The organism is Streptomyces sp. NPDC014801, assembly GCF_043082085.1.
Lineage (GTDB): Bacteria > Actinomycetota > Actinomycetes > Streptomycetales > Streptomycetaceae > Streptomyces.
Map to the genome: position 1 here is coordinate 1 of NZ_JBIBXG010000003.1, position 56,762 is coordinate 56,762.

At 72.9% G+C, this 56,762-nt stretch carries 47 protein-coding genes and 4 pseudogenes (1 of these 51 running past the window's edge); 37 read left to right on the plus strand and 14 right to left on the minus strand.

Annotation, left to right across the window (positions count from 1 at the left end):
• Positions 1 to 428: 428 nt before the first annotated feature.
• From ACF1AL_RS06765 to ACF1AL_RS06805, 9 genes are all read left to right on the plus strand, one after another.
• Entirely contained in the window at positions 429 to 1,577 is a 1,149-nt protein-coding gene (locus tag ACF1AL_RS06765; protein WP_366838133.1) for an ROK family glucokinase, read from the plus strand.
• A complete protein-coding gene (locus ACF1AL_RS06770) occupies positions 1,574 to 2,155 on the plus strand; it encodes a sugar kinase (RefSeq protein WP_366838132.1) in 582 nt (193 codons plus the stop codon). Before ACF1AL_RS06765 ends, ACF1AL_RS06770 begins: the two co-directional genes overlap by 4 nt.
• Before the next feature lie 107 nt (positions 2,156 to 2,262).
• Positions 2,263 to 5,154 (plus strand): SNF2-related protein, encoded by a 2,892-nt coding sequence (locus ACF1AL_RS06775; RefSeq protein ID WP_391825710.1) that lies wholly within the window; start codon positions 2,263 to 2,265, stop codon positions 5,152 to 5,154.
• A gap of 179 nt (positions 5,155 to 5,333) precedes the next feature.
• Positions 5,334 to 7,523 (plus strand): SWIM zinc finger family protein, encoded by a 2,190-nt coding sequence (locus ACF1AL_RS06780; protein ID WP_391825472.1) that lies wholly within the window; start codon positions 5,334 to 5,336, stop codon positions 7,521 to 7,523.
• 133 nt (positions 7,524 to 7,656) lie between these two features.
• Positions 7,657 to 8,160, plus strand: coding sequence for a hypothetical protein (locus ACF1AL_RS06785; RefSeq protein ID WP_391820858.1), 504 nt, complete (start codon positions 7,657 to 7,659; stop codon positions 8,158 to 8,160).
• A complete protein-coding gene (locus ACF1AL_RS06790) occupies positions 8,130 to 9,548 on the plus strand; it encodes a hypothetical protein (RefSeq protein WP_391701932.1) in 1,419 nt (472 codons plus the stop codon). The genes ACF1AL_RS06785 and ACF1AL_RS06790 overlap by 31 nt, the downstream gene beginning before the upstream one ends.
• On the plus strand, positions 9,545 to 10,990 hold the full coding sequence (locus ACF1AL_RS06795; RefSeq protein ID WP_391820857.1) for a VWA domain-containing protein: 1,446 nt from the start codon (positions 9,545 to 9,547) through the stop codon (positions 10,988 to 10,990). Before ACF1AL_RS06790 ends, ACF1AL_RS06795 begins: the two co-directional genes overlap by 4 nt.
• 74 nt (positions 10,991 to 11,064) lie before the next feature.
• Positions 11,065 to 12,177 (plus strand): AAA family ATPase, encoded by a 1,113-nt coding sequence (locus ACF1AL_RS06800; RefSeq protein ID WP_384214214.1) that lies wholly within the window; start codon positions 11,065 to 11,067, stop codon positions 12,175 to 12,177.
• Positions 12,174 to 14,981, plus strand: a complete 2,808-nt coding sequence (locus ACF1AL_RS06805; protein ID WP_391825473.1) for a hypothetical protein — start codon at positions 12,174 to 12,176, stop codon at positions 14,979 to 14,981. The genes ACF1AL_RS06800 and ACF1AL_RS06805 overlap by 4 nt, the downstream gene beginning before the upstream one ends.
• A 65-nt stretch (positions 14,982 to 15,046) precedes the next feature.
• On the opposite strand, the gene ACF1AL_RS06810 is transcribed toward ACF1AL_RS06805, so the two are convergent.
• Entirely contained in the window at positions 15,047 to 15,691 is a 645-nt protein-coding gene (locus ACF1AL_RS06810; RefSeq protein WP_391825474.1) for a dihydrofolate reductase family protein, read from the minus strand.
• A gap of 164 nt (positions 15,692 to 15,855) precedes the next feature.
• Positions 15,856 to 16,512 (minus strand): TetR family transcriptional regulator, encoded by a 657-nt coding sequence (locus ACF1AL_RS06815; RefSeq protein WP_386417349.1) that lies wholly within the window; start codon positions 16,510 to 16,512, stop codon positions 15,856 to 15,858.
• Between the two features lie 83 nt (positions 16,513 to 16,595).
• Between ACF1AL_RS06815 and ACF1AL_RS06820 the strand changes: the two genes are divergently transcribed.
• Positions 16,596 to 17,522, plus strand: coding sequence for an oxidoreductase (locus tag ACF1AL_RS06820; RefSeq protein ID WP_391825475.1), 927 nt, complete (start codon positions 16,596 to 16,598; stop codon positions 17,520 to 17,522).
• 151 nt (positions 17,523 to 17,673) lie between these two features.
• Here the strand turns inward: ACF1AL_RS06820 and ACF1AL_RS06825 are convergent, their stop codons facing one another.
• Both ACF1AL_RS06825 and ACF1AL_RS06830 read right to left on the minus strand, forming a co-directional pair.
• Positions 17,674 to 19,914: a M48 family metalloprotease gene (locus ACF1AL_RS06825; protein WP_391825476.1), complete on the minus strand. Its 2,241-nt coding sequence runs from the start codon at positions 19,912 to 19,914 to the stop codon at positions 17,674 to 17,676.
• The gene (locus tag ACF1AL_RS06830) at positions 19,911 to 20,390 is read right to left on the minus strand and encodes a hypothetical protein (RefSeq protein ID WP_366838119.1); all 480 of its coding nucleotides are present in this window, start codon (positions 20,388 to 20,390) and stop codon (positions 19,911 to 19,913) included. Before ACF1AL_RS06830 ends, ACF1AL_RS06825 begins: the two co-directional genes overlap by 4 nt.
• Before the next feature lie 298 nt (positions 20,391 to 20,688).
• Between ACF1AL_RS06830 and ACF1AL_RS06835 the strand changes: the two genes are divergently transcribed.
• A complete protein-coding gene (locus ACF1AL_RS06835; RefSeq protein ID WP_384214203.1) occupies positions 20,689 to 21,534 on the plus strand; it encodes an RNA polymerase sigma factor SigF in 846 nt (281 codons plus the stop codon).
• 164 nt (positions 21,535 to 21,698) lie between these two features.
• Here the strand turns inward: ACF1AL_RS06835 and ACF1AL_RS06840 are convergent, their stop codons facing one another.
• Entirely contained in the window at positions 21,699 to 22,151 is a 453-nt protein-coding gene (locus ACF1AL_RS06840; RefSeq protein WP_384214201.1) for an ATP-binding protein, read from the minus strand.
• A gap of 268 nt (positions 22,152 to 22,419) precedes the next feature.
• Here ACF1AL_RS06840 and ACF1AL_RS06845 point away from each other — a divergent pair, with 268 nt between their 5' ends.
• The 6 genes and pseudogenes from ACF1AL_RS06845 (at position 22,420) to ACF1AL_RS06870 (ending at position 27,054) form a co-directional block, all read left to right on the plus strand.
• On the plus strand, positions 22,420 to 22,908 hold the full coding sequence (locus ACF1AL_RS06845; protein ID WP_384214199.1) for a GNAT family N-acetyltransferase: 489 nt from the start codon (positions 22,420 to 22,422) through the stop codon (positions 22,906 to 22,908).
• 367 nt (positions 22,909 to 23,275) lie between these two features.
• Positions 23,276 to 23,541 (plus strand): annotated as a pseudogene (locus ACF1AL_RS06850) (RNA helicase); the annotation flags it as partial.
• Positions 23,542 to 23,758: 217 nt separating this feature from the next.
• Positions 23,759 to 24,001, plus strand: a complete 243-nt coding sequence (locus ACF1AL_RS06855; protein WP_391825477.1) for a DUF5302 domain-containing protein — start codon at positions 23,759 to 23,761, stop codon at positions 23,999 to 24,001.
• 560 nt (positions 24,002 to 24,561) lie between these two features.
• Complete coding sequence (locus tag ACF1AL_RS06860) at positions 24,562 to 24,765, plus strand: cold-shock protein (protein WP_366838112.1); 204 nt, start codon at positions 24,562 to 24,564, stop codon at positions 24,763 to 24,765.
• Between the two features lie 345 nt (positions 24,766 to 25,110).
• Positions 25,111 to 26,607, plus strand: a complete 1,497-nt coding sequence (locus ACF1AL_RS06865) for a DEAD/DEAH box helicase (RefSeq protein ID WP_391825478.1) — start codon at positions 25,111 to 25,113, stop codon at positions 26,605 to 26,607.
• Positions 26,608 to 26,652: 45 nt separating this feature from the next.
• Entirely contained in the window at positions 26,653 to 27,054 is a 402-nt protein-coding gene (locus ACF1AL_RS06870) for a CBS domain-containing protein (protein ID WP_391820850.1), read from the plus strand.
• Between the two features lie 122 nt (positions 27,055 to 27,176).
• On the opposite strand, the pseudogene ACF1AL_RS06875 reads toward ACF1AL_RS06870, so the two are convergent.
• From ACF1AL_RS06875 to ACF1AL_RS06885, 3 genes and pseudogenes are all read right to left on the minus strand, one after another.
• Positions 27,177 to 27,407, minus strand: a pseudogene (locus ACF1AL_RS06875) (transposase); the annotation flags it as partial.
• Between the two features lie 54 nt (positions 27,408 to 27,461).
• A pseudogene (locus tag ACF1AL_RS06880) lies at positions 27,462 to 27,791 on the minus strand (hypothetical protein); the annotation flags it as partial.
• 85 nt (positions 27,792 to 27,876) lie between these two features.
• Positions 27,877 to 28,236, minus strand: coding sequence for a hypothetical protein (locus tag ACF1AL_RS06885; protein ID WP_366838109.1), 360 nt, complete (start codon positions 28,234 to 28,236; stop codon positions 27,877 to 27,879).
• A 213-nt stretch (positions 28,237 to 28,449) separates the two neighbouring features.
• On the opposite strand from ACF1AL_RS06885, the pseudogene ACF1AL_RS06890 reads away from it, so the two are divergent.
• The 3 genes and pseudogenes from ACF1AL_RS06890 to ACF1AL_RS06900 all read left to right on the plus strand — a co-directional run.
• Positions 28,450 to 28,707, plus strand: a pseudogene (locus ACF1AL_RS06890) (ATP-binding protein); the annotation flags it as partial.
• A gap of 614 nt (positions 28,708 to 29,321) precedes the next feature.
• Entirely contained in the window at positions 29,322 to 29,666 is a 345-nt protein-coding gene (locus ACF1AL_RS06895; RefSeq protein WP_391779767.1) for a MerR family transcriptional regulator, read from the plus strand.
• Between the two features lie 240 nt (positions 29,667 to 29,906).
• Entirely contained in the window at positions 29,907 to 30,242 is a 336-nt protein-coding gene (locus ACF1AL_RS06900; RefSeq protein ID WP_391825479.1) for a hypothetical protein, read from the plus strand.
• Positions 30,243 to 30,327: 85 nt separating this feature from the next.
• On the opposite strand, the gene ACF1AL_RS06905 is transcribed toward ACF1AL_RS06900, so the two are convergent.
• Both ACF1AL_RS06905 and ACF1AL_RS06910 read right to left on the minus strand, forming a co-directional pair.
• On the minus strand, positions 30,328 to 31,446 hold the full coding sequence (locus ACF1AL_RS06905; RefSeq protein ID WP_391701964.1) for a fatty acid desaturase family protein: 1,119 nt from the start codon (positions 31,444 to 31,446) through the stop codon (positions 30,328 to 30,330).
• Between the two features lie 7 nt (positions 31,447 to 31,453).
• On the minus strand, positions 31,454 to 32,509 hold the full coding sequence (locus ACF1AL_RS06910) for a ferredoxin reductase (RefSeq protein WP_391701967.1): 1,056 nt from the start codon (positions 32,507 to 32,509) through the stop codon (positions 31,454 to 31,456).
• Positions 32,510 to 32,596: 87 nt separating this feature from the next.
• On the opposite strand from ACF1AL_RS06910, the gene ACF1AL_RS06915 reads away from it, so the two are divergent.
• From ACF1AL_RS06915 to ACF1AL_RS06945, 7 genes are all read left to right on the plus strand, one after another.
• A complete protein-coding gene (locus ACF1AL_RS06915; RefSeq protein ID WP_391825711.1) occupies positions 32,597 to 33,736 on the plus strand; it encodes a PucR family transcriptional regulator in 1,140 nt (379 codons plus the stop codon).
• On the plus strand, positions 33,733 to 33,861 hold the full coding sequence (locus tag ACF1AL_RS06920) for a hypothetical protein (protein ID WP_391701970.1): 129 nt from the start codon (positions 33,733 to 33,735) through the stop codon (positions 33,859 to 33,861). Before ACF1AL_RS06915 ends, ACF1AL_RS06920 begins: the two co-directional genes overlap by 4 nt.
• Before the next feature lie 332 nt (positions 33,862 to 34,193).
• Positions 34,194 to 34,679 (plus strand): hypothetical protein, encoded by a 486-nt coding sequence (locus ACF1AL_RS06925; protein WP_391825480.1) that lies wholly within the window; start codon positions 34,194 to 34,196, stop codon positions 34,677 to 34,679.
• Entirely contained in the window at positions 34,676 to 35,149 is a 474-nt protein-coding gene (locus ACF1AL_RS06930; RefSeq protein ID WP_391825481.1) for a DUF1877 family protein, read from the plus strand. Before ACF1AL_RS06925 ends, ACF1AL_RS06930 begins: the two co-directional genes overlap by 4 nt.
• Before the next feature lie 343 nt (positions 35,150 to 35,492).
• Positions 35,493 to 36,794, plus strand: coding sequence for a 4-carboxymuconolactone decarboxylase (gene pcaC / locus ACF1AL_RS06935; RefSeq protein ID WP_386584148.1), 1,302 nt, complete (start codon positions 35,493 to 35,495; stop codon positions 36,792 to 36,794).
• Between the two features lie 70 nt (positions 36,795 to 36,864).
• Complete coding sequence (locus ACF1AL_RS06940; RefSeq protein WP_386417291.1) at positions 36,865 to 37,500, plus strand: MBL fold metallo-hydrolase; 636 nt, start codon at positions 36,865 to 36,867, stop codon at positions 37,498 to 37,500.
• 53 nt (positions 37,501 to 37,553) lie between these two features.
• Positions 37,554 to 38,333, plus strand: coding sequence for an exodeoxyribonuclease III (locus ACF1AL_RS06945; protein ID WP_391825482.1), 780 nt, complete (start codon positions 37,554 to 37,556; stop codon positions 38,331 to 38,333).
• Between the two features lie 40 nt (positions 38,334 to 38,373).
• On the opposite strand, the gene ACF1AL_RS06950 is transcribed toward ACF1AL_RS06945, so the two are convergent.
• Complete coding sequence (locus tag ACF1AL_RS06950) at positions 38,374 to 40,131, minus strand: SGNH/GDSL hydrolase family protein (protein WP_391825712.1); 1,758 nt, start codon at positions 40,129 to 40,131, stop codon at positions 38,374 to 38,376.
• Between the two features lie 299 nt (positions 40,132 to 40,430).
• Here ACF1AL_RS06950 and ACF1AL_RS06955 point away from each other — a divergent pair, with 299 nt between their 5' ends.
• Positions 40,431 to 40,850, plus strand: a complete 420-nt coding sequence (locus ACF1AL_RS06955; protein ID WP_366836435.1) for a DUF6278 family protein — start codon at positions 40,431 to 40,433, stop codon at positions 40,848 to 40,850.
• Positions 40,851 to 40,988: 138 nt separating this feature from the next.
• Positions 40,989 to 41,732, plus strand: coding sequence for an amino acid ABC transporter ATP-binding protein (locus ACF1AL_RS06960; RefSeq protein ID WP_391779771.1), 744 nt, complete (start codon positions 40,989 to 40,991; stop codon positions 41,730 to 41,732).
• Between the two features lie 426 nt (positions 41,733 to 42,158).
• Here ACF1AL_RS06960 and ACF1AL_RS06965 read toward each other — a convergent pair whose 3' ends face one another.
• Positions 42,159 to 42,914: a hypothetical protein gene (locus tag ACF1AL_RS06965; protein WP_366836437.1), complete on the minus strand. Its 756-nt coding sequence runs from the start codon at positions 42,912 to 42,914 to the stop codon at positions 42,159 to 42,161.
• A gap of 80 nt (positions 42,915 to 42,994) precedes the next feature.
• On the opposite strand from ACF1AL_RS06965, the gene ggt reads away from it, so the two are divergent.
• Positions 42,995 to 44,794, plus strand: a complete 1,800-nt coding sequence (ggt, locus tag ACF1AL_RS06970) for a gamma-glutamyltransferase (RefSeq protein WP_391825483.1) — start codon at positions 42,995 to 42,997, stop codon at positions 44,792 to 44,794.
• A gap of 6 nt (positions 44,795 to 44,800) precedes the next feature.
• Here the strand turns inward: ggt and ACF1AL_RS06975 are convergent, their stop codons facing one another.
• Both ACF1AL_RS06975 and map read right to left on the minus strand, forming a co-directional pair.
• A complete protein-coding gene (locus tag ACF1AL_RS06975) occupies positions 44,801 to 47,335 on the minus strand; it encodes an ATP-dependent Clp protease ATP-binding subunit (RefSeq protein ID WP_366836439.1) in 2,535 nt (844 codons plus the stop codon).
• A 120-nt stretch (positions 47,336 to 47,455) separates the two neighbouring features.
• Positions 47,456 to 48,223: a type I methionyl aminopeptidase gene (map, locus tag ACF1AL_RS06980; protein ID WP_366836440.1), complete on the minus strand. Its 768-nt coding sequence runs from the start codon at positions 48,221 to 48,223 to the stop codon at positions 47,456 to 47,458.
• 33 nt (positions 48,224 to 48,256) lie between these two features.
• On the opposite strand from map, the gene ACF1AL_RS06985 reads away from it, so the two are divergent.
• The 7 genes from ACF1AL_RS06985 to hydA all read left to right on the plus strand — a co-directional run.
• Positions 48,257 to 48,523, plus strand: a complete 267-nt coding sequence (locus tag ACF1AL_RS06985; protein ID WP_366836441.1) for a helix-turn-helix transcriptional regulator — start codon at positions 48,257 to 48,259, stop codon at positions 48,521 to 48,523.
• Positions 48,524 to 48,635: 112 nt separating this feature from the next.
• Positions 48,636 to 50,255, plus strand: coding sequence for a hypothetical protein (locus ACF1AL_RS06990; protein ID WP_391825484.1), 1,620 nt, complete (start codon positions 48,636 to 48,638; stop codon positions 50,253 to 50,255).
• Between the two features lie 401 nt (positions 50,256 to 50,656).
• On the plus strand, positions 50,657 to 51,499 hold the full coding sequence (locus tag ACF1AL_RS06995; RefSeq protein ID WP_391825485.1) for a nitrilase-related carbon-nitrogen hydrolase: 843 nt from the start codon (positions 50,657 to 50,659) through the stop codon (positions 51,497 to 51,499).
• A 29-nt stretch (positions 51,500 to 51,528) separates the two neighbouring features.
• Positions 51,529 to 52,779 (plus strand): aspartate aminotransferase family protein, encoded by a 1,251-nt coding sequence (locus tag ACF1AL_RS07000; protein WP_391702145.1) that lies wholly within the window; start codon positions 51,529 to 51,531, stop codon positions 52,777 to 52,779.
• 35 nt (positions 52,780 to 52,814) lie between these two features.
• Positions 52,815 to 54,449, plus strand: coding sequence for a PucR family transcriptional regulator (locus ACF1AL_RS07005; protein WP_391701991.1), 1,635 nt, complete (start codon positions 52,815 to 52,817; stop codon positions 54,447 to 54,449).
• Between the two features lie 168 nt (positions 54,450 to 54,617).
• On the plus strand, positions 54,618 to 55,460 hold the full coding sequence (locus ACF1AL_RS07010; protein ID WP_366836445.1) for a nitrilase-related carbon-nitrogen hydrolase: 843 nt from the start codon (positions 54,618 to 54,620) through the stop codon (positions 55,458 to 55,460).
• A gap of 64 nt (positions 55,461 to 55,524) precedes the next feature.
• Positions 55,525 to 56,762, plus strand: partial view of a dihydropyrimidinase gene (gene hydA / locus ACF1AL_RS07015; RefSeq protein WP_386914428.1) — the 5' portion only. Its footprint extends 166 nt past the window's final position; only the first 1,238 of its 1,404 coding nucleotides appear in the window; its start codon is at positions 55,525 to 55,527; its stop codon lies beyond the right edge, outside the window.

The window sequence follows — 56,762 nt, forward strand, 5'->3', positions numbered from 1 at the left end:
ACCCGCTACGACAAACGCGCCCGCCACTACCAAGCCATGGTCACCCTCGCCTGCCTCCTGCTCTGGCTGCCCTGACTTTGCGGACACGACCTAGGGGGTGTCTCGTCGATCACGCCGGGCTCGCGACGCCTGGCACCGCACCTCGCCGCGTTGTCGTCACTCTCCCCCAAGCTCTTCGAGCAGGGGGGACCCCCAATGCTCCGCATCGACTCCCTCCTCCGCCTTGCGATGCACGGCACCAGACGCCGCTCCCTGATCCGGCCTGATCGACGAGACACCCCCTAGGAGCGCGCGAGGCCGTGTCGACGGGCGGCTCGGCCGGGTGGGCGCGACCGGCCGCCGCGGCGCCGCACCCGGGATATGGCGGCGGCCACTCCGCCGCTCCCGCGTTCGTCGCCGAAGCCCCCCGTGCGGCAGAATCGGCGACGATGAGCACCTACGGCACCTTCACGGCCCCCATCGGCTCGCGCCGCGCGACCGCGCTGCGGACGGTCGGCACCCGGGAGCGCCGGTCCCACCTGACCGCCCCCCGCGTGCCCACCGTCGGCATCGACATCGGCGGCACCAAGGTGATGGCCGGCGTGGTGGACGCCGACGGCAACATCCTGGAGAAGCTCCGCACGGAGACCCCGGACAAGTCCAAGAGCCCCAAGGTCGTCGAGGACACCATCGTCGAACTGGTACTGGACCTGTCCGACCGGCACGACGTGCACGCCGTCGGCATCGGCGCGGCCGGCTGGGTCGACGCCGACCGCAACCGCGTCCTGTTCGCCCCGCACCTGTCCTGGCGCAACGAGCCGCTGCGCGACCGTCTCGCCGGACGCCTGTCGGTGCCGGTCCTGGTCGACAACGACGCCAACACCGCCGCCTGGGCCGAGTGGCGCTTCGGCGCCGGCCGCGGCGAGGACCACCTGGTGATGATCACACTGGGCACCGGCATCGGCGGCGCGATCCTCGAGGACGGCCAGGTCAAGCGGGGCAAGTACGGCGTCGCCGGCGAGTTCGGCCATATGCAGGTCGTGCCCGGCGGCCACCGCTGCCCGTGCGGCAACCGCGGCTGCTGGGAGCAGTACAGCTCGGGCAACGCCCTGGTCCGGGAGGCCCGGGAACTGGCCGCCGCGGACTCCCCGGTGGCGTACGGGATCATCGAGCACGTCAAGGGCAACATCGCGGACATCACCGGCCCGCTGATCACCGAGCTGGCCCGCGAGGGCGACGCGATGTGCGTGGAGCTGCTGCAGGACATCGGCCAGTGGCTCGGCGTCGGCATCGCCAACCTCGCCGCCGCCCTCGACCCCTCCTGCTTCGTCATCGGCGGCGGTGTCTCCGCGGCCGACGACCTGCTGATCGGCCCCGCGCGGGACGCCTTCAAGCGGCACCTCACCGGGCGCGGCTACCGGCCCGAGGCCCGCATCGTGCGCGCCCAGCTCGGCCCCGAGGCCGGCATGGTGGGCGCCGCCGACCTGGCCCGGCTGGTCGCCCGCCGGTTCCGCCGCGCCAAGCGGCGCCGCGTGGAGCGCTACGAACGCTACGAGCGGTACGCCGAGGCCCGCCGCACGGCCCGGGACTCGGCATGACGACCCAGCTGCCCCACCAGGCACCGCCCGCGGACGACACCGAGCGGCCCGCGGAGGACCGCCGGCACATGATCCGGCGCCGCGCGCTCACCCTGCTGATCATCGTGCTGCTCATCGGCGTCCCGGCCGGCTACCTGGTGATCTCCGCCAACCAGAGCCGCGACAGCGGCAAGGACAAGGAGGCCAAGTACTCGGCGACCGGGCTCACCGCGGGCTGGCCGTCCCGGGTGCAGCGCCGCCTGTACCAGGTGCCGATCCCGAAGCAGTCCTACGAGGTCGCCTACTACGAGACGAACAACTGGAAGACCAGCCGTCTCTACGTCCAGTTCCAGACCTCCCTCGCCAACCTGGACAACTTCCTGCGCTGGATCGGCGCCCACCGCGGCGAGCTGAAGCTGAACGACATCACCATCAGCGAGCGCGACCAGAAGATCACCGGCTGGAAGTTCACCGGCCCCGGTCCCTGGGGCGGCCTGGTGCACGAGCAGCGCAACCCGGCGCCCACCCTCGACGTCGTGGTGAACATGGCCGACCCGGACAACCCGATGGTGTACGTCGTCTCCCGCACCGTGCCCTGACAGGGCCGCCGGTCCAGTCACGCACCGCCGCCGGAGCCGATTGTCGGACCCCGCCCGTAGAGTCGGAGACGACTGATCCGGCAGGAGGACGGGAGGTGGCAGAGCGTATGGCCGACTGGCCCGCGGTGGCGCGGCGCGGGAGCGGCGTGCCCGCGACGGCGCGGCGCGAGGACGACCTGCCCCCGGCGCCCGCGCGCGTGCCCGCCCGGCTCGCGGCCGTCTTCCTGCCCGCGCCCGTGCCGCGCGAGGGCCGGATCGCCTTCTGGGACCCCGACGACCGCCCCCTGCCCGAGGGGACCTCCGCGGAGCCCGCCGACCTGACCGTGGTCCGGCCGCACGGCACGTCCGTCCGCCGCAAGCAGACCCCGGCGCTGTCCCTGCCCCTCGACACCGCGCTGCCGCTGCTGGTGCGCGGCCGCCGCGACCCGGCCGCCCACCCCGCCACCGCCGCCTGGGGCGCCGCCGCGCTGCACGCACTGCGGCTCACCGCGCGCGGGCGCCTGCTGCCCGGCCTCACCCCGACCGGCCACGACGCCTGGCGCGCCGGCCCCCTCGACCCCGACGACGTCGCCCACCTGCGGGCCGTCGCCGCCGCCCTGCCCCCCGAGGGGCACGCCGTCCCGCTGCCCGGACCGGGCCCGCTGCGGCTGCCCGCCCCCGAGGCGCTGCTGCGCGCCTTCCTCGACGCCGTCGCCGACACCCTGCCCCGCACCCCGGCCGCCCCCTTCGCCACGGGCCGGCCCTTCGCCGCCCGCGCCCCGCAGCGGCTGCCCGGCGCCCAGGACTGGGCCGCCGAGGTCGCCGCCGGCATGGACGCCGGCGTGCGGATCTCCCTGCGCCTGGACCTGTCGGCGGCCGACCTGTTCGACCCGGGGCCCGGCGGCGACGGCGCGCGCGGCGCCGCAGCCGCCATCGTCCAGGTCCACAGCCTGGCCGACCCCACCCTGGTCACCGACGCGGCCACGCTGTGGGCGGGGGAGGCCGACGCCGCCTTCGGCTCCCGCGCCCGCGTGGACGCCGCCCTCGCCGTCCGGCGCGCCGCCCGCGTGTGGCCGCCGCTCGCCCGGCTCACCGAACAGGACACCCCGGACGTGCTTGCCCTCGGCGAGGACGAACTGAGCGACCTGCTCGGCGTGGCCGCGACCCGCCTCGCCGCCGCGGGCGTCGCCGTGCACTGGCCGCGCGACCTGGCCCAGGACCTCACCGCCAGCGCCGTCGTCCGCCCGGCGCCCGGCTCGGCCACCGACGGCACCGGGTTCTTCGAGAGCGAGGACCTGCTGCAGTTCCGCTGGCAGCTCGCCCTCGGCGGCGAACCGCTCTCCGAGGCCGAGATGGACGCCCTCGCCGAGGCCCACCGCCCGGTGGTCCGGCTGCGCGACCAGTGGGTGCTCGTCGACCCGGCACTCGTCCGCAAGGCCCGCAAACGCGACCTGGGCCTGCTCGACCCGGTGGACGCGCTGTCCGTCGCCCTCACCGGCACCGCGGAGTTCGACGGGGAGACCGTCGAGGCCGTTCCGGTCGGCGCGCTGGCGGCCCTGCGCGACCGGCTCACCGCCGGCCTGCACCCGGCCGACCCGCCGCCCGCCCTCCACGCCACCCTGCGCGACTACCAGCTGCGGGGACTGGCCTGGCTGGAGCTGATGACCTCGCTCGGCCTCGGCGGCTGCCTCGCCGACGACATGGGCCTCGGCAAGACGATCACCGTGATCGCCCTGCACCTGAAACGGGCCCGCCGTGAACCGACCCTCGTCGTCTGCCCGGCCTCCCTGCTCGGCAACTGGCAGCGCGAGATCACCCGCTTCGCCCCCGGCGTCCCCGTCCGCCGCTACCACGGCCAGACCCGCACCCTGGACGACCTCGACGGCGGCTTCGTCCTCACCACGTACGGCACCATGCGCTCGGCCGCGCCCACCCTCGCCGAGCAGCCCTGGGGCATGGTCGTCGCCGACGAGGCCCAGCACGTGAAGAACCCCTACTCGGCGACGGCGAAGGCGCTGCGCACCATCCCGACACCCGCACGCGTGGCCCTGACCGGCACCCCCGTCGAGAACAACCTCTCCGAGCTGTGGGCCCTGCTCGACTGGACGACCCCCGGCCTGCTCGGCCCGCTGAAGTCCTTCCGCGCCCGGCACGCGCGCGCCGTCGAGACCGGCGAGGACGAGGAGGCCGTGCAGCGGCTGGCCCGCCTGGTCCGTCCCTTCCTGCTGCGCCGCAAGAAGTCCGACCCGGGCATCGTGCCCGAGCTGCCGCCCAAGACGGAGACCGACCACCCGGTGCCGCTCACCCGCGAACAGGCCGCGCTGTACGAGGCGGTGGTGCGCGAGTCGATGCTCGCCATCGAGACCGCCGAGGGCATGGCCCGCCGCGGTCTGGTGCTGAAGCTGCTCACGTCCCTGAAGCAGATCTGCGACCACCCCGGCCTGTACCTCAAGGAGGATCCCGGCCCGGTCGCCGGCGACCGGCTCGCCGCGCGCTCCGGCAAACTCGCCCTGCTCGACGAGCTGCTGGACACCCTCCTCGCGGAGGACGGCTCGGCCCTCGTCTTCACGCAGTACGTCGGCATGGCCCGCCTGATCACCGCCCACCTGGCCGGCCGGGCGGTCCCCGTCGACCTGCTGCACGGCGGCACGCCCGTCCCCGAACGTGAACGCATGGTCGACCGCTTCCAGAGCGGTACGACGCCCATCCTGGTCCTCTCCCTCAAGGCCGCCGGCACCGGCCTGAACCTCACCCGCGCCGGCCATGTCGTCCACTTCGACCGCTGGTGGAACCCGGCCGTGGAGGAGCAGGCCACCGACCGCGCCTACCGCATCGGCCAGACCCAGCCCGTCCAGGTCCACCGGCTGATCACGGAGGGCACCGTCGAGGACCGCATCGCCGAGATGCTCGCCGCCAAGCGCGCCCTGGCCGACGCCATCCTCGGCTCCGGCGAGTCCGCCCTCACGGAACTGACCGACCGTGAGCTGTCCGACCTGGTCTCGCTGCGGAGGGAGGCGTGATGACGGAACAGGACGGCCCTTCCGAGCCGCACGGCCCTTCCGAGCCCCACGGTCCTTCCGAGCCCCACGGTCCTTCCGAGCCCCACGGTCCGGCCGAGTCACACGGCCCCGCCGAGGCGGCGCGCCGCGCCCTGCGCGAGGCGCGGGAGCGGGGCGGCGCGACGCCGGAGAGCGCCCAAATGGGGGAGGAGCGCGGCGGCGCGGAGAGCGACGCGGGCGAGGCGGATCGGCACGGTGGCACGGCGGACGCCGTAGAGGAGACCGGAGAGTCGCAGTCGCAGTCGGAGCCCCAGCCGCCGTCGCGACCGGGTGACGTCGCCCGCGCGGCGCTGCGGCGTGCCGTGGCACAGCGGCGGACGGCGGCCGTCACCGACGAGGCGATGGCGGAGGCTCCCTCGCCCGCCGAGAGGCCGACCGAAACCGTCGCTACGCACACGGACGCGGCAGCGTCCGACACCGACACGGCCGGGCGGCCCGGGACGGTCGGGCAGCCCCCGGGCACCGCCACGGCCGATGAGGCATCCGGCACCCGCGCCGACGAGGAGACGCCGGACACCGGCACGACAGCGCCCGCAGCCACACCCGCACCGGGCAGCGCGACCCCCGCGGACCGGGCCCGTGAGGCGTTGCGGGCGGCCCGTGCCGAGGCGCGGCGCAAGGCCGAGGCGGACCAGCCGGGCGGCGCGTCCCCGGCACGCCGCAGACCGTCCCGCTCCGCCGCGCCCCCGGCCGCCCGGCAGCGGACCCAGACCTCGGGGGACGCGGCGGCCCAACGCGCCCGCGAACTTCGCCAGTTGCTCTCGGGTGCCTTCCACATGCCCACCGACGCGTCACCGGAGGAGCCCGCCGAGGGCACCGACAGCCCTGCCGCACAGCAGAGCCGTACCCTCGCACCCCCGCCGGCGGAGCCGCACCCCGCGCACGCCGACGACGACACCCCGGCCAACCGCCCGCCTGTGGAAACCCCGGCCAACCTCCCGCCTGCGGAAACGCCGGCCCACCGCCCGCCTGCGGAAACCCCGGCCCGCCCTCCCGCCACCGCCCCGTCCCCGGCGTCCCGCGCACACGGCGAGGCCGCTCCGGCGTCGTATCTGCCCCGTTCCATGGCCGCCCCCGCGCGGGACGGGGACCTGCGGCGCACCTTCCCGGCGTTCGCGCCCCGGCCGGCGGGGGACGACACCCGCTTCGCCGAGACCTGGTGGGGCAACGCCTGGGTGACGGCGCTGGAGGAGGGCGCGCTGGACGCCAAGAGACTGGCGCGCGGGCGCGGTTACGCCGAGCAGGGGCATGTGGACGCCATCACCGTCACCCCCGGTTCGGTGCTGGCGTACGTGCAGGGCAGCCGCCCGCGCCCGTACCGGGTCCAGGTGCGGCTGCGCACGCTCGGCGACGACGACTGGGCGCGCTTCCTGGACGCCGCGGCCGAGCGGCCCGGCCACATCGCCGCCCTGCTCGACAAGGAGATGCCGCACTCCCTCGCCGACTGCGGAGTGCCGCTGCTGCCCGAACCGGGCGATCTGGAACCGCGCTGCAGCTGCCCCGACCGCGGGCACCCCTGCAAGCACGCCGCCGCCCTCTGCTACCAGACCGCGCGGTTGCTGGACGCCGACCCCTTCGTCCTGCTCCTGCTGCGCGGCCGCGGCGAGCGGGAGTTGCTCGACGCGCTCGCCCGGCTGAGCGCCACGCGCGCGGCCCGCGCCGCCCAGGACCGGGAACCGGCACCCCTGCCCGGCGTCCGCGCCACGGAGGTCTTCGCGGCGCGGCAACGCCCGCCGCTGCCCGAGCCGTTGCCGCTCCCGCCGCATCCGGAGCAGCCGCCCGTCTACCCGGCCGCCCCCGGCGGACCCGACCCGATCGACCTCGACCAGCTCGCGACCGACGCCGCCGCCCGCGCCCACGCCCTCCTCGCCACCGGCGAGGACGAGGTGGGCCGGCTGACGCTGTGGCAGGACGCGGTACGGCTGGCGGCGGCCCGCCCCGGTTCCGGACTGACCGCCGGCTCACGCGCCCTGTACTCCTCGCTCGCGACCGCCGTCGGGCGCACCCCGGCCGAACTGGCCCGCGCGGTCGCCGCATGGCGCCAGGGCGGCCTGGACGGGCTCGCCGTCCTGGAGGAGCCCTGGGACCCGCCGGCGGGCCGCTTCGACCGCGCCCGCCCGGCGCTCCTGGCCGCCGACCTGCCCGCGTTCCGCCCCTGGCGCAACCGGCTCACCCACCCGCGCGGCCACGTCCAGCTCCGGCTCGGCCAGGACGGCCTGTGGTACGCGTACGAGTCCGAGCCGGACGCCGACGACTGGTGGCCCCGCGGCACCCCCGACCCGGACCCCGTGGGCGCCCTCACCGGCCTCGGCACGGCCGACGACGCCTGAGCCCCGCCCCGCCGTCTCCCACGACGCCACCCGCCCTGCTCGCAAGGGGCGTTGTCAGTGGTCCCCGCTAAGTTCGATGGTGTCCCGCCGGTCCGGCGATGGGCTTCCCTTGTGCTGCGAAGGAGATGGTGCGTTGTCCGACGTCGAGAGGTCGAGCACGGCGCGGGTGATCCCGCCGGCCCGGCCGCGCAAGCTGGCCAAGGTCCCGTTCGTGGAGCTGGCCGACGGACGCCTGCAGGGCGTCGTCTCCAGCGGTTCGGCGATCGAGCGGGTCTACGTCTCCTCGGTCGCCGCCGGGACGTACGCCTACGCGTGCAGCACCAACAACAACCGGCCCTGCGGCGGTGCCCGCGGCGGCTTCTGCAACCACATCGGCGCGCTGATCACCGAGGCGGTCCTGCAGTACGGCGCCGAGCGCGTCGCCCGCTATCTGCGCGTCGACCTCGCGGACGGCGAGCCCGGCGCGCAGCCGATCCGGCTCGCCATGAGCGCGACCCGCCCGGCACCCGCGGACGGCACGGCGGCCGCGTCGGTGTTCAGCCGGTTCCTGCGCCACCTCGCCTACCTGGAACTGGCGCAGAGCACCGCGCCGTTGCCGGAGATGCAGTGGTTCCCGCCGACCAGGGCGGTGGCCTGATGCGGATCGACCTGCTGACCGAACCGGTCGACGGCCTCGACGAGACCCTGGCCGCCGTCGACGCCTTCGACCGGACCCTGCTCGGCGGCCTGCTGCGCCCGCAGCCCGCCCAGAGCGCGGGCCTGACCGCCCTCGCCGACGCGGTCGCCGCGAGCCCGCTCGCCGCCCGCGTCGCCGAGGCCGCCGAGAAGGCCGCGGCCGGCGCCGCGAGCGAGGACCACTTCCTCGCCCTGGCCGCCGCCCGCACCGCGCTGCTCGGCGCCGCGCACGACGCGCTCGCGGAGCGCGCCGACGAGGCCACCGGCCGCACCCGCACCGGCACGCCCGCCCCGGCCGCCGCCGGCGAGCAGACGCCGAACCTGCTCGCCGCCGCCCGCTCCTGGCTCTGCGACCTCGCCCGCACCGGCTGGCAGGGCCTCGACCACGACGTGGTGGCGGGCTCCGCCCAGGTGGTCTCCGCGATGCTGCCGCACCTCGCGCTGCGGCGCCTGGCGACCCTGCTGGACGGCTTCGCCGCCGAACTCGCCGCGTCCTGCCCGGGAGCCTTGCTGGAGCGGGTCCCCGTGCGCCGCTGGGCCGACCTGTGGGCGCGCGGCATGCTCCTGACCGTGCCCGGCGGCGCCGGCGCCCCCGCCACGGACACCGTCACCGGCCGGCTGCTGCCCCTCGGCGTCGACGTCCAGGAGCACGCCACCGCCGCCCAGGCGCAGGTCCACGCCGTCCTCGAACCCGCCGACGGCTCCGCGCCCCGGCTGGTCCGTGCGAGCGTGTCCGTGCCGAAGCCCGACACGGTCCTCGGCGCCGGCGTCTGGCAGCTGCTGCGCCCGCACCTGACGCTCCTGGCCGCCGCCGGCGAGGGCCGCTCCATGGACCTCACCGACATGCCGGTGACCGCCGAGGGCGACCTGATCTGGCAGGAGGAGCGGGCACGCGCGGGCGAGAGCGCCGACCCCTTCGCCACCGCCCGCGTCGCCCTGCCCACCGCGCTCGCCCCGTCCGCCGCACCCCTGGACCGGCACCCGGTCCGCCTGGCCCACCCGGTGTTCCTGGAGGGCTACGGCACCGAACAGGACGGCGACACGGTCACGTTCACCCTCGCCGGACACCGGCTGGCCGTCGACACCGACCGCGTTCCCGCCGCCGGTCCGCTCACCCCGCAGGCCGTAGCCGCCTCCACCGCGTGCATCGGGCTGCTGCGCTGGGACGCCGGGCAGTACGGCCTGCAGCCCCTCGCGGTGGAGACCACCGTGCGCAAGAAGACCGTCGCGGTGCACGCCGGGGCCTGGGCCGGGGGCACCACCGACAAGGCCGGCGTCAAGGCGGAGAAGGCCGCCACCGACGCGGTGGCCGTGCTGCGCGAACGCGCGGGAAGGCTGCTGCGGACATGACCGACCACACGAACGCCGCCCCCTCCACCGGGCCGGCCGTGCCGCCGAGCGCCGACGAGAACCGCCGGCAGGTGCTCTACTGGCGGCTGCTCGCCCGCCTCTTCGACCCCGAGGAGCAGGCCGCCCTGGAGTCCGCCTCCCTCGCCGTCGTCGAGGACATCGGCCTGCCGCCCGCGCTGCTGGACCCACAGGCCTCCGTCGACGCGCTCGTGCAGCGCCACCCGGAGCTGGCCGCCGAGTTCGAGGGCCTGATGGTGCCCGAACCCGAGGAGGAGGGCCGCGACCGCGCCGCCGAGGTGCGGCGGGCCGCCCTGGCCTCCAAGGTGCTGCTCAACGTCTTCGCCTCCGCCCCCGGCACCGTCACCGCCGGGCAGCTCGCCCGCTGGCAGGCCGACGCCGGCTGGCTGGAGCGCGCCCTCGGCTGCGTACCGGGCGACCTGCGCGGCGGTCGTGCCGGGGGAGGGGGCACCGCCCGGGCGGGCGGCGGCGGGGGAGTGAGCCCGACCGGCACCGGAGCCGGCTTCCCCACGCCCGACCTCTCCACGCTGATCCCGGCGATCGGCCCCGAACTCGGCGCCATCGAGGCCGACCTGGTCCAGCGCATGCAGCTGCGGGAAGTCCTCGCCGACCCGCAGCTCGCCGCCCGGCTCACCCCCAGCATGTCGCTCATCGAGCAGCTGCTGCGCGACAAGAACAACCTCTCCGGTGTCGCCCTCGCCAACGCCAAGGCGCTCATCCGCCGCTTCGTCGACGAGGTCGCCGAGGTGCTGCGCACGCAGGTGGAGAAGGCCTCCGTGGGCGCCCTGGACCGGTCCGTCCCGCCCAAGCGGGTCTTCCGCAACCTCGACCTCGACCGCACCATCTGGAAGAACCTCACCAACTGGGACCCCGAGGAGGAGCGGCTCTACGTCGACCGCCTCTACTACCGCCACACCGCCCGCAAGACCACACCCCAGCGGCTGATCGTGGTCGTCGACCAGTCCGGCTCCATGGTCGACTCGATGGTCAACTGCACCATCCTGGCGTCCATCTTCGCCGGACTGCCCAAGGTCGACGTCCATCTCATCGCCTACGACACCCAGGCCCTCGACCTCACCCCGTGGGTGAGCGACCCCTTCGAGACCCTGCTGCGCACGCAACTCGGCGGCGGCACGGACGGCACGGTCGCCATGGCCCTGGCCCAGCCGAAGATCGCCGAACCGCGCAACACGGTCGTGGTGTGGATCTCCGACTTCTACGAATGGCGCTGCGAACCGCTGTTCGAGAGCATGGCGGCCATCCACCGCTCCGGCGCGAAGTTCATCCCCGTCGGCTCGGTGACCAGCGCCGGCCGCGGCAGCGTGAACCCGTGGTTCAAGGAGCGGTTCAAGGACCTCGGCACGCCGGTCATATCCGGCCACATCCGCAAGCTGGTGCACGAGCTGAAGTCGTTCCTGACCTGAGAGCGCCGGTTCGCCGCCCCGCCTTCTTCGTTCGCTCCCTTCCTTTCCTTTTTTCCTCATCGAAAGGCCCTGACGTGTCCGACCTGTTGCGCGCCCCCGCCGAGATCAAGTACGCCGAGGAGCTGGACTGGCTGGAGTCCGTCGACACCCACCCCAAGCCGTACTCCTGGCGGCTGTCGCCGAAGATGATCCGGGTGTTCATCCTGGGCTCCGAGCGCGCCGACGGGCTCGACCGGGAGATCCCCCAGAAGTGGTTCGGCGACCGCAGCATCGTCGAACGGGCCATCGTCACCCTGGCCTCCGACCGCGGACTGCTGCTCATCGGCGACCCCGGCACCGGCAAGAGCTGGCTGGCCGAGCTGCTGGCCGCCGCCGTCTGCCGCAACTCCACACTGGTGGTGCAGGGCACGGCCGGCACCACCGAGGACCACATCAAGTACTCGTGGAACGTGTCCATGGTCATCGCCAAGGGACAGTCACGGGAGTCGATGATCCCCTCGCCGATCATGACCGCGATGGAGGGCGGCGTCATCGGCCGCTTCGAGGAACTGACCCGCGCCACCAGCGACGTGCAGGACGCGCTGATCTCCATCCTGTCCGAGAAGTACGTCTCGGTGCCCGAACTCGACAGCGACAACATCGTCTTCGCCAAGCCCGGCTTCACCGTCATCGCCACCGCCAACAGCCGCGACCGCGGCGTCAACGACCTGTCCTCCGCGCTCAAGCGCCGCTTCAACTTCGTCCGCATCCCCGTCGTGACGAACAAGAAGAGCGAGGCGGAGATCGTCCGCTTCCGCACCGAGGAACTGCTGCGCCGCCACCGGATAGAGCTGGACGTTCCGCCGACACTGCTGGACGTGCTGCTGCAGAGCTTCGCCGACCTGCGCGCCTCCGCGGCCGCCGCCGCGAGCGACGACGAGAAGCTGGAGTCCGCGCTGTCCACCGCCGAGCAGATCGGCGTGCTGGAGGACGCCATCCTGCACAGCAACTTCTTCGGTGAACGCGCCCTGACAGCCCGTACCCTCGCCTCCTCCCTGGTCGGTTCGCTCGCCCGGCGCGAACCCGAGGACCTGGCCATCCTCAACAAGTACCTGCACGGCGTCGTCGAGCCGCGCGGCAAGGAGGAGGGCGGCTCCTGGCCGGAGTTCTACGAGGGCGGCCGCGACGCGATCGCGACCCTGTCGTGAACGCCGTGACCGAGGGCACCTTCGCCGCGCTGCGCGGACAGCTCCAGGAAGCGGCGGCGGCGCTCGCCGACGGGCCGGACGCCCTGGAGGGCATCCTGCTCGGCATCGTCGACGACGTCGACCGCGCGGTGCGCGAACCACTGGAGATCTTCCCGGTGTGCCACCACTCGCCCGCCTCCGCGCTCGCCATGGCACGCCGGCTGCGCGAGAAGCAGCCGAAGGTGGTGTACCTGGAGCTGTGCGAGGACATGTCGCCGATCCTCACCGAGCTGCGCAACTGCCGGCTGCCCGTGGCGGTGCAGGCGTTCGCCACGGAGGTCGACGGCTTCCCCGCCGAGTGGGCGCCGCTGTCGGTGGTCGCCCCGATCACCGAGGCGTCCGCCGAGTACCAGGCCCTCGCCTACGCCCTGGACACCCCCGGCGTCGAGCTGGTCCTCGTCGACCGCTCCTGCGACCACGTCTTCCAGTGGCAGGAGAAGCCCGCCGACCCCGCGGAACCGGTCGGCCCGGATGCACCGGTCGCCCAGGAGGAGGCCGCGCTGCACGGCGACGCCGTCGGCGTGGAGATCGGCGACCTGCGCCCCCGCTTCGCCGAACTGGAGGAGCACCTGCTGCGGCACGGGCGCGTGCGGCACTGGTCGGAGTGGTGGCACCAGTACGTCGAACTGCCCCTCGGCGACGCGGACCACGACACCTACCGCCAGGTCATGCTGCTGATCGGCAGCCTCTTCCGCCGCCTGGCACCCGGCGATCCGCACCGGGTCCGGGTCGACGAGGACCGCGAGCGGTACATGTGGACGCGGATGCGCGCCCACCTCGCCGAGACGGGCACCGACCCCGCGGACGCGCTGTACGTCTGCGGCGCCTTCCACGCGGCCAGCCGGGTCGAGGAGTTCGGCGTCCACGGCGCCGGCACCTTCGAGATCACCCCGCCCAGCGCCACCAAGTGGCAGTACGGCCTGATCCCGTCCAGCCACGCGGCGATCGAGGCGCAGTTCGGCCTCGCCGCCGGTTCGGTGTCCATCGCGGCGAGCGAGTGGGCGAAGAACCTCAGGCGCACCCGCGTCACGCCGTACCGGCTCGCCGGGCAGGCGGGCACCAGGACGTCGAAGAAAGCGGCCAAGGCCGTGCCCGCCGCCGTCCCCGCGCCCCCGCTCGACGCGTCCGACAAGCTGACCGGCTTCCTGCGGCGGCCCCCGGTCCTGGACCGGCTCGACGAGGCGGAACTGCTCGGCTGGTCGGTGGAGATCGTGCGCGCCGCCCGCCGCAACGGCTACCTCGCCTCCACCGCCGACGCCATCGCCGTCTTCGAGACGTCGATCCTGCTGGCCGGACTGCGCGAGCGGGCCAAGCCGACGCCGTACGACTTCCAGGACGCGGCGGTCACCTGCATCGAGAAGGACAGCGTGCCGGGCCGGCGGGACGTGCGCCGCCTGGTGGAGATCATGCTCGGCGGCGACCGGGTCGGCCAGGTCGGCTACGACGCGCTGCCCCCGCTCGCCCGGGACGTCCACGACCGGCTCGCCCCGCTGAACCTCAAGCTCCAGCAGCGCGGCGTCCAGCGGGCCCTGCTCGACATGGCGTCCCGGCCGGAGCTCGAGCAATGCTCCGACGTGCTGTGGATGCTGCGGTACCTTCTGCCGCACGGGGCGGCCCGCCCCATCATGGGCGAACGGCGGCTCGGCGAACGGCCCATCCAGGAGTCCTGGGACCTGGCGCTCGGCACCCACCAGCGGGCCCTGATCGAGCTGGGCTACGAGGGCGTCAGCATCGAGCAGGTCCTGGAGCAGCGGCTGCGGCGCACCGCGTACGGCCCGCAGGCCACCACGGCGACCGTCCTCCAGGCCGTCGAGGACGCCACCCTCTACCTGCGCAGCCGCCGCCTCGCCGACGAACTGGGCCGGCGCGCGCTGGAGGTGCTCGCGACCGAGCGGAGCGTGGACGGCGCGCCGGAGGTGCTGCGCCGGGTGCGCGGCCTGCTGGCGTACTACCGCACCAGCGAGCCGGCGCTGCCCGCGTGGATCGAGTCGTTCGTCACGACCGGATACGCGCACTACTGCACGCTGCTGCCGACGGCGTTCGCCGACGACGACGCGAGCGTGCGCCAGGTGGCGGCCATGCTGGGCTTCCTGTTCAGCATGGAGGGCCTCGCCCTGTCCCTCGGCTGCGACCGCAACCAGCTGGAGCTGGCCGTCGCCCAGTCGCACCCGGAGGACCCCGCCAAGACGGCGCTGCTGTGGGCGGCGAGGACACAGCTGGGCCGGCTCACCCGCGCCGACCTGCGGGCGCGGTGCGCGGAACTGCTCGGCAACCCGCTGGTGGTGCCCGCCTACCCGCGCTATCTCAGCGGTTTCCTGCACGCGCTGGAGCCGGTGCCGGGCCTCGCCGACTTCGTCGTCGAAGCGGTCTCGCACGCCTTCGCGCAGCTGCCGGACCCGGTGCTGCTGCCCTGGCTGCCGACCCTCATCACCACGCTGCGCGGCAGCGGCGCCGATCTCGCGCCCCTGCTGATCCGCGAGGCCGGCCGGGTCTTCCCGGGCCGGCTGGCGGACCTGGACGCGTGGACACCGCCGTGGCGGGCCGAACCGGCCTCGGCAGCCCCGCGCCCGGCCCGCGACCGCGCCTCCGCGCCCCGCGGCCCGGCCCTGCTCGCCGCCCACCCGGCGACCTGCGACGCGGTGGCGGACCTGCTCGGCTGCACGGGCACCTGGCAGTCCGCGGAGCCGGCCCCGGCCGGCGCGGCCCTGCTCGCCCGCCATCCGGACACCGCCGAGGCCTTGAAGGCGCTGCTGGCCACGCCCTGACACCGCGGGGCGCACGTGTCTGCCGCCGGAGCCACCGCGCCCCCGCCCGCGGTGGCTCCGGCAGGTCACCGGCGCCAGAACAGGTGGTGCGTCACACCGCTCGGGCTGGGCACGACGTCGAGGTGGTACCGGTCGAGCAGTTCCTCGGGCGACTCCCACAACCGGGTGCCGGAGCCGAGCTTCATCGGCGAGACCGCCACGTGCAGGGTGTCGACGAGACCGGCGTCCAGGAACTCCCGGACGACGGTCGCACCGCCGCCGAGCCGCACGTCCTTGCCCTGTGCTGCCTCCCGCGCCAGGGCCAGCACGGTGGCCGGGTCGCCGTCGACGAAGTGGAAGGTGGTGTCGGAGAGGGTGAACGAGGGACGCGTGTGATGGGTCATGACGAACACCGGGGTGTGGAACGGCGGCTCCTCGCCCCACCAGCCGCGCCACTCGTGGTCCTGCCAGGGCCCGCGCTGCGGCCCGAACTTGTTGCGGCCCATGATCTCGGCGCCGATGTTGTGCGCGAAGTCCCGCGTGAAGTAGTCGTCGAGGCCCCGGCTGCCGCCGGGAGCGGTGCGCCCGGGCCAGCTCGCGGTGTGGATCGCCCAGGCGAACATCTGCGAGGGATCGGCGTGACCGAAGGGCCGCTCCAGACTCTGTCCCTCCCCGGCGCCGAATCCGTCACTGGAGACGCTGAAGTTCTGCACACGCAGCAGCTGGGGCATCGGGTCCTCCACGTGTCGTAGGCGATGAAGGGGAGACCGGCCGCAGCGACGGAACTCATCGGTGCCCCGGCGACCGACGTGCGTCCTGCCCCGACGACGTCGTGCGTCCTGCCTCGGCGACGACGTGCGTCCGCGCCGGCGACGACGTGCGTCCCGCTGCGGCGTCACGTCGTCGGGACGGTGCCGGTGCCGGTGCCGGAGGTGGGGACGGGGACGGGGACGGCGTCGAGGGACGGGGCGACGACGGTGAAGGCCCGGTCGGTGAGCGTGGCGGGATCCTCGGTGCCGTCGCTGTCGCTCCAGCGCTGCAGCACGGTGTGGAAGGCGGCCAGCGCCATGCCCGCCGCCAGCTGCGGATACAGCTCCGTCGCGGGGTCGAGGCCCAGCCGGCGCGCCAGCTCGGCCGCCAGCTCCTCCCGCCACTGCGCCTGCCGCTCCAGGAAGCGGCCGAGCAGCGCCGGCGTCCGCAGGATCAGCTGGACGACGCGCAGGGCCCGGTCCGCGTGCCCTGCGCAGGCGTCGACGGAGCGCCACACCGTGGCGCGCAGCGCGGCCGACGGCGGCTCCTCGGCCGGGCGGCCCGCCAGTTCCTCGCACATGGCGGTGCCCAGGCCGGCGAGGAACTGGACGACCACGTCCTCCTTGGAGGCGAAGTAGCGGAAGAACGTCCGCTTGGACACCCCGGCGGCGGCGGCGATCTCGTCCACGGTGACCGCGTCGAAGCCGTCGCGGGCGAGCAGGGTCAGCGCGGCCTGCGTGAGTTCGTCCGCGACGAGCTGGCGTTTGCGCTGGGCGAGGGTGCCGTCCGGAGGGGGCGTCATGCTGCCCATCGTAAGCGCCGTGCCGTCGCTGTCTCGAAATGCCATTCTTGACACTCGGTGTCACATGCGGCACGGTGAGGCGCATGACGAGTAGGAAGCGCTGGAGCGCGGAGGAGATCCCGGACCTCGACGGACGGGTGTTCGTCGTCACGGGGGCGAACAGCGGTCTCGGCCTCGCGACCACCCGGGCCCTCGCCCACAAGGGCGCCCGGGTGGTCCTCGCGGTGCGCGACGAGGCCAAGGGCCGCAAGGCCGTCGCGGAGATCACGGCCGTGTGCCCGGGCGCTCGCCTGGAGGTCCGCCGGCTGGACCTGACCGACGGGGAGTCGATCCGCGCCTTCGCCGGCCGGCTGGCGTCGGACGGCGTACGCCCCGACGTCCTGGTCAACAACGCCGGTGTGATGGCGCCGCCGCGCACGCTCACCGACGGCGGCATCGAGCTGCAGTTCGCCGCCAACCACCTCGGCCACTTCGCGCTGACCGGCCTGCTGCTCGACCTGCTCGCGGGCGGCGACGACCCGCGCGTGGTGACCGTGACGTCCGCCAACCACCGCCGCGCGCGCATCGACTTCGACGACCCGACCGGCGCCCGGTCGTACTCCCCGATGGGCCGCTACAACCAGTCCAAGCTCGCCAACGCCGTCTTCGGACACGAGCTGCACCGGCGGCTGACCGCTGCCGGCAGCCCGGTCCGCAGCATGCTGGCGCACCCCGGCTACACCGCCACCGGCCTCCAGACCAGCGCCCCCGTCGGCTCGGTGCGACTGCTCTACGGCCGCGTCCTGCTGCCGCTGGCCCAGTCCCCGGACCAGGGCGCCCTGCCCCAGCTGTACGCCGCGACCGCACCGGACGCGCAAGGCGGCGAGCTGTACGCCCCGGACGGCCCCGGCGAACTGCGCGGCGCCCCCCGCCGGGCCGTCCTGGCGCTCCGGGCCACCGACCCGGGCACCGCCGAGCGCCTCTGGCGTCTGTCGGAACGCCTGACCGACGTGCGCTACGGCTCGGCGTGAAGGACACGGCACGGCGCCAGAGTCGCGGCGCGAAAGACTCGCGCGAAGGGCGCGGCACGCAGGGCGCGGCGAATCAGGGGCGGCGCGAAAGGGGCGGCGAATCAGGGCGGCGCGAAAGGCGCGGCGAGTCAGGGGTGCCGCGAAAGGCGCGCTACCGCCCCTGACCGCGGCCCGTCCCGCCGGCGCCGCCCTGCGCCGCCGGACCCCCGCGCCCACCGGGCACCGCCGCCGGACCCCCGTGCCCACCGGGCACCGCCGGCGGACCCCCTGGCCCTTGTCCACCGCGTACTGCCGCCGGACCCCCGCGCCCGCGCGGCAGCGCCGCCGCCGTCAGCAGGGTGCCGAGGACCGCGCCCTCGATCCCGACGCCGAGCTGGAAGCCCCACAGCTGCCGGGGCAGCGACAGCGACAGCAGGACGCCCACCGCGAACGCGGTGGTCACCGCCCACGCCGTGCCGCGCGTCCGGGCCAGGCCGCCGGCCAGCACCCCCGCGGCCGCCGCCACCGTGACGGGCGTGAGGAACTGCGGGTACGCCAGGGCCTCCAGGCCCCGCACCCGCGCCCACCAGGTGTACGCGGGCGGCAGGAGGACGGCCGTCAGCAGCGTCGCCCCCAGCGCCGGCAGCAGGGCGCGCCGGGCGGGCCGGACCCGTTCCGCCACCATGTACCGGCTCAGCCGCCAGCCGCGTACCGCCCCGGCCAGGGGCACCCCGAGCAGCAGCGCCAGCAGGCCGAGCAGCCACCACGGATGGACCAGCCGGGTCATGTAGACGTACTGCGCCCACACCGCGGCGTGCACCGGTCCCGGCAGCGCGGACAGCCGTTCGTCCATGAACTGACCGAACTCGATCTCCCACTGGAGCCCGAAGACGGTGTCCGCCTCGCCGACCACCGCGCCCGCCACCACCAGCCCCAGGACCGCGACCATGCGCACGGGCCGCCGCGCCAGGTCCACCGACCGGGCCCAGCAGTCCCCGAGGAACTGGCACCACACGGTGAACAGCAGCGCCAGCACCGCCACCACCAGCCAGCCGGAGAACTGCAGCGACACCCGCAGCCCCGGCAGCATCAGATGGTCGACGATGGCCGTGGGGGAGAGGGCGAAGCCCGCCAGCACCCCCAGCCCCACCCCGAGCCGGAACGGCACCGGCGAGGGCACCGCGGCCCGGCGGTCCAGCCGGTGCAGCGCGGCGCGGACCACCGTCAGCAGCAGCACCAGCACCACCAGCAGGGTGATCAGCCAGGTCGGCCACCAGCCGCGGATGCCGCCGTTCTGGCGGACCTGCGCGGTGACCGAGGCCACCGGATCCCAGGAGACCGGCAGGCAGAAACCGACGACGAAGGCGAAGCCGAAGCCCTGGTGCATCAGCAGCGTCTGGTCCGCCAGGCAGTCCCGGCGCTGCGCGAACGACGGATGGGTGCGGGTGAACCGCGCCCACCAGCCGCGGACCGACCGCCGCGGCCGGCCGCCGGGCCCGGCGGAGGCGAGGCCGAAGGCGCGCAGCAGCGGTTCGGGTGTCCCCATCCACTCCACGACCCGGGCGTCCGCCCGGAACTCCCTGGTCCGCAGGATCACCGAACGGGCGGCGAGCGCGACCGCCGCGAAGGCCGCCGCGTCGAGCAGCGCGGCCCCCGAGTACGGGGCGCTGCCCGGGACGAAGAGCAGCCCCACCAAATCGCCGAGCATCCGGGGGAGGAGCAGGAGCGCGAACCAGCAGCGCAGCAGCGCCAGCGTGATCAGGGTGATGTCGACGTCGCGGTTGCGCAGATGGGCCACTTCGTGGAGGACGACGGCCCGGAAGGCGGCACGGTCCGCCGCGTCCCCCTCGTGAAGCCGGATCAGGCCGCGGCTGAGGATGATGTGCCGGCGGCCGGCCCGGCCGAAGGTGACGCCGTTCACCCCCGAGTCGAGGAAGTCCACCAGGACGGTGACCCCGCGGGCCCGCTCGGCGCCCGCGGTCAGACGGGTGATCTCCGCGTGCAGGGAGGGGAAGCGTCCGGCGTCCAACGGGCGCACCCCGCGGCGCCGGGCCCGGCGGGCGGAGCGGAACCAGTAGTGCGCTGCGGTGGCCGCGGCGAGGATCGCGTACGAGACGAGGATGCCCTGGGAGGTGCGGTCGTCGCTGGAGTCGCACGGTTTCGGCCGGGGGCCGTTCTCGAGGAACCGGGCCGTACCGCCGGCCTCCCGCACCGCGTCCCGCAGGCAGCTGTTGAGATCGGGGCCGCCCCGGTCCCCGGCGATGACGTCGGCGTAGCCGGGGTGCAGGACGGACAGGAACGACAGCACCGCGCAGATCAGCAGGACGAAGGCGAGGAGCGTCCCCGAGGGCAGCGGCCGGCGCGGTGGCGGCAGCGTCTCCAGGGCCGGCTCGCCGCTCCCGACGGCCGTCATGTTCCGGAACCGGGCCCGCCGGCCTCCCTCAGGTGGTCCCGGACGGCCTCGGCGAGCAGCTCGGAGCGGTCCGGCGGCAGCCCGAGGAGGACGGCGGTACGACTGGCCGCGGCGCCCAGCTCGGCGATCCGTTCCTCGGTGAGAGGGGCGGGCCGCTCCTCGGTTTCGGGCGTGGCCGATTCCTCGCCGCGTCCGCGGCCCAGCCTGCGGCGGATCCGCGCCACCAGGCCGCTGCCGACCGTCTCGCCCATCATCTTGACCACCTCGGTGGCGACCCCGCAGGCGATGCTGGTGACGACGAGCTCGGCGACGCCGCCGAAGGCCAGCGGATCGTCCTCGCGGCGCCGCCGGTCCCGCCGGCCGGGCCGCTTGGGCAGGCTCGCCGCGGTGTCGTCGAAGTAGGGCAGCTCCTCGGGAGCGATCCGCGCCACGATGGCCCGCCCCAGCGCGAGGTCCGCGGCCTCGGCCTGTTCCACGTCCGTCTCCCTCCTCGCGGCGCCTCGAAGGATCAGCAACCGTAGTGCACAACGACCTTGCACGCAGGGCCACTTGACGATGTTGACACGCCCGTGGGAACGGGACCAGTGGCCCACCGGACACCGCACCGCCGGCACACGACACCGCGTTCCGCCCTGCGCTCCCGCGCCGACGGACCACGTGACCGGAACCCCAGTTCGTGTAAATGCAGGCATGGATGCAAGATGAAGGGGTAATCGCGGGTCGGCCGCGCACATCGGCGGCCACCGCATCATTGGGTAGTGGGAGGGACATGTCATGGCGCTCATGAGTGCGACGGTTACGGACCCGGGGACGCTTGAGCTGCCGGAGGTCGCCGATCCCTCCCAGGTGGCGCCCAAGGACGCCCGGGAGCTGTCCAAGGTCTTCTTCGACCGGCTGGCGACGCTGGAGGAGGGCACGCCCGCCTACAGTTACGCGCGCAGCACGCTGATCGAGATGAACATGTCCCTGGTCCGCTTCGCCGCCGGCAGGTTCCGCAGCCGTGGGCCGGAGGAGATGGAGGACATCGTCCAGGTCGGCATGATCGGTCTGATCAAGGCGATCGACCGGTTCGACCTGTCGAGGGAGTCCGAGTTCACCTCCTTCGCCATCCCCTACATCGTCGGTGAGATCAAGCGGTTCTTCCGCGACACCACCTGGGCCGTGCACGTCCCGCGCCGCCTGCAGGAGGCCCGCGTCCAGCTCGCGCGGGCGACGGAGGAGCTGCGCAGCCGCCTGGGCCGTACCCCGACGGTCAAGGAGCTGTCGGAGCTGCTGAGCCTGCCGGAGGACGAGGTGCGCGAGGCCCGCCTCGCCGCCAACGGCTACAACTCCTCCTCCCTGGACGCCACGCTCCACGGGCACGAGGACGGGGAGGCCGCGCTGCAGGACTTCATCGGCGCCGAGGACGCCGCCTTGGACCTGGTGGAGGACGTGCACGCCCTCACCCCGCTGATCGCCGAGCTCGACGAGCGCGACCGGCAGATCATCCACATGCGGTTCGTGGAGGAACTCACCCAGGCCCAGATCGGTGAGCGCCTGGGGGTCTCCCAGATGCACGTGTCCCGCCTGCTCTCCCGCTGCCTCGCCCGCCTCCGGGAAGGCATGCTCAGCAAGGACTGAAACCTGCTCGGCCAGGACTGAAACCTGCTCGGTCAGGACCGGGACAAGCTCGGCAACGGCTGAGACATGCTCGGCAAGGACTGAAAGGGCATCCTGGGCAAGGACCGAAACGTGCTCCGCCGAGGCCGGCCGCCGACACGGCGGCCCCTCGGCGTACTCGGCGTCTAGCCGCCGCGCCCGCGCAGGCTGAGGGACGCGACGATCTGCTTGCCGGTGTCCAGGGGGACGGCGCGGACCTCGTCGCAGAGCCGCCCCACCAGATGCAGGCCGTGTCCGCCGACACGGCGCGGGTCGTGCTCCCGCGGCAGGGGGAGGTGGCGGGAGGTGTCCCGCACGCCGACCCGCAGCAGGGCGCCGTCGGCCGTCACCTCGAGGAGCAGTGCGCCCGGGCCGGGCGCGTGGCGCACCGCGTTGGTGACCAGCTCGCTCACGACGAGCTGGGCGTCCTGGCTGGACCGGTCACGCGGTCCGTGGCCGGCTTCGGACAGGAGGGTGCGTACGGCCGCCCGGGCCTCGGCTATCGACACGCCGTCAGCCGTGTCCCAGGCGGTGCTGTACCGCCGCGCCACGGAAGGACCCGGTTCATCGGGCGTTCGATCCTTCAGCGGGGTGACCATGGACCTCCTCCTGCGGGCCGCGCCGTGCCCTCTCCTCGGACAGTGTCGTCGTCGCCTGTCCCCGGACATTGTCGCTGTCGCACATCCGCGGACGTTCTCGGTGCCGCGTATCCGCTTACCCGCTGTCGCCCCGCCCATGGGAGGCCAGGCCCGATGTCGCGCTGCCCATGGGAGGCCAGGCCCGATGTCGCCCTGCGCATGCGAGGTCGGCGCTCCGAGCGGCGGGCCCGCCGCGCGAAGGCGCTCCGCGGTGCGACATACTCTCCCGATGCGTTCACGTACCTCCCCGATCAGCCGGCCGGTCACGATACGGAGGGCCGTCGCGCGGGACGCCAAGCGGCTCACGCGGATCGTGCGGGGCTCGGGCGCCTACCAAGGCAAGTACGCGGCCGCGGTCGAGGGCTACCGGGTCGGCCCCGATTACCTCGAGGCCCACCGCGCTTTCGTGGCCGTCGGCGCCGATGAGCAGGGCGGCCGGGTCCTCGGGTTCTACTCGCTCGTCCTCGACCCGCCGGAGCTCGACCTGCTGTTCGTCGCCGACGAGGCGCAAGGACGGGGTATCGGCCGGCTGCTCGTCGCGCACATGCAGTCGGAAGCCCGTGCCGCAGGGCTCGACCGGGTCAGGGTCGTGTCGCATGGTCCCGCCGAGGACTTCTACCACCGCACCGGTGCCGTCCGGACCGGCACCGCCCCGGCGAACCCGCCCGCCGTCCCGTGGGACCGCCCGGAATTCGAGTTCCGCATCCCCCCGGAATGACCCGCTGCGCCCGGTCGCCGCACCGGCGTGCAGGGTGGCTCGCCCCGGGCCCCACCGAACGCCCGAGCTGCCGGCGGCGACGGAAGGTCCTCCACCCCGTCCGACCCTGTGCGATCGCAACCCTCGTTGGAGGGGGGGTGTGCTGCAGCTCCGGCGTCGGCACCGCCGCCCCCGGGTTCTTCTGCCTGCGCCCTCGCGTCGAGTGCTCGTCACATCCGGCCGGGGCCCTTGGCGACCAGCAGTCATAGCCTTCGCCTCTGCAAAGTCGAACGCTCCGAGAGGCGTCTGAGGCGATGCCTGCCCCCGCCGAGCGCACGGGCTTCTCGCACCGCAGGGCTGTTCATGATCGCGGAAGCTGCGAGAGGGCCATGCGCACCGGGGGGGGCGCACCGCCCGCGCCGGTGAGTCCGGCAGCGTGGTCATGCTGGTGCCGGCGGCCGGGCGCCGTGAGTCGAGCCGCATGATGGCCGAGGCCGATATCGAGCCGACCGTGACCAAGGTCGCGGCCTCGGCACCAGCAAGGACCCTTCCCGCGGCACCGGCGGCAAGTCCCGAAAGGCCGGCGAGGCCCGCAAGCTCGCCGAGGCCCGCAAGCTCGCCGAGGCCCGCAAGGCCGGCCTCGTGCGTCGCAACGGCCGAGAGCCGTTGCCCTGGCGGCGAATCCCCTGGCCACGGGATTGGCAACCTCGGCCCGGCCCGAAGCCGTCATGTGCGCCTCACTTACGAAGTCAACGCCTTTGGCCGCGAGAGGGAGACCCGCCGAAACGGAGCAGAATGATGTTGCCGGCGCCTCGCACTGCGCCCAGCATGACAAGCTGTGCTTGCCCACCCCCGAACCCAGGAGGTCACCATGACCGCAGAGCCCGTATCTACGGAAGGTTCGGAGCCGGCTGCCCCGGAGACGTCCCCTCTGGAGCCGGACAGCGACGGCAACTACGACCTCAAGCGCAAGTTCCGCGAAGCCCTGGCGCGCAAGCGCGGTGCGCAGGCGGACGCCGCTGAGGTTGCCGCCAAGTCCGAGGGATCGAAGGTGCGTTCGGCGCACGGCCCGGCTGCGAGCCAGCGGTCGTTCAGGCGCAAGAGCGGCGGCTGAGTCCATGAGCCCCGCGGTCTGACCGCTTCGCCGGCACTCGCGCTCTCCACTCAGGCGTGCCGTGCAGTGGCCCGCGACGTGCGCATGCCCGTGCGCACGTCGCGGGTGGGGCTCAGCCGGCGGACTCGCCTGGGGGAATGGCCTCGCCGAACTGGAATTCCGGGCTGAGGGCACTGCCTTGTCCGAGGGTGCGCGGCCGGTGGTGCGCGCCTTGCGTGCCCCTGTACCGCTGTGAAAAACGACTGCGGCTGCCATCAGTTCCTCGCCGTCCGCAGGGGCAATATCTGTGCCCGCGGGCTGAGATTTCAACGGAACAAGCAGGCAGATTCTCTACCGCATTAAGCGGAGTGGGATACTTCACCGTACGCAGGCCGCTTCGGCGTGCTACTGTCGATCTCAGTTGCAGTTGTGGTTCCCAAAACTTCAAGTGCCCTCCGGTCGGCGCATGCGCCACCGAAGCACTTTTGTTGTCCGGTCTTTTTCCGGGCGGGTTGATCATCGCGGCGACACAGGGTCCGCGCAGTGCGGATCCCGATGCACTGCCCCAAAGGAGAAATGACATGGCTGCTGGTACCGTGAAGTGGTTCAACGCGGAAAAGGGCTTCGGCTTCATCGAGCAGGACGGTGGCGGCGCTGATGTGTTCGCCCACTACTCGAACATCGCCGCCCAGGGCTTCCGCGAGCTGCAGGAGGGCCAGAAGGTGACCTTCGACATCGCGCAGGGCCAGAAGGGCCTGACGGCCGAGAACATCGTTCTCGCCTGACGCTGACTGTCGCGTAATCGTAGCTGGGGCCCGCGTCCTTCGGGGTGCGGGCCCCAGCTACTCGCATTTTCCGCAGTGGTTTCGCCTGCGGACGACAACCAGGAAACCCGTAGGCTCACCGCATACGGGGCATCCTGCAGGGGTGCACGCATCCCTTCATGGCTTCATCGCGGCGGACGCCCGAACACTGCGTCCGCTTCGCGTCACTCATTCCAGCTCCTGTGCGCACGGACTTTCCGTCGGTCAGATTCGCTGTCGCATTCCACCGGTCCATTCTTGCAATTCTCTGTGCTGCTGATCGCTGCGGGAATTCCTTGATATGTGCCGCATCGAGGAAGGTTCCGCATGAACCGCACCCGCACGAACGACCGCTTCACCCGCACCCGTAACGGCAGTACCGAATCCGGCAGGGGCGGCAGCCGATTCGGCTCGTCGGCCAGGAGCCGCTCCGGCGGGCAGGGCCGTTCCGGTGGTTACGGCCGCCGGCCCGCCGCGGCCCAGGGGGAGTTCGCGCTGCCCAAGACGATTACACCCGCGCTCCCCGCCGTGGAGGGCTTCGCCGATCTCGACATGCCCAGGGCACTGCTGGGCGCACTCAGCTCACATGGCGTGACCGTACCCTTCCCGATCCAGGCCGCGACCCTGCCGAATTCCCTCGCCGGCCGCGACGTACTGGGCCGTGGCCGCACCGGCTCCGGCAAGACCCTCGCCTTCGGGCTGGCGCTGCTGGCCCGTACGGCCGGGCAGCGCGCCGAGGCCAGGCAGCCGCTGGGGCTGATCCTCGTACCCACGCGTGAACTGGCGCAGCAGGTCACCGACGCGCTCGCCCCGTACGCCCGCTCCGTGAGGCTGCGGCTGGCCACGGTGGTGGGCGGAATGCCGATCGGCCGACAGGCGAGCGCGCTGCGCGCCGGCGCCGAGATCGTCGTCGCCACGCCGGGACGCCTCAAAGACCTCATCGACCGTGGCGACTGCCGACTGAACCAGGTATCCGTCACCGTCCTCGACGAGGCCGACCAGATGGCCGACATGGGCTTCATGCCGCAGGTCACCGCCCTCCTCGACCAGGTCCGCCCCGAAGGCCAGCGCATGCTGTTCTCCGCCACTCTCGACCGCAACGTCGACCTGCTCGTGCGCCGCTACCTCAGCGACCCCGTCGTGCACTCCGTCGACCCCTCGGCCGGCGCGGTCACGACGATGGAGCACCACGTGCTCCACGTTCACGGCGCCGACAAGCACGCGGCAACCACCCAGATCGCCGCACGCGACGGCCGCGTGATCATGTTCCTCGACACCAAGCACGCCGTCGACGGCCTCACCGAACACCTGCTGAACAGCGGGGTACGGGCCGCCGCCCTGCACGGCGGGAAGTCACAGCCACAGCGCACCCGCACGCTGGCACAGTTCAAGACCGGACACGTCAACGTGCTGGTAGCGACCAACGTCGCGGCGCGCGGCATCCACGTCGACAACCTCGACCTCGTCGTCAACGTCGACCCGCCGACCGACCACAAGGACTACCTCCACCGCGGCGGTCGCACCGCCCGGGCAGGGGAGTCCGGCAGCGTCGTCACCCTGGTCACCCCCAATCAGCGCCGCGGCATGACCCGCCTCATGGCAGCGGCCGGCATCGTGCCGCAGACCACCCAGGTCCGCGTCGGCGAAGAAGCCCTGCACCGCATCACCGGCGCCCAGGCCCCCTCCGGCATCCCGGTCGTCATCACCGCACCGGTGGTCGAACGCCCCAAGAAGCGCGGCGCCACCTCACGCGGCCGACGCCGCCCCGTCCCGGCGGCCCGCCGCGCGTCCGTACGGCAGTCCGCCGGCGGTGCGGCGGCATAGAACCTTCGTGTCAGGAAGCCCGCCCGACTTCGCAGGAGGCACCCTTTGACGCCGGACCAGACGCAGTTCCGCTCACCACGTACCAACGCCGTGCAGACGGAAGCGGATCCCGCGGACGCGGCCGGACCGGAGGTCTGGGAGGACATGACCGTGGAGGTGGCACTGTCCGTGATGGCCGCCGCCCGTACAGGTCAGCTGGTCGTCTGTGACGAGGACGGTATGTGCACCGGCCTGGTCACCCGGGACCGGCTCACGGCCGTTCGTGACGGCTCCGGATACACGGACCGGATCCGCCTGCGGGACATCGCCGACGTCATCGGGCCCTTCGCCTCGCCGCCGGCCACGAGGGCCGAAACCGAGCGTGCGATGCGCTGCCGCCGACTCGGGGCCCCGCCCGTGGCCGACGGACGTGGCAACGCTCTGGCCGTCCTCGCCCTCTCTCGCTGAACCGCCGTCACCCTGCCCGGCGTGTCCGCCTGACGTACGGACAGGTGTGAGCCGAACCGAGCAGTGAGGCCCCACCGGCTTGGGCGAATTCCAGGGGGCGTGGCAACACTGCGGTGAGTTGATCAAGCCGCGAGCAGTTTGAACAGACGCTCGGCTGGGGTCTCCCAGTCGAGCATTTTGCGTAGGCGGCTGTTGAGTTCGGTGGCGGCGTCCAGGTCCTCGCGGGTGTGGTGGGACAGGTCGGTGCCCTTGGGGAGGTACTGCCGCAGCAGGCCGTTGGTGTTCCCGTTCGAGACGCGCTGCCAGGGGCCGGCCGAGGCGCAGAAGTAGACCGGGAGGTCCGTGGTGACGGTGAAGGCGCTTACGGTGGAGGGACTGCGGCCAAGCTCGGCCCCGATGGCCCGCACGGACGCCGTCTCCCGGAGCCGGTCAGCGATGCGGATGTGGTCGGCCTCGGTGAGGGAGCACGACGGGCCGACGGGTTCCTCAGGGCGAGCCGGGGGTGCGGGTGTGTGCCAGGGCAGCCCCGTGTCCACGATAGGCCGGGGCTGCCCTGTATCTCCCGGATGCCTGCCGGCCGTAGAGCCAACGCTTGCCGGTGCGGCGGTTGATGCCGATGATCCGGCAGGCTTCCGTGTTCCCTGTTCCAGGATCCACGAGCCGAAGGTGTTCCTCCCGCTCAGGGTCCAATCTCCTGGGCCCCTGAGGCGCCGATCCTTCCGGATTTCGAAGTCCATCGCACCCCTTGAACCAGGGCGTTGTGACGACCGCTGGAACGGAAGCGTGCCGGTGGGGTTTCACTGTGTGCCGTGGGTCGGTGAGTCAGTGGTCGGAGTAGCTGAAGTCGCCCACGGTCCAGGCACTGACGTCCTCGATCGCGACGCGGTACATCCCGCCTGTCTCCGGGATCCCCACCGTACCCTGCAGGATCCGGGCGACGTGGAAGTGCAGATGCGTGGGCGGTCCGTCCTTCCTCGCGGGGGTGTCGAAGACGGCGGAGAACTCGCCCAGGTCGGCGGAGTCCGCCAGCACCTCGGACACCCTCTGCTTCCACATGGCTTCCGGAGCCAGCCGACCGGTGATGACAGCACCACTGGTGACCACGGTCAGGGACATCTGGTTGCTCTGCCCGGACTCCACAAGGGCAGCTATCGCAACGAGCAGCTCGTCAAGCTTCGGCATGGGGTCGGATTCTATGCACCGGCCCGCCCGGGTGGCGCAACCGGGCGAGACGGGCGCATACGGCTGCCCCAGCGCCGCAATACAGGTCAGGGGGTGCGCATGTGCGGCGGCTGCGAGACAGGGGCGTGCTTCGAGGTATTGGTCTCGCCACCAACTGGGCCTGCGGTGGCCGCCACAGGAAGTCACGCCGGGCGGGGGCCGGTGGTGCGGATCAAGTACGCGCCAGGCCCCTGCCTGCTGGACCTGGAGGTGAGTGAAGGCACCGTCCAGGTCAGCGTCTGGGACACCGACCTGACACTGCCCGCGGCCTGCCCCGCAGACCCGGGCCGGGTCGGGCAGGACGGCCTGGAGATCATCATGGCCGTGTGCCAGAGCTTCGAGGTGCGCCGCGAGCCGGTGGGCAAGCGAGTCAGGGCCGCCATCGTGCTGGCTGACGGCCCCGGCGGAGATCCGGCCGGCCGCCTGCTGTGACCGTCCCTGGGCGCCGGAACCTGCCGCAGGTGTCTACCGGCCCGCCAGGTAGCCGACGCCCTGCCCACTCCACCTGGATCGGTTTTGTGCCTCCAGGCCCAGCATGTGGTCGCCGAGCCGGGAAGCAACCCGGGACAGCACTCTTCCGATCGTATGTGCGGAAGAACTTCAGACGCTGATCATGGAGAAAACCTGTCGTGACGACAGTAGACATCAACCCGCCGCAGGGTTACTGTCTTAGTCGTACCCAGGAAGTCGAAGTGGGCACGGCAGACACGAACTGCCGTGCCGGCAGGTCAAGCAGGACACGGCCCAGAAGGGTCGTGAGCAGTACCCGCGGTATCCAGCAGTATCACCGAGTAACCGAAGGTAAGGAGCGAGACGCCATCAGGATCGCCCGGGCGAGGAAGCAGTCCGCCCGGGTACCGCAGGCCCCGGATTGGAAGGTGGTCCCCGGTCACGCATCCGCGATCCCCGCAGTCCCGCCCTCCCAGGCGAACCCTGCGGACATACAAGGCCGGCGCAGTTCGCCGGTAGATGGTGTTGAAAGCTCGGGGTCCGGGTGCCGGTACGGTGCCCGGGCCCCCCGACGCGTCCCCCGGAAGAAGAGGTCTATGCCCCCTGGCAGTTCCCGCGCCGTCACCCCTCTCGATGACGACGACTACCCCGCCTACACCATGGGCCGGGCCGCCGACATGCTCGGCACCACCCCCGCCTTCCTGCGCGCCCTCGGCGAACACCGCCTGATCACACCTTTGCGCTCCGAAGGCGGTCACCGCCGCTACTCCCGCTACCAGTTGCGCATCGCTGCCCGTGCCCGCGAACTCGTCGACCAGGGCACGCCCATCGAAGCTGCCTGCCGCATCATCGTCCTCGAAGACCAACTCGAAGAAGCACAGCGCATCAACGAGCAAATGCGCGCACAAGGCGCCGAGCCGCAGTCGAAGACCTCGGCCTGACCGGACGCCGGCGCGAAGACACGGACGACGCTCCCGGCCCGCCACCGACTGGACCCCACCATCGGCCCCTGAAACGAGCGCCCCGACCACCACAGGGCAAGGACCCCGGCGATCACCACGCTGGGGTCCTTCTCTGTCCAAGACGGTGCAACCGGTCCCGGGCCGGAGCCCTGCCGGCGCGCCGGTCGCCCATCGGCGGCCGGCGAGTCTCCGGGTGAGCACTGGACGGTGAAGCCCGACATGATCACCGCCCCGCAGCACGCCGTCTCCGACTCGGTGTACGACGCGATCCGCGCCGCGGTCATCCAGATGATCCGCGCCGGCGAGATCCGCTCGGACTCCTCCACGGGGCCGGTCTACTTCGTACTGCAAAAGGGGGCAGCCGAGAGCCGGGCCCGCGAACTCGCAGCCGCCCTGCACGGAAACCTGGCGCCGCTCGCCCGCGCGTCGCCGAGGACGGCGTCGTCGACCCCGTCGACGGACGCGCATCCAGAAACCCCATGTGACCTGCAGATTCCCGTGGTGCGACGGCAGGGCGGCCCTCCCGTCCACACACCTTGTGACGTGTTCCGATGACGCATCACGTGGAGTGCGTGGCGATTCTGGAGCCTGCGGACAAGGGCGCCTGACCTCGGGTTCGGGAGCCAGGCGCTGGTAACCATCAGGCGGCGACGAGCTCCTGCTCACGGTCCGGCGTCTTGACCTCGGGCTTCTTGTTCGGCAGCGAGAGCCGGAAGACCTTGCGCCACGCGGAGAACACCTGTTTGGGCAGCGGTCCGGTGACGTACTCCAGCTCGTACTTCTCGAACAGCGCGCGCACCTTCACCGCGACCTCGGCGTACCGGTTGCTCGGCAGGTCCGGGAACAGGTGGTGCTCGATCTGGTGCGACAGGTTGCCGGTCATGAAGTGCATGGCCCTGCTGCCGCTGATGTTTGCCGAGCCCATCATCTGGCGCAGGTACCACTGGCCGCGCGTCTCGTCCTTGATCGACCGGCGCTCGAAGACCTGTACGCCCTCGGGGAAGTGCCCGCACATGATCACGGAGTGGGACCAGATGTTGCGGACCAGGTTCGCGGTGAACGTGGCGGCGAGCGTGGGGAGGAACGACGGGCCCGACAGCAGCGGGTGGATCACGTAGTCCTTGAGCACCTGCTTGCGGATCTTGCGGCCCACGGCCTTGGCCCGCGCGCGGAACTCCGGGTTCTTGCGGCGGCGTTTGCTCAGGTTCTTGCCGAGCTCCAGGTCGTACGCGGCGATGCCGTACTCGAAGAAGCAGGCGTTGATGAAGTTCCACAGCGGCTGGCCGAGGTGGAACGGGTGCCACTTCTGGTCCTCGTCGACGCGCATGATGCCGTAGCCGAGGTCGTTGTCCTTGCCGATCACGTTGGTGTACGTGTGGTGCAGCTCGTTGTGCGAGTGCTTCCACTGGTCGGCCGGCGAGACGTGATCCCATTCCCAGGTGGTGGAGTGGATCTTCGGGTCCCGCATCCAGTCCCACTGGCCGTGCAGGATGTTGTGGCCGATCTCCATGTTGTCCATGATCTTCGCCACCGACAGACCGGCGGTGCCGAGCAGCCACGCGGGCGGGAACATCGAGAACAGCAGCACGCCCCTGCTGACCAGCTCCAGCTTGCGCTGGGCGGCGATGACCTTACGGATGTAGGCGGCGTCCTTCTCGCCACGGCTGGCGATCACCTCGTCACGGATCGCGTCCAGCTCGCGGCCCAGCTCCTCGATCTGCTCGGCGGTCAGGTGGGCGGTGGGGTCGATTGCGGTCAAGGTGCTCCTACCGTTCGATGTCACAAGGGCCCGCCGCGGCGGACACACAGGTCTGGATGAGGACGCCCGGCTCGGCCTCGGTGAGCTCGCCGGTGCGCAGGTCGCGGACGGCGCCCGCTTTGAGCGGCGTGACGCAGCCGAAGCAGATGCCCATGCGGCACCCGGACGGCATGAGCACGCCGGCCTCCTCGCCGACGTCCAGCAACGGCGTGGCGCCGTCCGCGTCGACGGTCTTGCCGGTGGCGCTGAACGTGACCTCGCCGCCGGCGCCGGCGACGACGATGCTGGGGCGGAAGCGTTCGGTGTGCAGGCGCTCCGGTACGCCGTGCCCGCTCCAGTGCTCCTCGGCGGCGTCGAGCAAACCCGCGGGCCCGCAAGCCCAGGTCTCGCGCTCGGCCCAGTCGGGCACGAGTTCGTCGAGACGGGCGATGTCGAGCATGCCGTCGGTGTCGGTGTGCACCTCGATGAGCCGCAGCTTCTTGGCCGCGACCAGATCGTGCAGTTCGCTGCGGAAGATCACATCCTGCGGCCGTGGCGCGCAGTGGACCATGACGACATCGTCGAACTCGGTGTCGCGCAGCATGCCCATCACGGGCGTGATGCCGCTGCCGGCCGTCAGGTAGAGCACCTTGGCGGGCTTGGTCTGCGGCAGCACGAAGTCACCGGTCGCCTGGTCGAGCTGGATCAACGTGCCCGGTTTCGCCCTGCGGACCAGGTGGTTGCTGACCTTGCCGTCCGGGATCGCCTTCACGGTGATCGTGACGCGGCCGTCCCGGCGGTTCGTCGGCGAGGTGATGGAATAGGCACGCCACAGGCGCACCCCGTCGACGTCGACCCCGATCCGCACGTACTGACCGGCTGTGTGGCCGCGCCAGCCCCGCCCCGGCCTGATCACGACAGTCGCGGCGTCATCCGTCTCGGGGTGCACGGCCTCGATGCGCCCCCGCAGGTCAGCGCCCGCACGCAGTGGGCTGACCAGGTCGAGGTAGTCCGACGGCATGAGCGGCGTCGTGACCATCTCCAGCAGTTTCCACGCCCTGCTGCGAAGGGCTGCACTCGTCATGACTCCAGCTTGCTGCGTCTCAGGGCGTAAAGTCCTGACCGTAGGACGTGAATCTGGTGGGTGGAATTGTTCGCAGGGAATAAAAACGTGAGTCGTGTGACCCAGAGGGCCAGCGAACTGGCCCTGGATGAGACGACGGTCACCGCACTTCGGGCCGCGCTGAAGACCACCGCCGACGAGGTCGTCCAGGCGATCATCGACGAGGTCCCTCCCTACGCAGGCGCCCTTTCGGGCAGCATGGGCGGCACCATTCGCCGAGCCGTTCGCACCGCCCTCGGCCACTACCTGGACCTCGCCAGCGGGAACGCCACGGGCGGCGGCGGCGGTGACGCGGCCTACGAACTGGGCCGCGGCGAGGTGCGCGACGGCCGTTCGATGGACGCCCTGCTCAGCGCGTACCGCGTCGGTGCCCGCGTGGCTTGGCGATGCCTGGCAGCGGGCGCCGTGTCCGCAGGTCTGCCCGCCGCCGAGGTCGCCAAGTTCGCCGAGCTGACCTTCGCCTACATCGACGAGCTCTCCGCCGCGAGCGCCGCGGGCCACGCCGACGAACTGGCCGCCCGGGGCAGGGCCCACGAGCGCCACCTGGAACACCTGGCCCGCGACCTCCTCGCCGGCGCGAGCCCGGACGTGCTGCTGGCCTCTGCTCAACGGGCCGGATGGCAGCCTCCGGATTCGCTGACGGCGGTCCTGCTGCCCGCCGCACAGGCCCGGCCTGCCTACCGCGCGCTCGACCCGAGCACCCTTGTCCTCGACGATCTGCCGGACGCCACCGGTGTGCTGCTCGTTCCCGATGCCGACCGATCACACCTCTTGCGGCAGCTGACCGACCGCACCGCAGTGGTCGGCCCGGCCCGGCCATGGACCCGTGCGTCGGCCTCGTACGCACGAGCCGTACGCGCGCGCTCCCTCTCCTCCGATATCCGCGACACCGAGGACCACCTGCCCGAGCTGGTGCTGAGCGCCGACGTGGACGCGTTCGCAGACCTGCGTGCCCGAGCCCTCGCACCCCTCAGGACCTTGCCTGTCGCGACCGCACGGCGGCTGGAGGAGACATTGAGGGCGTGGCTGCTGCACCAGGGCAGGCGGGACGAGGTGGCGGCGGCGTTGTTCGTCCATCCCCAGACAGTCCGGTACCGGATGTCGCAGCTGCGGGAGCTGTTTCCGGATCTCGCATCGCCACACCGGGTCCTTGAACTGACGCTGGCGGTCGGTCTTCGGGCCAGTTGACGCGTACTGCGACCGTCCACGAACTCCCGGCTGAGCCCGGCATCGTGCTCGGTGTCCACCTGGACGTCCTTGCAGCCGGGACGGTACGGGTGAGCGACGCGACCAAGGTGCAGCAGGTCGGCTGACAGGGAGCGTTCCACCACGAGTCGGCCACCTGCCGATCCGCCAGCCCCGCGTCTCGCACGACCAGCCACACCCGGTCGCGACTGAGCGGAGTTGGCCGAGAAGGACGCCGATCGCGTCGAGCAGGGTGCTGGCGAAGGCTGGAGCGACCGGGTTGAAAGGGCGGACTGTCGGCCGTGACGCCCCCGTCCGACTCCCTGGGCACCCACATGCATGGCGATGAGCCAGGATGCTCGGGCGCCAGGTGGCGGGCCGTGGAAGGGTCGGGGCTGCTGAAGTGGTTGTTCCCGTGCCGGAAGAGCTGTTCGTACTTGCTGCATGAAAGGAGAACAGAATGGCGACGCAACTTCTCATGCGGCGCGTAACAGCAGACACCTATCAGCGCATGATGGCGGGTGAATTCGTTAACGAATACAAGAGGGAAGAACGGGGGGTCGGGGAGACGTGGGACGTGCTCGCACGGATTCTCGCACACGGGTTCATCGAATCTCCGCAGACGCATGCACTCGCCATCTTGGGGGGACGAACCGTCCCCGGGTCACCCGGGTTCGGCGCAAGAGCTCTCTCACCGCACCAAGTCGCGGAAGCAAGCGGTCTGCTCAATGTCTTCGTCGACGGGGAAATCGAAAGACGGCATCGGCGGCTGGACTTCACTGGAGCGCAGGGTGGAGGAACGGATGGTGCTCCGGTGATCAGTGTCGAGGACTGCATCCGAGCATTTCGGTGCCTTCGCAAGTTCTATGCGAAGGCTGCGATTCATGGGGAGGGCATGGTCCTTCTGTTCGCCGAGGCTGCGTCTGCCACGCAGGAGGGGCAATGAGTAGTGAGTTCACGATGCGGCGTATCTCGCCCGACGTCTATGATCGAATGATGGGTGGGGAGCCCCCCTTCCCGTACAGGTATGTCGCCGAAAGCGGGCAAATCGCCAAACGCTGGGAAACCTCGGCCTTTGTCCTGGCCAACGGAGACCGCGCGGTCCCAGGGCCAGCTGTGGCGATCATCGGTGGGCAACGGTTGCCGGGTGGGCGATCGGTTGACCAGGATTTCGGGGGCACTCGGCTGTTCTCTTCAGTACAAGTTGCCGAAGTCGCCGAAATGCTCGCGCAGCTTTCGGACGAGGAGTATCGGCGACGTTTCGAGAACCTGGACTTCACGGGTGTCCATGGAACTGAGTCGGACGGTGGACCGGCGCTCGGGGTCGACGTTCTTCTTCGGGACCTGCACCACCTCCGTGCCTTCTACGGTGCTGCGGCACAGGCAGGCGACGCCATGATGGTGTGGCTTGACTGAATGAGCGACGCTCCTTGGCACATGCCTACGAGCACCGCCCGGACCGCCGACATGAGCATCCTCAGGGCCCGCCGCGTTCCGTCTGCCTGCCCGCCCGCGGACGGGCCGTAGCCGCCGCCGATCTCCCGCGGCGCCTGTGGCTCGAACAGCTCGTCAGCACCACAGCGACCCCGCCGAACGAGGTGGCCACTGCGCCGGTGTCACCGACGCAGTGAGCCGCAGGACCTGCAATCAGGTGAACCCCGGCCTGTGCACAACCCGCGAGGTCTTCGGACCTGGTCAGACCGGTTTCCCGCCCCCCTGCGTTATAGGGGCGTCCGTGAGACGTGAGAAGGTCTGAGGCGTGAGTGAGACACCGTCGAACACCCTGCAATACCGCTTTGACGGGCCGGAAGAGGCCCCGGTCCTGATCCTCGGTCCCTCACTGGGCACCACCTGGCACATGTGGGACCGGCAGGTCCCGGAGCTGGCCAAGCAGTGGCGCGTCCTGCGGTTCGACCTGCCGGGGCACGGCGGCGCGCCGGCCCGTCCGGCGGGGTCCGTCGCCGAGCTGACCGCCCGGCTGCTGGCCACCCTCGACGGGCTCGGCGTGCAGCGCTTCGGCTACGCGGGCTGCGCGCTCGGCGGTGCCGTGGGCGTGGAGCTGGCGCTGCGCCACCCCGAGCGGCTCGCCTCGCTCGTGCTGATCGCCGCCTCGCCCCGGTTCGGCACCGCCGACGAGTTCCGCCAGCGCGGGGTGATCGTCCGCACCAACGGCCTCGACCCGATCGCCCGGACGTCCCCCGACCGCTGGTTCACGCACGGCTTCGCCGCCGCCCAGCCCGCGATCACCGACTGGGCGGTGCAGATGGTGCGCACCACCGACCCGGGCTGCTACATCGCCGCCTGCGAGGCGCTCGCCGCGTTCGACGTACGGCCCGAGCTGGGCCGGGTGGGCGTGCCCACCCTCGTCCTCGTCGGCTCCGAGGACCAGGTCACCGGGCCCGCCGAGGCGCGCACGCTGGTCGCCGGCATCCCGGACGCCCGTCTCGCGGTCGTGCCCGGTGCCTCCCACTTGGTCCCGGTCGAACAGCCCGCCGCCGTGACCGACCTGCTCGTCACGCACTTCTCGACCGCCTGGCAGCCCGTCATCGACCCCGGCACCGGCCAGATCGCCATCCCCGCCGCGCCCGTGAAGCCGGTGCTGGCCGCGCCGCCGCCGCAGCCGGCCGCGCCCATCGCCGAGATCGCGCCGCCGGCGGCGCAGCCCCATCCCGCCGGGCGGCCCGACCCGTACGACGCGGGGCTCAAGGTGCGCCGCGAGGTGCTCGGCGACGCGCACGTCGACCAGGCGCTGGCGCAGGCCGGGGACTTCTCCGGCGACTTCCAGGAACTTCTCACCCGCTACGCCTGGGGCGAGGTGTGGAACCGGCCCGGCCTCGACCGCCGCGCCCGCAGCTGCGTCACCCTCACCGCGCTCGTCGCGGGCGGCCATCTGGAGGAGCTGGCGTTCCACACCCGCGCCGCCCTGCGCAACGGCCTCACCCCCGACGAGATCAAGGAGGTCCTGCTCCAGGCGGCTGTGTACTGCGGTATCCCCGCAGCGAACAGCGCCTTCAAGGTGGTCCAGCAGGTCATCCGTGAGGAGACCACCCTCGCCGAGTGATGCCGGGCGGGGTGCGCCCCCGCACCCCGCCCAAACCCTGCGCGAGGACCGGGCGGGCAGGATGGGACGCATGAAGCTCACCAAGATGTCGCATGCCTGTGTCCGGCTGGAGAAGGACGGACGCACCCTCGTCCTCGATCCCGGTGGTTTCAGCGAGGAGGACGCCGCGCTCGGCGCCGACGCCCTCCTGGTCACGCACGAGCACCCGGACCACTTCGACGAGGGCCGGCTGCGGGCCGCGATGGAGAACAACCCCGCCGCCGAGATCTGGACCCTGAAGTCGGTCGCCGAGCAGATCTCCGCGGCCTTCCCGGGCCGTGTGCACACCGTCGGCCACGGCGACACCTTCACCGCCGCCGGCTTCGACGTGGAGGTCCACGGCGAGCTGCACGCCGTGATCCATCCGGACATCCCGCGCATCACCAACGTCGGGTATCTGATCGACGGCGGCGCCGTCTTCCACCCCGGCGACGCGCTCACCGTCCCCGGCCGCCCGGTCGAGACGCTGATGCTGCCCGTCATGGCCCCCTGGAACAAGATTTCCGAGGTCATCGACTACGTCCGGGAGGTCGAGCCGCGGCGCGCCTACGACATCCACGACGCCCTCCTCACCGACCTCGCCCGCCCGATCTACGACCGCCAGATCGGCGCCCTCGGGGGCACCGACCACCGGCGGCTGACGCCGGGGGACAGCACCGACGTCTAGGGCCCGGTCCGGGCGGGGACGCGTTGTCGGTGCCGCCCGGTAGGTTGTGAGGCATGCGCATCGCGACCTGGAACGTGAACTCGATCACCGCCCGCCTTCCGAGGCTGCTGGCCTGGCTGGAGAGCAGCGGCACCGACGTGCTGTGCCTGCAGGAGGCCAAGGTCGCCGAGGACCAGTTCCCCTTCGAGCAGCTGCGCGAGCTGGGCTACGAGGCGGCGGTGCACGCCACCGGCCGGTGGAACGGCGTGGCGGTGCTCTCCCGCGTCGGCATCGACGACGTGGTCAAGGGCCTGCCCGGCGACCCCGGCTTCGACGGCGTGACCGAGCCGCGGGCGATCTCCGCGACCTGCGGCCCGGTCCGCGTCTGGTCGGTGTACGTGCCCAACGGCCGTGAGGTGGAGCACCCGCACTACGCGTACAAGCTCCAGTGGTTCGAGGCCCTGCGGGCGGCCGTCGCCGGCGACGCCCGGGGCAGCCGGCCGTTCGCGGTGATGGGCGACTACAACGTCGCGCCGACCGACGACGACGTCTTCGACGCGGCCGCCTTCGAGGGGTCCACGCACGTCACCCCGGCCGAGCGGGCGGCGCTCGCCGCGCTGCGGGAGGCCGGGCTGAACGACGTGGTGCCGCGCCCGCTGAAGTACGAGCACCCGTTCACGTACTGGGACTACCGCCAGCTGTGCTTCCCCAAGAACCGCGGCATGCGCATCGACCTGGTCTACGGCAACGATCCGTTCGCCCAGGCCGTCAAGGACGCCTACGTCGACCGCGAGGCGCGCAAGGGCAAGGGCGCCTCGGACCACGCGCCGGTCGTCGTCGACCTGGACGTGTAGCTCCCGTCGTCCGGCCCGTCCCGGCGCCGCGAGGGCCGGGTCACAGCAGCCGCAGGTCCACCGACCCGCCCAGCGCGGCCAGCCCCGCGTCGCCCGGGTGCAGATGGTCGCCGCTGTCGTAGGCGGCCAGCATCCGCTCCGGGTGCGCCGGGTCGCGGACCACCGCGTCGAAGTCCAGGACGGCGTCGAAGGCGCCCCCGGTGCGGATCCAGGCGTTGACCGCGGTCCGCTCGGCGTCCACGGCGGCCGGGCAGCGCGCGTGCCCCCCGCAGGGCAGGATCGTCGCGCCGAGGACGCGCAGCCCGCGCCGGTGCGCCCGGTCGGCGAGGGTGCGCAGGCCCTCCGTCAGCCGCGCGGCGGAGGTGCCGTCCATCAGGTCGTTGACGCCCTCGAAGACCACGAGGGTGCGCACCGCGGTCTGCGCGAACACGTCCCGCTCCAGCCGGTGCAGGGCGCTCACGCCCGCCTGGTCGGCGGCGACGCCGTCGCCGGGGTAGCGGTCGGTCAGGACGCGGTTGCCGGAGACGCCGTGGCCGAGGACGCCGTAGCGCGGCACGGCGCTCTGCCCGAGCAGCCGCGCCGCCAGCACGTCGGGCCAGCGGCGGTCGGCGCCGGGCGTGGAGCGGTCCCCGTCGGTGATGGAGTCGCCGAGCGCGACCACCGACCCCGGGCCGCCGCCGACGTCCACGCCGGTCAGCAGCGGCCAGCTGGTCAGCGTCGTGCCGTAGGCGGCCGGGGACACGTCCGCGGTGTGGTCGCCGGGCCCGCTCAGATACGACCGCTGCTGGGCGAGCCGGTGGACGGGCGCCGCCGTCACCGGGCCCGGCAGATGAAAGCTGACCAGCAGGTCGGACCCGGCCGGCACGGTGAACCGGAGCGGGTCGCTGACCGCCTGCGCCCCTGCCGGGATCTCCACCCCGGCCGCCCCGCCGAAGGACAGCGCCACCGGCGTGGCCTGCGGCGCCGCGCCCGACGCGCGCACCGCGACCGTCGCGGCGCCGATCCGCACCGGCGCCGCCGCGAAGGTGTTGTCGAACCGCAGCCGCACCCGCGGACCGCCCGCCGAGGTGTGCACCACCAGCCGCAGCGTCCGGTCGGTCCACGGGCCGACGGCCGGGTAGCCGCCGGTCGAGGCCGCCCAGCTGCCGCTCCAGCCCGGCGCGGGTGAGCGCACCGACACGGCGAACACGTGCAGGTCGGGCGCGACGGGCAGCCGTACCGCCGTCACCGTGCGGCCGGCCGCGAGCGGCACCGTCACGACGTACAGCCGGGCCTTCCCGGCGAGCCGTCCGGCGGGGGTCAGGAGGTGCGGCAGCGCCACCGCCTTCGTGGCGAGCGGGCCGGTGCGCCAGTCGGGCGCGGTCAGCGCGCAGGGGGCCGTGGAGCCGTCCGTGTAGCGCACGGTGCCCGTGCCGCCCGTGAGGTGGCCGGCCGTCCCGGCGACCAGGAAGGCCAGCGCGTCGCCCCGGCCGGTCACCCGCACCCACTGCCCGCCGGCCCGCGCGTTGTCCGGCTCGCCCGGCGCCCGCCGCGGCCAGGTCAGCCGGGCGCCGTCCACGGTCAGCACCCGCCCCGGCGTCCAGCCGGCGGCCGCGAGGTCCCGCACGGACAGCGACGCCCCCGCCCCGTCGAAGTCCGCGGCACCGGGCCGCGCGTCGTCACCGACGGCGACGTTGTCGAACAGCCGCTCCAGCGGCACGGGGCCGCCGCCCGCCGCCCCTCCGGCACCGGGATCGCCGACACCGCCCGCCGACGCGGGGCCCGCCGCCCGGGGATCGTCCGCCGCCGCGCTCGGCATCCCGCCGGCCGCCGTCAGGACCAGCGCCGCCACCAGACCGCCGACCCCGCGCCGTACGACCCGCACCACGCGCACCACCCGCTCCTCCGGCCGCTCCCGCCGCCCTCGCTGCTCCCCGGTCACCGGGGGCCGTCCGATCCCGGGAACGGCTCCCGGGCGCACGCACCGCGAAGCTAGGGAGGGGGCGCGGACCGGTCAACGAGCCATGCGCACACACGGGGGGAAATGGGCCGTACGGGGAGGAAAGGCGGTCCGCGCGCCTATGGTGCGCACGCGGGTGCGAATGCCACGCTGGTCGTATGAACCTCCCTTTTCTGGGCAACCGGCGCAGGAAGATCGGTGAGACGCGGTTCACGGCGGCCCCGGAGGCGGTCGCCGCCCTGCTGTCGGAGTGCGAACTGCTGCGCTCGCAGGCCGCCGAGGCCGGCGTACGGCTCGACGACACGGCGGCCTCGCTGGAGGCGCTGGACCAGCTCGTGCCGCGCTGGCGGGACGACGCGGAGACCCTGCCCTGGCTCGGCAACGACGCGGGCCTGTACCTGGGCACGGTCGTCGTGCGCACGGTGCCCGGAGCGGCCTGGGAGATCCGGGCCGGTGAGCCGCCGCTGGTCCGCCTCGCCTCGGGACGGGAGATCGACGTGGTGCGGGCGGGCCGGGACTGGGCCGAGAGCGGGGTCCCCGAACTGTCGCAGCTGTACGCCGAGGTCGCCGAGGTCTGAACGAAAGGGTGAGGCCATGGCCCGGATTGCGGCTTAAATACGGCTTATGCCCGGAAGGTGCGTGTCGTCGGACCGGGTGCGGAGCCGGTGGATAGGTTCTGGCCACCACGACACAGCTGAGAGTGAGTAGGGCTGCGCATGGCGATCGATCCCTTGATCGAGCTGCGGAACGTCAACAAGTACTTCGGAGAGCTGCACGTCCTGCAGGACATCGATCTCGCGGTCGGCAGGGGAGAGGTGGTCGTGGTCATCGGCCCGTCCGGGTCGGGCAAGTCGACGCTGTGCCGGGCGGTCAACCGGCTGGAGCCCATCCACTCGGGCACCATCCTGCTGGACGGGCAGCCCCTTCCCGAGGAGGGCAAGGAGCTCGCCCGGCTGCGCGCCGAGGTCGGCATGGTCTTCCAGTCCTTCAACCTCTTCGCCCACAAGACCGTGCTGCAGAACGTCTCCCTCGGCCAGGTCAAGGTCCGCCGCCGCAAGAGGGAGGAGGCCGACCGGCGTTCGCGCGCGCTGCTGGAGCGGGTCGGCGTGGCCGCCCAGGCGGACAAGTACCCCGCACAGCTCTCCGGAGGGCAGCAGCAGCGCGTCGCCATCGCCCGGGCCCTTGCCATGGACCCCAAGGCGATGCTGTTCGACGAGCCGACCTCCGCCCTCGACCCGGAGATGATCAACGAGGTGCTGGAGGTGATGCGGCAACTCGCCCAGGAGGGCATGACCATGGTCGTCGTCACCCACGAGATGGGCTTCGCCCGGTCCGCCGCCAACCGTGTGGTCTTCATGGCGGACGGCCGGATCGTAGAGGACCGCCACCCCGAGGAGTTCTTCACCGACCCGCACAGCGACCGCGCCAAGGACTTCCTCTCCAAGATCCTCGCGCACTGAGGGAGTTCAGACCCCGGCACGCCGTCCGACGTGCCGGAACCGAACGAGGAGCACGCTGCATGGTCCGTACCGCTTGTGCCCGCACGGCGGTTCTCAACTACGATGTGCCGTTCATCCCTGTGGTGACGACCGAGGCCGTACCCGCCGGTACGGCCGCACCACGAACGCTGCTGCCGGGGGTGGGTCCCCCCACGGCCCCTCGTCCGTAGGGGGCAGCAGTACACAGGGCCATACCCGCCCGGCCGCGGCCGCAGATCACTGCGCGCGGCGGATGCGACCCACGCCAGGGGCCGCCCGCCGCGAGCAGAAGGTCAGCCGCGTGCCGGTCGGGTTGTGCTCGTTACGGGGGGTGTTCCCGGTCCCGGGGACGCAGGCGGTCCCCGGCCGCTCGCCGAGGGAGCGCGCCCGCGCGGCGGTGAGCCTTCGTCAGGCCTGCGCCCGGTGGGAGTTCCTGGGCGAGGCCGGCAGCGGGGTCTGCGCGGCCCGGGTGACGTCCGCGACCAGCTCCACCACGTCCGGGCCGTACGCCTGCGAGTTGACCACCTTCAGCAGCAGCACGAACGAGTTCCTGCCGTGCTTGCGGGCGAGCCGCTCGTGGTTGCGGGCGAGGTAGCGGGTGGCGGCCTGGTTGGTGATGGCGGTCTGGCCGCAGAAGACGAACACCGGCCGGTCGCCGTGGCTGTCGTGCACGGTGAGCCGGGCCAGCAGCACGTACTCGGCGCGGCCGGACTCCAGCCGGTACCGCTCCGAGCCGATCTGGAAGGCGCCCCGGTCCGGGCCGGGTTCGGCGTCCACGTTCACCCGCACCCCCGGCAGCAGGGACGCCAGATGGGCCGCGGTACGGCGGTTGGAGGCGGGCCCGCCGACACAGAACTCGGTGCGCTCGCCGAAGCCCTGACGGGCCGTGTCGTGGGCCAGCACCTGGGCGTGGGCGCGGCAGTCCTTGATGAGCGCGGCGAGTTCGAGGAGGGCGAACACGTCGTGGCGCATCACCGCCAGTTCCGGGCCCCCGGCGTTGCGGTTGACCACCAGCAGCGACTCGGAGTCGTCCGGCAGCCCGAAGAACGCCTGCTTGCGCCGTAGTTTCCGCTTCCACAGCCAGGTGCGGGACATCCAGCCCAGCGCGGCACTGATGCCGGCGGCTATCACACCGAGGACGATGTTGCGCACGTCGTCGTTCATGGGCGCGCATGGTACGGGACTGACGTGCCCATGATGGTGAACTAGGCTGCGCGGACGATCCCTCTCGACTGGAGGTGCGGATGCGTCGCCCCGTAGCCCGGAAACTGTCCGTCCTGGCGGTCTCGGCCGCCGTGGTGTCGGTGGGGGCGGCGGCCCCGCCCACCCCGCACCGGGATCCCGTGCCGAAGGTGCCCCTCGCCGTCGGGTACGGCGGCGCCGTCGCCAGTGTCGACGCGGACGCCTCCGCCGCCGGCATCGAGGTGCTGAGGAAGGGCGGCAACGCGGTCGACGCGGCCGTCGCCACCGCCGCCGCGCTCGGCGTCACCGAGCCCTACTCCGCCGGCATCGGCGGGGGCGGCTACTTCGTCTACTACGACGCCAAGACCCGTACCGTGCACACCATCGACGGCCGCGAGACCGCCCCGCTGAGCGCGGACCGGAACCTCTTCACGGAGAACGGCAAACCGCTCGCCTTCGCCGACGCCGTCAGCAGCGGGCTGAGCGTGGGCACCCCGGGCACGCCCGCCACCTGGCAGGCCGCCCTGGACGCCTGGGGCAGCAAGCGGCTGGCGAGCGTGCTCAAGCCCGCCGAGCGGCTGGCCCGCGACGGGTTCACCGTCGACGACACCTTCCGCTCGCAGACCGCCGCCAACGAGACCCGTTTCCGCTACTTCCCGGACACCGCGAAGCTGTTCCTGCCCGGCGGCCGGCTGCCCGCCGTCGGCTCGACGTTCAAGAACCCCGACCTCGCCGCCACCTACGCCGAACTGGCCCGCAAGGGCGTCGGCGCGATCTACCACGGCGACCTCGGCCGGGACATCGTCGGCACCGTCAACCACCCGCCCGTGGACCCGGCCTCCGGCTGGAACGCCCGCCCGGGCAAGCTGACCCCGCGCGACCTGGCCGCCTACCGCGCCAAGTACCAGGCGCCCACCAAGACGTCGTACCGCGGACTCGGCGTGTACTCCATCGCGCCCTCCTCCTCCGGCGGCACCACCGTCGGCGAGGCGCTCAACATCCTGGAGAACACCGACCTGTCGAAGGCGAGCGAGGCGCAGTACCTGCACCGCTACATCGAGGCGAGCCGGATCGCGTTCGCCGACCGCGGGCGCTGGGTCGGCGACCCCGCCTTCGAGGACGTACCGGCGAAGGAACTGCTCTCCCAGCGGTACGCCGACTCACGGGCCTGCCTGATCAAGGACGACGCGGTGCTCACCAGTCCCGTGCCGCCCGGCGACCCGCGCCATCCCGCCGACTGCGGCGCCCCGGGCACCGCCGCGCCCACGACGTACGAGGGCGAGAACACCACGCACCTCACCGTCGCCGACAAGTGGGGCAACGTCGTCGCCTACACGCTCACCATCGAGCAGACCGGCGGCAGCGGCATCACCGTGCCCGGCCGCGGGTTCCTGCTCAACAACGAGCTGACCGACTTCTCCTTCGCCCCGGCCAACCCGGCCGTGCACGACCCGAACCTGCCCGGCCCGGGCAAGCGGCCGCGCTCGTCGATCTCGCCGACGATCGTGCTCGACCGGCACGACAGGCCGGTCGTGGCGCTCGGTTCGCCCGGCGGCGCGACCATCATCACCACCGTGCTGCAGACCCTGACCGGGTTCCTCGACCGCGGGCTGCCGCTGGTCGACGCGATCGCCGCGCCCCGCGCCAGCCAGCGCAACGCCGCGCAGACCGAACTCGAACCCGGCCTGTGGAACAGCGACCTGCGGGGCCGGCTGGAGAAGATCGGCCACTCCTTCAAGCTCAACCCGGAGATCGGCGCCGCGACCGGCGTGCAGCGGCTGCCCGACGGCCGCTGGCTCGCCGCCGCCGAGAAGGTGCGCCGCGGCGGCGGCTCGGCGATGGTCGTCCGCCCGGCGTCCTGACGGCTCTCACAGTTCGGGGGCGGGCTGCTCACGCGTGCGGAACGCCAGCCGCCCGTCCTCGACGTCGACGGTCACCCGGCCGCCCTCGCCGATCGTGCCGTTCAGCAGCAGCCGCGAGAGCTGGTTGTCGACCTCCCGCTGGATGGTCCGGCGCAGCGGCCGGGCGCCGTACTCCGGCTGGTAGCCGCGCTCGGCCAGCCAGTCCACGGCGGCGTCGGTGAAGTCCACCGTGACGCCCTGCGCGTGCACCAGCCGGCGGGTCTGCTCCAGCAGCAGCTGGGTGATCTGCCGCAGTTCGTCGCCGGTGAGCTGGCGGAAGACGACGATCTCGTCGATGCGGTTGAGGAACTCCGGCCGGAAGTGCTCGCGCAGCGGCCGCAGGATCTGCTCGCGCCGCGCCTCCTCGTCGGCGTCCGTGCCGGTCGCGCCGAAGCCGATGCCGGCGCCGCGCCGGGTGATGGCCTCCGACCCCAGGTTGCTGGTCATCACGATCACGGTGTTGGTGAAGTCGACCGTGCGGCCCTGGGAGTCGGTCAGCCGGCCGTCGTCCAGCACCTGCAGCAGGATGTTGAAGACGTCCGGGTGCGCCTTCTCCACCTCGTCGAGCAGCAGCAGCGAGTACGGGTGCCGGCGCACCACCTCGGTGAGCTGCCCCGCCTCCTCGTGGCCGACGTACCCGGGCGGGGCACCGACCAGCCGGGAGACGGTGTGCCGCTCCTGGTACTCGCTCATGTCGAGGCGGACCATGCGGTCCTCGCTGCCGAACAGGGCCTCCGCCAGCGCCCGCGCCAGCTCCGTCTTGCCGACGCCGGTCGGGCCGAGGAAGAGGAAGGAGCCGATCGGCCGGTTCGGGCTGGACAGGCCGGCGCGGTTGCGCAGCACCGCCTCCGAGACGACGCTCACGGCCTCCTCCTGGCCGACCACCCGCTGGTGCAGGTGCTCCTCCAGCCCCAGCAGGCGTTCCTTCTCCTCCTGGGTGAGGCTGCTGACCGGGATGCCGGTCTGCCGGGACACCACCTCGGCGATGGCCTCCGCGGTGACCTGGAGGTTCTGGCCCTCGTCGGCCTCCCCGTCGCCGCCCTGCTCGGCGATGCGCTGCTTCAGCTCGGTGATCCGGTCGCGCAGCTGCGTGGCCGTCTCGTACTGCTCGTCGGCGACGGCCTGGTCCTTGTCGCGGCTGAGCTGCTCGACCTCGCGTTCCATGGCCCGTACGTCGGTGCCCTTGGTGCGCGCCTGCAGCCGCACCCGCGCGCCCGCCTGGTCGATCAGGTCGATCGCCTTGTCCGGCAGCCGCCGGTCGGTCAGATAGCGGTCGGACAGCTCCACGGCCGCCACCAGCGCCTCGTCGGTGTAGCGGACCTGGTGGTGGGCCTCGTAGCGGTCGCGCAGCCCGCGCAGGATCTCCAGGGCGTCCTCGACGGTCGGCTCCGGCACCAGGATCGGCTGGAACCGGCGGGCGAGGGCCGCGTCCTTCTCGATCCGGCGGAACTCCTCCAGTGTGGTGGCGCCGACGATGTGCAGCTCGCCGCGGGCCAGGGCGGGCTTGAGGATGTTGCCCGCGTCCATGGTGCCGCCCTCGCCGCCACCCCCCGCGCCGACGACGGTGTGCAGCTCGTCGATGAAGACGATGAGCTGGTCGGAGTGGGTGCGGATCTCCTCGACGATGGTGTTCAGGCGTTCCTCGAAGTCGCCGCGGTACCGGGTGCCGGCGACCACCCCGGTCAGGTCCAGGGCGACCACCCGCCGCCCGATGAGGATGTCCGGCACGTCGCCGTCCGCGATCCGCTGCGCGAGTCCCTCCACGATGGCGGTCTTGCCCACGCCCGCGTCGCCGATCAGCACGGGGTTGTTCTTGCCGCGCCGGGACAGCACCTCGATGGTCTGCTCGATCTCCGTGTCCCGCCCGATCACCGGGTCGATACGGCCCTGACGCGCCAGGTCGGTGAGGTCGCGGCCGTACTTGTCGAGCGTCGGGGTGCCCGTGGGCCGCGCCCGCTCGGCACGCGGCACCTGCGGGGCCTCCGGCGCGGGCGGCGGCCCCGAGGGGGCGAACCGTGCCGCGTTGAGGATGTGCCCGGCGGCGGAGTCCGGGTTGGCGGCGAGCGCGCTGAGCACGTGCTCGGGGCCGATGTAGCCGGCGCCGCTGGACCGGGCCATCTCGTGCGCGTCCAGCAGGGCGCGCTTGACCGCCGGGGTGAGGGAGAGCGAGGTCGGCGCGGGAGCCTCGCCGGGGGGATGCTGGACCGGACCCGACCGTTCGTCGATCTCCGAGGCCAGCGAGTCGGGGTCCGCGCCCGCACGGCTGAGCAGGCTGCGGGTGGGCTCGCTGGCCAGCGCCGCCCGCAGCAGGTGCTCGGTGTCCAGATCGCGGCTGCCGTGCTCGGCGGCGTACTGCGCGGCGCCGCGCACCAGTTCCCTGGCGGGCTGGCTGAGCAGACGGCCGATGTCGATCTGGCGGGGCCCCGGGCGGGGGCCGCCGAAGAAGCGGGCGAGGAATTCTCCGAAGGGGTCGCCCTCCGGGCCGAGGTAGCCGCTGGTCATGGCGCTCCGTTCCTTCGCTGAGACGTACCGGAGGCGGGTAACCGGGGGTGGGGTCGGTCATGCCCACGATGGCATGTTCTGCGGGGACGTGCGCCTTTTGGCCCCTCGAGCGGACGGGCTTCACCGCTGCGTGAGGATGCGGGGTCCTTCCTCCGTGATCGCCACGGTGTGTTCCACGTGCGCGGCGCGGCTGCCGTCGGTGGTGCACAGCGTCCAGCCGTCCGGGGCCGTGCGGTAGCTGTCCGTACCCCCGGCGATCAGCATCGGCTCGATCGCGAGGACCATGCCGCGGCGCAGGGGCAGGCCGCGGCCGGGGCGGCCCTCGTTGGGGACGGGCGGGTCCTCGTGCATACGGCGGCCGATGCCGTGGCCGCCGTAGTCCTCCATGAGGCCGTAGCCCGCCGTGCGGCACACCGTGCCGATGGCGTGGGCGATGTCTCCGATGCGGTTGCCGACCACGGCGGCCTCGATGCCGGCGGCGAGGGCGCGTTCCGCGGTCTCGATCAGGCGCAGGTCCGCGGGGCGGGGGCGGCCCACGGTGAAGCTGATCGCGGAGTCGCCGGCCCAGCCGTTCAGCTGCGCGCCGAAGTCGACGGAGACCAGGTCGCCGTCGCGCAGGCGGTAGGTCGTGGGGATGCCGTGCACGATCGCGTCGTTCACGGAGGCGCAGATCACCGCCGGAAAGGGGGTCGACGCGAAGGACGGCCGGTAGCCCAGGAAGGGGGAGGTCGCGCCGGCCTCGCGCAGGACGTCGTGGGCGATCTCGTCCAGTTCCCGCAGGGAGACGCCGACGTCGGCGGCCTCCCGTACGGCGGTGAGGCCGCGGGCGACGACCTGGCCCGCCTCGTACATCGCGTCGATCGACGTGTCCGTCTTCAGTTCCACCATGCCAATTACTATACCGGTATTAGAATGGGTGCCATGGTGCGCACCCCTCTCACTCCGGAAGAACGCGAGCGCGGCGAGCGGCTCGGGCGACTGCTGCGCGAGGCCCGCGGCGGCCGCAGCATGACCGAGGTCGCGGCGCACGCCGGGATCTCCGCCGAGACGCTCCGCAAGATCGAGACCGGGCGGGCGCCGACGCCGGCGTTCTTCACGGTGGCGGCGCTGGCCGGCGCGCTCGGGCTGTCCATGGACGAGCTGGCCCGCCGGTGCGCCCTCGTCGGCCTGGACGTCACCGCCGCCTGAAGCCCGGGGCCGAGGCTCCGGCACCGATGCCGAAAACTCCCCGTAGCCGTGCCGTAACACGACGGGTGTTGGCTGAGGGACCGGAGTGTTCCCTTCGGGCGGGAGTCGGTCGATGGCGGTGGATCAACTCCCGGGTGCGGTACGGGAGTTCGCGCAGTACCTGGACGCCCTGCTGGCGCGCCTCGACGCGGGCGACGGCTGGTGCGGCGTCTTCTGGCAGCGCGACCCGGACGGCATGCGGGCCTGCCGGGAGGGACGCGAACTGCCGCCCTGGGACGTGCTGGAGGCCCTGCTGCAGGACTTCGCCGGCCGCTACGGCCCCGGGGCCGCCGCGGCGCAGACGGAACGGGCGCGCGCCCTGCACACCGCCGCGGTCACCGCGTACGACGCCCGCCCCGGCGGCCGGGACGCCCTCGCCGACCGCCTCGACGTGATGCTCCGCGAACAGCGCTACGCGGCGGAGCGCTGCGCCGCCCTGACCCGGGCGCTCGCCGCGGCCACGACCCGCGAGGAGGCCGACGCCCTCCGCCACGACCTGGCCTGGTCCCACGACGACCACACCCGAGCGAGGGCCCGCTGCGCGGAGCTCCGCGCCCGCCTGCACCGGCTGACGCCCACGCCAGGTGTGACGCCGGTGTCCACGGCTCACGCGGCCACGGCTGCGGCTGGTCCCGGCACGGCGGCTGCGGGTGGGCCCGCTGCCGCAGCCGCAGCCGCAGCCGGCGGGCCCGCTGCCGTAGCCGCGGCCGCCGGGTCCGCTGCCGTTGCTGCCGGCGCGCCCGCCGGGGCTCCGCCCGCCGCGGCTGCTGCCGCTGGGATCGGCACCGCCCCAGCCGCCAGTCCCGCCGCCCCTGTCCCGGCCCCCGGCGCTGCCGCGCCGCCGTCCCCCACCCACCTCGGCGGCGGGCGGCCCACCCCCGGAGCCCTGGCCACGGAGCGACCCGCCCCTGCGCCCGCCGCCACCGAGCCGGCCGCCCCCGCCGTGCCCGCCGTCGAACGGCCCGCCCCCGTCGGCGGCAGGAAGCGCAAGCTGCGGCGGGGGAGTGCTCGTTTCGCCGGGGCCGTGGACGACGGTGACGCCACCCTGCCCGTGCCGCCCGTGGCCGGGCCCGCGCCCGTGGCGGGCCGTACGCCGCGCGGGGCCCGATTCGCCGGGGCCGTGCAGGAGGCGGACGTTCCGGCGCCGGTCGAGCCCGTGGACGAGGCCGCCCGGCGGCAGGTCGCCGACGCCGTGGGGCGACTGGCCCGGCTGCGCGCCGACGGCCGTACCGGCGAGGCCCACGCGCTGCTCGCCGAGGCCGCCCACTGGCCCGCCGCCCGTTTTCCGCTGCTCGCCGCAGAGCTGCACCGCGCGGGGCTCGGCGCGGACTGGACCACCCTGCTGTGGGAGGCGGCCTCGCTGCCCGCCGCGGGACTCGTCGCCGCGGCCGACGCCCTGGTCGCGGCCGGCCGGGACGCCGACGGCGAGCAGATCCTGCGCCAGGGCGTCGTACGGCCCGCGGACGAGATCGGTGCGGCGGTGCGGGACCTGTACGCCGACGGCCGCCACCGCGAGGCCCATGCGCTGCTCGGCGCCTACGTCCGCGTCCGCCCGCCCGAGGAGGCCGCCCGCAGCGCCGCCGCCGACCCCGCGCTGCTCGCGCCCCTGCTCCTGCACGCCGCCCGCACCGTCTCCGACGAGCACCACTGGGACGTCCTCCACGCCCTCCGCGTCGCGGGCCACACCACCTGACCCGCCCCTGCTTCCGCCCCTGCGCGTCCCCGGGGAGGCGCCCGAACCTCCTGACCCGGCCCCGACCCCGCTTCCGGCCCCGCTTTCGACCCCGCCCGCCCCCGTACCCCCGACCCGGGCCCCGCCCCCGATTCCCACCCCCGTCCGCCCACAACGCCGCCCCCGTCATCAGACCGCCCTCACGCCCCCACCGCGCCACACAAGTCCCCCAAGTCACCACCAACCCCGCCCGTCACCCCCGCGGCCGCGGCCCCGCATCGCCCACGAGAGTGTCAATCGCGCTCCGCCCCGCGGGTTGGCGACGATGGTCTTGGCAAGCCCGTCCGGGAGGCTTACGTTCGTCCCTCTACAGCCTGCTTCTACGGGCGTAGAGGCTCTGACGTCGTGCGAAGGAGCAGCTCATGGCCAACGTCGTCCGTGCCGCCCTGGTCCAGGCCACCTGGACCGGCGACACCGAGTCCATGGTGGCGAAGCACGAGGACCACGCCCGCGAGGCGGCCCGCCAGGGGGCCAAGGTCATCGGCTTCCAGGAGGTGTTCAACGCCCCCTACTTCTGCCAGGTCCAGGAGCCCGAGCACTACCGCTGGGCCGAGCCCGTCCCCGACGGCCCGACCGTACGCCGTATGCAGGAGCTCGCCCGCGACACCGGCATGGTGATCGTCGTCCCCGTCTTCGAGGTCGAGCAGTCCGGCTTCTACTACAACACCGCCGCCGTGATCGACGCCGACGGCACCTATCTCGGCAAGTACCGCAAGCACCACATCCCGCAGGTCCGCGGCTTCTGGGAGAAGTACTACTTCAAGCCCGGCAACCTCGGCTGGCCCGTCTTCGACACGGCGGTCGGCAAGGTCGGCGTCTACATCTGCTACGACCGCCACTTCCCGGAGGGCTGGCGCCAGCTCGGCCTGGGCGGCGCCCAGCTGGTCTACAACCCGTCCGCCACCCACCGCGGCCTGTCGAGCCACCTGTGGAAGCTGGAGCAGCCCGCCGCCGCCGTCGCCAACGAGTACTTCGTCGCCGCGATCAACCGCGTCGGCCAGGAGATCTACGGCGACAACGACTTCTACGGCACCAGCTACTTCGTGGACCCGCGCGGGCAGTTCGTCGGCGAGACCGCCTCCGCCTCCAAGGAGGAACTGCTCGTCCGGGACCTCGACTTCGACCTGATCGACCAGGTGCGGCAGCAGTGGGCCTTCTACCGCGACCGCCGCCCCGACGCCTACGAAGGACTGGTGCAGCCGTGAGCGACCTGTACGCCCGCCACCGCAGCGTGATGCCGGACTGGCTGGCGCTGTACTACGACGACCCGATCGAGATCACGCACGGCGAGGGCCGCCACGTCTGGGACGCCGACGGCCGCCGCTACCTGGACTTCTTCGGCGGCATCCTCACGACGATGACCGCGCACGCCCTGCCGGAGGTCACCAAGGCGGTCAGCGAGCAGGCGGGGCGGATCATCCACTCCTCCACGCTCTACCTCAACCGGCCCATGGTCGAGCTCGCCGAGCGCATCGCGCAGCTCAGCGGCATCCCCGACGCCCGGGTCTTCTTCACCACCTCCGGCACCGAGGCCAACGACACCGCCCTGCTCCTGGCGACGACCTACCGGCGCAGCAACACGATCCTCGCGATGCGCAACAGCTACCACGGCCGCTCCTTCAGCGCCGTCGGCATCACCGGCAACAGCAGCTGGTCGCCGACCTCGCTGTCGCCGCTGCAGACGCTGTACGTCCACGGCGGCGTCCGCACGCGCGGCCCCTACGCGGCGCTGAGCGACGAGGACTTCATCGCCGCCTGCGTCGACGACCTGAAGGACCTCCTCGGCCACACCCGCGCCCCGGCCGCGCTGATCGCCGAGCCGATCCAGGGCGTCGGCGGCTTCACCTCCCCGCCGGACGGGCTGTACGCCGCGTTCCGCGAGGTGCTCGCCGAGCGGGGCGTGCTGTGGATCGCCGACGAGGTGCAGACCGGCTGGGGCCGCACCGGCGACCACTTCTGGGGCTGGCAGGCGCACGCCCGCAGCGGCCCGCCGGACCTCGTCACCTTCGCCAAGGGCATCGGCAACGGCATGTCCGTCGGCGGGGTGATCGCCCGCGCCGAGATCATGAACTGCCTGGACGCCAACAGCATCTCCACCTTCGGCGGCACCCAGGTCACCATGGCCGCCGGCCTCGCCAACCTGGCGTATCTGCTGGACCACGACCTGCAGGGCAACGCCCGGCGCGTCGGCGGCCTGCTCATCGAGCGGCTGCGGGGGATCGCCGCCCAGGTACCGGCCGTACGGGAGGTGCGAGGGCGCGGCCTGATGATCGGCGTCGAGCTGACCAAGCCCGGCACGGACGACGCCGACCCGCAGGCCGCGGCGGCGGTGCTGGAGGCCTGCCGCACCGGCGGGCTGCTCATCGGCAAGGGCGGCGGCCACAACACCTCCGCCCTGCGCATCGCCCCGCCGCTGTCCCTGACCGTCGCGGAGGCCGAGGAGGGCGCCGCGATCCTCGAGAACGCTCTGCGGAGCATCCAGTAGCCGTGCGCTGAGCGGAGAACGAGCGGGGAAACGCCATGACCACCACCTGGGAACCCGTGGAACCGGCCCTGTCGGTACGGCAGATCCTCACCCTGGAGCGGGTGCTCGCCGGGGAGCCCGAGGTGGTGGCCGGCGCCGGCCGGCTGGACCGTCCCGTGCGCTGGGTGCACGTCGCGGAGGCGCCCGATGTCGGCGTGATGCTCAGCGGCGGCGAACTGGTGCTCACCACCGGCGTGCTGCTCGCCGGGGACGCGGACAAGCAGGCCGAGTACATCCGCTCCCTGTACCGCGCGGAGGCCGCCGCGGTGGTCCTCGGCCTCGGGCGGGCGTTCCCGGCCGCGCCGGAGGTGATGCGCCGGGCGGCCGAGCGGTGCGGGCTGCCGCTGGTCGTGCTGCACCGGCCGTTCCCCTTCGCCCAGTTGACGGAGGAGGTGCAGGCGCGGCTGGTGCGCCGCAAGTTCGCCGCGGTCAGCCTGTCGGAGTCCGTGCGCACCGCGCTGACCGCGCTGATCACCTCCGGTGCTCCGCTGCAACGCCTCCTCGACGAGATCGCCCGGCACAGTGCCTGCCCCGTCGTCGTCACCAACCTCGCCCACCGGGTGCTGGCCACGGCGGGGGAGCAGGCCGCGGTGGACGACGTCCTGCGGGACTGGGAGCGCATCGCCCGGCGGGCCGGCGCCGGCGAGGGGGAGGGCGAGGGGTGGATCCGCGCCGAACTCGGCAGCCGTGGCGAACGCTGGGGCCGGCTGACGCTGTGCGGCCATCGCGGTGATCCGGCGGTCGGCCGCCTCCTCGCCGACCGGGCCGCCGAGGCGCTCGTGCTGCACCGGATGCTCGCCGGTCCCGCGGCCCGCAGCTGGGAGGAGCAGTCCGCGCGCAGCCTGCTCACCGACCTGGTCTCCGGCGCCGTACCGGCCCGGCAGCTGCTGCCGCGGGCGCGTGCCGCCGGACTCCCGGTCAACCGGCGCACCTTCGTCCCCGTCGTCGTCCGCGACCGCGGTCCCGCGGAACTCGACCGGGTGCTGCGGCTGCTGGGCCTGACCGGACTCGTCGCCGAGGCGGCGGGAGCCGCCGGGGCCGCCGAGGCCGCCGGCGCGGCGGGAGCGGCCGGAGCGGCCGGAGCGGCCCGGGCCGGGGGCACCACCACCGCCGTCCTGCTCAGCCTCGCCCGTGACCAGGACGCCGACGCCCTCACCGCGCACTTCGCGGCCCGGCTGCGCGAGACGGCCCCGGTGGTGGTCGCCGCCGCCGACCCGCGCACCGCCTGGGACGACGTACCGGCCGGACTGCGCGAGGCGCGGCACGTCGCGGACGCCGTCGCGGACTGCGCGGCACCCCTCGACCTGCCGCCCGTGGTCCGCCTGCGGGACGTCCATCTGCGCGGGCTGATCCGGCTGCTGCGCGACGACCCGCGGGTGCAGTCCTTCGCGGAACGGGAGCTGGACGGGCTGCTGCGCGACGCCGGGGACGATCTGCTCGCCGTGTTGCGCACCTACCTCGCCACCGGCCGCAACAAGTCCCGCACCGCCCAGCTCCACCACGTCTCCCGGCCCGCCCTCTACCGCCGCCTGGAGGCGATACAGACGCGCCTCGGCGTCGACCTGGACGACTTCGAACAGGCCGCCTCGGTGCACATCGCCCTCCTCGCGCACGACGCGCAACACCCCTGAAAAAGCCCTGAAACCCACGACGACCTGGGGAAACGGCGGTGAGACATGGAGCCGGGCACGGGTGACACGGTGACACGCCGCACGGGTGCGGACGTGACACGCTGCACCTCACCGCGCCCCCTCGGCCCTTCCTACGCTCACGGCACACCGACCGAGCGGAGGCATCCGATGAGCCGAGTGATCCGCGCCGCCCTCTTCCAGACCGCGTGGACGGGCGACAAGGAATCGATGATCCAGGTCCACGAGCAGGCGGTGCGCGACGCCGCCGCCCAGGGCGCCCAGGTGCTGTGCTTCCAGGAGCTGTTCTACGGGCCGTACTTCTGTCAGGTCCAGGACCCCGCCTTCTACGCCTACGCCGAGCAGATCCCGAACGGCCCCGTCACCCGGCGCTTCCAGGCGCTCGCCCGGGAGGCCGGCATCGTGCTGATCCTGCCGATGTACGAGGAGGAACAGCCCGGCGTCCTGTACAACACCGCCGCCGTCATCGACGCCGACGGCACCTACCTCGGCAAGTACCGCAAGACGCACATCCCCCAAGTGCGCGGCTTCTGGGAGAAGTTCTACTTCCGCCCCGGCAACGGCGGCTGGCCCGTCTTCGACACCGCCGCCGGCCGGATCGGCGTCTACATCTGCTACGACCGGCACTTCCCGGAGGGCTGGCGGGCCCTCGGCCTCGCCGGCGCCGAGATCGTCTTCAACCCGTCGGCCACCTCGCGCGGCCTGTCCCGCTACCTGTGGCAGCTGGAGCAGCCCGCGGCGGCCGTCGCCAACGAGTACTTCGTCGGCGCGATCAACCGCGTCGGCGTCGAGGACCTCGGCGACAACGACTTCTACGGCACCAGCTACTTCGTCGACCCCGAGGCGCAGTTCGTCGGCGAGGTCGCGAGCGACAAGGAGACCGAGCTGGTCGTGCGGGACCTGGACCTGGCCAAGCTGCGCGAGGTCCGCGACCGCTGGCAGTTCTACCGCGACCGCGCGCCCGGGGCGTACGCGCCGCTGACGGCGCCGTAGAGACGACCCCGCGCGACCCGCCACCCATCACCGCCACGTACCCACCGGGAGGAGCGATACAGACATGAGCAGCCGCACCGCGATCCGTGGTGGCCTCGTCGTCACCGCGTCCGACGAGATCCACGCCGACGTCCTGATCGAGGACGGCCGTATCGCCGCCCTCGCCGCCTCCGGCACCCCGGCCGCCGCGGCGTGGACGGCGGAGCGGACGATCGACGCCACCGGGAAGTACGTCCTCCCGGGCGGCGTCGACGCCCACACCCACATGGAGCTGCCGTTCGGCGGCACCTTCGCCTCCGACACCTTCGAGACCGGCACCCGGGCCGCCGCCTGGGGCGGCACCACCACGATCGTCGACTTCGCGGTGCAGAGCGTCGGGCACACCCTGCGCGAGGGCCTGGACGCCTGGCACGCCAAGGCGGAGGGCAACTGCGCGATCGACTACGGCTTCCACATGATCGTCTCCGACGTCGACGACGAGACGCTGAAGGAGATGGACCTGCTGGTGGAGGAGGGCGTGACCTCCTTCAAGCAGTTCATGGCCTACCCGGGCGTCTTCTACAGCGACGACGGGCAGATCCTGCGCGCCATGCAGCGCTCCGCCGAGAACGGCGGGCTGATCATGATGCACGCCGAGAACGGCATCGCCATCGACGTCCTCGTGCAGCAGGCCCTGGAGCGCGGCGAGCGGGACCCCCGCTACCACGGCGAGGTCCGCAAGGCGCTGCTGGAGGCCGAGGCCACCCATCGCGCGATCCGGCTCGCGCAGGTCGCCGGGGCGCCGCTGTACGTCGTGCACGTCTCGGCGACGGAGGCGGTGGCCGAGCTGGCCCGGGCCCGCGACGAGGGGCTGCCGGTGTTCGGGGAGACCTGCCCGCAGTACCTGTTCCTGTCCACGGACAACCTCGCCGAGCCGGGCTTCGAGGGCGCCAAGTACGTGTGCTCCACGCCCCTGCGGCCCAAGGAGCACCAGGCGCAGCTGTGGAAGGGCCTGCGCACCAACGACCTGCAGGTCGTCTCCACCGACCACTGCCCGTTCTGCTTCAAGGGCCAGAAGGAACTGGGCCTGGGCGACTTCTCCAAGATCCCCAACGGGCTGCCGGGCGTGGAGAACCGGATGGACCTGCTCCACCAGGCCGTCGTCGACGGGCACATCTCCCGGCGCCGCTGGATCGAGATCGCCTGCGCCGCCCCGGCCCGGATGTTCGGCCTGTACCCGAAGAAGGGCACCCTCGCCCCGGGCGCGGACGCGGACGTGGTGATCTACGACCCGCACGCCGAGCAGGTGATCTCCGCCGAGAC

Excerpts from the sequence above, each read along its gene's own strand:
- ACF1AL_RS06815 (WP_386417349.1), bottom strand. The coding sequence starts at position 16,512 with ATGACGCCCCCTCCGGACGGCACCCTCGCCCAGCGCAAACGCCAGCTC.
- ggt (WP_391825483.1), top strand. The coding sequence starts at position 42,995 with ATGCGTCGCCCCGTAGCCCGGAAACTGTCCGTCCTGGCGGTCTCGGCC.
- ACF1AL_RS06985 (WP_366836441.1), top strand. The coding sequence starts at position 48,257 with ATGGTGCGCACCCCTCTCACTCCGGAAGAACGCGAGCGCGGCGAGCGG.
- ACF1AL_RS06945 (WP_391825482.1), top strand. The coding sequence starts at position 37,554 with ATGCGCATCGCGACCTGGAACGTGAACTCGATCACCGCCCGCCTTCCG.
- ACF1AL_RS06995 (WP_391825485.1), top strand. The coding sequence starts at position 50,657 with ATGGCCAACGTCGTCCGTGCCGCCCTGGTCCAGGCCACCTGGACCGGC.
- ACF1AL_RS06770 (WP_366838132.1), top strand. The coding sequence starts at position 1,574 with ATGACGACCCAGCTGCCCCACCAGGCACCGCCCGCGGACGACACCGAG.
- ACF1AL_RS06940 (WP_386417291.1), top strand. The coding sequence starts at position 36,865 with ATGAAGCTCACCAAGATGTCGCATGCCTGTGTCCGGCTGGAGAAGGAC.
- ACF1AL_RS06845 (WP_384214199.1), top strand. The coding sequence starts at position 22,420 with ATGCGTTCACGTACCTCCCCGATCAGCCGGCCGGTCACGATACGGAGG.
- ACF1AL_RS06885 (WP_366838109.1), bottom strand. The coding sequence starts at position 28,236 with ATGCCGAAGCTTGACGAGCTGCTCGTTGCGATAGCTGCCCTTGTGGAG.
- ACF1AL_RS06810 (WP_391825474.1), bottom strand. The coding sequence starts at position 15,691 with ATGCCCCAGCTGCTGCGTGTGCAGAACTTCAGCGTCTCCAGTGACGGA.
- ACF1AL_RS06900 (WP_391825479.1), top strand. The coding sequence starts at position 29,907 with ATGATCACCGCCCCGCAGCACGCCGTCTCCGACTCGGTGTACGACGCG.
- ACF1AL_RS06965 (WP_366836437.1), bottom strand. The coding sequence starts at position 42,914 with ATGAACGACGACGTGCGCAACATCGTCCTCGGTGTGATAGCCGCCGGC.
- ACF1AL_RS06825 (WP_391825476.1), bottom strand. The coding sequence starts at position 19,914 with ATGACGGCCGTCGGGAGCGGCGAGCCGGCCCTGGAGACGCTGCCGCCA.
- ACF1AL_RS06975 (WP_366836439.1), bottom strand. The coding sequence starts at position 47,335 with ATGACCAGCGGCTACCTCGGCCCGGAGGGCGACCCCTTCGGAGAATTC.
- ACF1AL_RS06930 (WP_391825481.1), top strand. The coding sequence starts at position 34,676 with ATGAGTAGTGAGTTCACGATGCGGCGTATCTCGCCCGACGTCTATGAT.
- ACF1AL_RS07010 (WP_366836445.1), top strand. The coding sequence starts at position 54,618 with ATGAGCCGAGTGATCCGCGCCGCCCTCTTCCAGACCGCGTGGACGGGC.
- ACF1AL_RS06910 (WP_391701967.1), bottom strand. The coding sequence starts at position 32,509 with ATGACGAGTGCAGCCCTTCGCAGCAGGGCGTGGAAACTGCTGGAGATG.
- ACF1AL_RS06955 (WP_366836435.1), top strand. The coding sequence starts at position 40,431 with ATGAACCTCCCTTTTCTGGGCAACCGGCGCAGGAAGATCGGTGAGACG.
- ACF1AL_RS06780 (WP_391825472.1), top strand. The coding sequence starts at position 5,334 with ATGGGGGAGGAGCGCGGCGGCGCGGAGAGCGACGCGGGCGAGGCGGAT.
- ACF1AL_RS06950 (WP_391825712.1), bottom strand. The coding sequence starts at position 40,131 with ATGCCGAGCGCGGCGGCGGACGATCCCCGGGCGGCGGGCCCCGCGTCG.
- ACF1AL_RS06990 (WP_391825484.1), top strand. The coding sequence starts at position 48,636 with ATGGCGGTGGATCAACTCCCGGGTGCGGTACGGGAGTTCGCGCAGTAC.
- ACF1AL_RS06840 (WP_384214201.1), bottom strand. The coding sequence starts at position 22,151 with ATGGTCACCCCGCTGAAGGATCGAACGCCCGATGAACCGGGTCCTTCC.
- ACF1AL_RS07005 (WP_391701991.1), top strand. The coding sequence starts at position 52,815 with ATGACCACCACCTGGGAACCCGTGGAACCGGCCCTGTCGGTACGGCAG.
- ACF1AL_RS07000 (WP_391702145.1), top strand. The coding sequence starts at position 51,529 with ATGCCGGACTGGCTGGCGCTGTACTACGACGACCCGATCGAGATCACG.
- ACF1AL_RS06820 (WP_391825475.1), top strand. The coding sequence starts at position 16,596 with ATGACGAGTAGGAAGCGCTGGAGCGCGGAGGAGATCCCGGACCTCGAC.
- ACF1AL_RS06765 (WP_366838133.1), top strand. The coding sequence starts at position 429 with ATGAGCACCTACGGCACCTTCACGGCCCCCATCGGCTCGCGCCGCGCG.
- ACF1AL_RS06925 (WP_391825480.1), top strand. The coding sequence starts at position 34,194 with ATGGCGACGCAACTTCTCATGCGGCGCGTAACAGCAGACACCTATCAG.
- ACF1AL_RS06865 (WP_391825478.1), top strand. The coding sequence starts at position 25,111 with ATGAACCGCACCCGCACGAACGACCGCTTCACCCGCACCCGTAACGGC.
- ACF1AL_RS06795 (WP_391820857.1), top strand. The coding sequence starts at position 9,545 with ATGACCGACCACACGAACGCCGCCCCCTCCACCGGGCCGGCCGTGCCG.
- ACF1AL_RS06895 (WP_391779767.1), top strand. The coding sequence starts at position 29,322 with ATGCCCCCTGGCAGTTCCCGCGCCGTCACCCCTCTCGATGACGACGAC.
- ACF1AL_RS06960 (WP_391779771.1), top strand. The coding sequence starts at position 40,989 with ATGGCGATCGATCCCTTGATCGAGCTGCGGAACGTCAACAAGTACTTC.
- ACF1AL_RS06835 (WP_384214203.1), top strand. The coding sequence starts at position 20,689 with ATGGCGCTCATGAGTGCGACGGTTACGGACCCGGGGACGCTTGAGCTG.
- ACF1AL_RS06860 (WP_366838112.1), top strand. The coding sequence starts at position 24,562 with ATGGCTGCTGGTACCGTGAAGTGGTTCAACGCGGAAAAGGGCTTCGGC.
- ACF1AL_RS06855 (WP_391825477.1), top strand. The coding sequence starts at position 23,759 with ATGACCGCAGAGCCCGTATCTACGGAAGGTTCGGAGCCGGCTGCCCCG.
- ACF1AL_RS06775 (WP_391825710.1), top strand. The coding sequence starts at position 2,263 with ATGGCCGACTGGCCCGCGGTGGCGCGGCGCGGGAGCGGCGTGCCCGCG.
- map (WP_366836440.1), bottom strand. The coding sequence starts at position 48,223 with ATGGTGGAACTGAAGACGGACACGTCGATCGACGCGATGTACGAGGCG.